Annotated in this window: 54 protein-coding genes (1 of these 54 running past the window's edge); 29 read left to right on the top strand and 25 right to left on the bottom strand. The window is 65.1% G+C overall.

What is annotated here, in order from left to right; genetic code table 11:
• The 6 genes from FG93_RS00275 to FG93_RS00250 all read left to right on the top strand — a co-directional run.
• A protein-coding gene (locus FG93_RS00275; protein ID WP_200878046.1) for an MFS transporter crosses the window boundary here: on the top strand, positions 1-599 show its 3' end. The gene continues 772 nt to the left of window position 1, outside the view; only the last 599 of its 1,371 coding nucleotides appear in the window; its start codon lies beyond the left edge, outside the window; its stop codon occupies positions 597-599.
• 339 nt (positions 600-938) lie between these two features.
• A complete protein-coding gene (locus FG93_RS00270) occupies positions 939-2,111 on the top strand; it encodes a muconate/chloromuconate family cycloisomerase (protein WP_200878045.1) in 1,173 nt (390 codons plus the stop codon).
• Between the two features lie 5 nt (positions 2,112-2,116).
• Positions 2,117-2,407: a muconolactone Delta-isomerase gene (gene catC, locus FG93_RS00265; protein ID WP_043230486.1), complete on the top strand. Its 291-nt coding sequence runs from the start codon at positions 2,117-2,119 to the stop codon at positions 2,405-2,407.
• A 57-nt stretch (positions 2,408-2,464) separates the two neighbouring features.
• On the top strand, positions 2,465-3,394 hold the full coding sequence (locus FG93_RS00260) for a dioxygenase (RefSeq protein ID WP_043230484.1): 930 nt from the start codon (positions 2,465-2,467) through the stop codon (positions 3,392-3,394).
• 172 nt (positions 3,395-3,566) lie between these two features.
• Positions 3,567-4,370 (top strand): benzoate diol dehydrogenase BenD, encoded by an 804-nt coding sequence (benD, locus tag FG93_RS00255; RefSeq protein WP_043230482.1) that lies wholly within the window; start codon positions 3,567-3,569, stop codon positions 4,368-4,370.
• A gap of 8 nt (positions 4,371-4,378) precedes the next feature.
• Positions 4,379-5,215, top strand: coding sequence for a 3-keto-5-aminohexanoate cleavage protein (locus FG93_RS00250; RefSeq protein WP_152579223.1), 837 nt, complete (start codon positions 4,379-4,381; stop codon positions 5,213-5,215).
• Positions 5,216-5,270: 55 nt separating this feature from the next.
• On the opposite strand, the gene FG93_RS00245 is transcribed toward FG93_RS00250, so the two are convergent.
• From FG93_RS00245 to FG93_RS33245, 15 genes are all read right to left on the bottom strand, one after another.
• The gene (locus FG93_RS00245; protein WP_052513098.1) at positions 5,271-6,068 is read right to left on the bottom strand and encodes an inositol monophosphatase family protein; all 798 of its coding nucleotides are present in this window, start codon (positions 6,066-6,068) and stop codon (positions 5,271-5,273) included.
• Positions 6,040-6,783 (bottom strand): ABC transporter permease, encoded by a 744-nt coding sequence (locus tag FG93_RS00240; protein ID WP_052513096.1) that lies wholly within the window; start codon positions 6,781-6,783, stop codon positions 6,040-6,042. The genes FG93_RS00245 and FG93_RS00240 overlap by 29 nt, the downstream gene beginning before the upstream one ends.
• Positions 6,780-7,478: an ABC transporter permease gene (locus FG93_RS00235; protein ID WP_043230475.1), complete on the bottom strand. Its 699-nt coding sequence runs from the start codon at positions 7,476-7,478 to the stop codon at positions 6,780-6,782. Before FG93_RS00235 ends, FG93_RS00240 begins: the two co-directional genes overlap by 4 nt.
• Positions 7,479-7,544: 66 nt before the next feature.
• On the bottom strand, positions 7,545-8,327 hold the full coding sequence (locus FG93_RS00230) for a transporter substrate-binding domain-containing protein (RefSeq protein WP_043230472.1): 783 nt from the start codon (positions 8,325-8,327) through the stop codon (positions 7,545-7,547).
• A 28-nt stretch (positions 8,328-8,355) separates the two neighbouring features.
• On the bottom strand, positions 8,356-9,126 hold the full coding sequence (locus FG93_RS00225) for an ABC transporter ATP-binding protein (RefSeq protein ID WP_043230470.1): 771 nt from the start codon (positions 9,124-9,126) through the stop codon (positions 8,356-8,358).
• Positions 9,127-9,265: 139 nt separating this feature from the next.
• Positions 9,266-10,810 (bottom strand): PLP-dependent aminotransferase family protein, encoded by a 1,545-nt coding sequence (locus FG93_RS00220; RefSeq protein WP_052513094.1) that lies wholly within the window; start codon positions 10,808-10,810, stop codon positions 9,266-9,268.
• Between the two features lie 224 nt (positions 10,811-11,034).
• Positions 11,035-11,571: an HlyD family efflux transporter periplasmic adaptor subunit gene (locus FG93_RS00215; RefSeq protein ID WP_043230468.1), complete on the bottom strand. Its 537-nt coding sequence runs from the start codon at positions 11,569-11,571 to the stop codon at positions 11,035-11,037.
• Positions 11,572-11,616: 45 nt separating this feature from the next.
• Complete coding sequence (locus FG93_RS32180; RefSeq protein ID WP_152579222.1) at positions 11,617-12,066, bottom strand: hypothetical protein; 450 nt, start codon at positions 12,064-12,066, stop codon at positions 11,617-11,619.
• Between the two features lie 8 nt (positions 12,067-12,074).
• Positions 12,075-12,482 carry a toxin-activating lysine-acyltransferase gene (locus FG93_RS00210; RefSeq protein ID WP_052513092.1) on the bottom strand — a complete coding sequence of 136 codons (408 nt, stop codon included), beginning with the start codon at positions 12,480-12,482 and terminating at the stop codon, positions 12,075-12,077.
• Positions 12,483-13,000: 518 nt separating this feature from the next.
• Positions 13,001-14,347: an HlyD family type I secretion periplasmic adaptor subunit gene (locus FG93_RS00205; protein ID WP_043230465.1), complete on the bottom strand. Its 1,347-nt coding sequence runs from the start codon at positions 14,345-14,347 to the stop codon at positions 13,001-13,003.
• A gap of 18 nt (positions 14,348-14,365) precedes the next feature.
• Positions 14,366-16,117 carry a type I secretion system permease/ATPase gene (locus tag FG93_RS00200; RefSeq protein ID WP_052513157.1) on the bottom strand — a complete coding sequence of 584 codons (1,752 nt, stop codon included), beginning with the start codon at positions 16,115-16,117 and terminating at the stop codon, positions 14,366-14,368.
• Between the two features lie 178 nt (positions 16,118-16,295).
• Positions 16,296-19,550: an SdrD B-like domain-containing protein gene (locus tag FG93_RS00195; protein ID WP_043230462.1), complete on the bottom strand. Its 3,255-nt coding sequence runs from the start codon at positions 19,548-19,550 to the stop codon at positions 16,296-16,298.
• Positions 19,551-20,301: 751 nt separating this feature from the next.
• Positions 20,302-24,042, bottom strand: coding sequence for a DUF2339 domain-containing protein (locus FG93_RS00190; RefSeq protein ID WP_043230458.1), 3,741 nt, complete (start codon positions 24,040-24,042; stop codon positions 20,302-20,304).
• Between the two features lie 99 nt (positions 24,043-24,141).
• Positions 24,142-24,411 carry a hypothetical protein gene (locus tag FG93_RS00185; protein WP_043230456.1) on the bottom strand — a complete coding sequence of 90 codons (270 nt, stop codon included), beginning with the start codon at positions 24,409-24,411 and terminating at the stop codon, positions 24,142-24,144.
• 358 nt (positions 24,412-24,769) lie between these two features.
• A complete protein-coding gene (locus FG93_RS33245) occupies positions 24,770-25,144 on the bottom strand; it encodes a hypothetical protein (protein WP_200878044.1) in 375 nt (124 codons plus the stop codon).
• 205 nt (positions 25,145-25,349) lie between these two features.
• Here FG93_RS33245 and FG93_RS33775 point away from each other — a divergent pair, with 205 nt between their 5' ends.
• From FG93_RS33775 to FG93_RS00165, 4 genes are all read left to right on the top strand, one after another.
• A complete protein-coding gene (locus tag FG93_RS33775) occupies positions 25,350-25,475 on the top strand; it encodes a hypothetical protein (RefSeq protein ID WP_280114111.1) in 126 nt (41 codons plus the stop codon).
• Between the two features lie 755 nt (positions 25,476-26,230).
• Entirely contained in the window at positions 26,231-26,419 is a 189-nt protein-coding gene (locus FG93_RS00175; protein ID WP_043230455.1) for a hypothetical protein, read from the top strand.
• A 135-nt stretch (positions 26,420-26,554) separates the two neighbouring features.
• Positions 26,555-26,893: a hypothetical protein gene (locus tag FG93_RS00170; protein WP_043230452.1), complete on the top strand. Its 339-nt coding sequence runs from the start codon at positions 26,555-26,557 to the stop codon at positions 26,891-26,893.
• Positions 26,894-27,030: 137 nt separating this feature from the next.
• On the top strand, positions 27,031-29,382 hold the full coding sequence (locus FG93_RS00165; protein WP_043230449.1) for a xanthine dehydrogenase family protein molybdopterin-binding subunit: 2,352 nt from the start codon (positions 27,031-27,033) through the stop codon (positions 29,380-29,382).
• Positions 29,383-29,468: 86 nt separating this feature from the next.
• Here the strand turns inward: FG93_RS00165 and FG93_RS00160 are convergent, their stop codons facing one another.
• From FG93_RS00160 to FG93_RS00135, 6 genes are all read right to left on the bottom strand, one after another.
• Positions 29,469-30,299 (bottom strand): inositol monophosphatase family protein, encoded by an 831-nt coding sequence (locus FG93_RS00160; RefSeq protein ID WP_052513087.1) that lies wholly within the window; start codon positions 30,297-30,299, stop codon positions 29,469-29,471.
• A 109-nt stretch (positions 30,300-30,408) separates the two neighbouring features.
• On the bottom strand, positions 30,409-31,212 hold the full coding sequence (locus FG93_RS00155; protein ID WP_043230447.1) for an inositol monophosphatase family protein: 804 nt from the start codon (positions 31,210-31,212) through the stop codon (positions 30,409-30,411).
• On the bottom strand, positions 31,202-31,930 hold the full coding sequence (locus FG93_RS00150) for an ABC transporter permease (protein WP_043230444.1): 729 nt from the start codon (positions 31,928-31,930) through the stop codon (positions 31,202-31,204). The genes FG93_RS00155 and FG93_RS00150 overlap by 11 nt, the downstream gene beginning before the upstream one ends.
• 2 nt (positions 31,931-31,932) lie before the next feature.
• Positions 31,933-32,631 carry an ABC transporter permease gene (locus FG93_RS00145; RefSeq protein ID WP_043230441.1) on the bottom strand — a complete coding sequence of 233 codons (699 nt, stop codon included), beginning with the start codon at positions 32,629-32,631 and terminating at the stop codon, positions 31,933-31,935.
• An 88-nt stretch (positions 32,632-32,719) separates the two neighbouring features.
• Complete coding sequence (locus tag FG93_RS00140; protein ID WP_043230438.1) at positions 32,720-33,517, bottom strand: transporter substrate-binding domain-containing protein; 798 nt, start codon at positions 33,515-33,517, stop codon at positions 32,720-32,722.
• Positions 33,518-33,528: 11 nt separating this feature from the next.
• A complete protein-coding gene (locus FG93_RS00135; RefSeq protein WP_052513155.1) occupies positions 33,529-34,305 on the bottom strand; it encodes an ABC transporter ATP-binding protein in 777 nt (258 codons plus the stop codon).
• 184 nt (positions 34,306-34,489) lie between these two features.
• Here FG93_RS00135 and FG93_RS00130 point away from each other — a divergent pair, with 184 nt between their 5' ends.
• Both FG93_RS00130 and FG93_RS00125 read left to right on the top strand, forming a co-directional pair.
• Positions 34,490-35,971, top strand: a complete 1,482-nt coding sequence (locus FG93_RS00130; protein WP_052513084.1) for a PLP-dependent aminotransferase family protein — start codon at positions 34,490-34,492, stop codon at positions 35,969-35,971.
• Between the two features lie 177 nt (positions 35,972-36,148).
• Positions 36,149-36,931, top strand: coding sequence for a 2-keto-4-pentenoate hydratase (locus tag FG93_RS00125; RefSeq protein ID WP_052513081.1), 783 nt, complete (start codon positions 36,149-36,151; stop codon positions 36,929-36,931).
• A gap of 189 nt (positions 36,932-37,120) precedes the next feature.
• Here FG93_RS00125 and hpaH read toward each other — a convergent pair whose 3' ends face one another.
• Together hpaH and FG93_RS00115 are read right to left on the bottom strand one after the other, a co-directional pair.
• Positions 37,121-37,924: a 2-oxo-hept-4-ene-1,7-dioate hydratase gene (gene hpaH / locus FG93_RS00120; protein WP_043230435.1), complete on the bottom strand. Its 804-nt coding sequence runs from the start codon at positions 37,922-37,924 to the stop codon at positions 37,121-37,123.
• Between the two features lie 3 nt (positions 37,925-37,927).
• The gene (locus tag FG93_RS00115; RefSeq protein ID WP_043230433.1) at positions 37,928-38,797 is read right to left on the bottom strand and encodes a fumarylacetoacetate hydrolase family protein; all 870 of its coding nucleotides are present in this window, start codon (positions 38,795-38,797) and stop codon (positions 37,928-37,930) included.
• Between the two features lie 492 nt (positions 38,798-39,289).
• Between FG93_RS00115 and FG93_RS00110 the strand changes: the two genes are divergently transcribed.
• The 16 genes from FG93_RS00110 (at position 39,290) to FG93_RS00030 (ending at position 54,248) form a co-directional block, all read left to right on the top strand.
• Complete coding sequence (locus FG93_RS00110) at positions 39,290-40,084, top strand: IclR family transcriptional regulator (RefSeq protein WP_043230429.1); 795 nt, start codon at positions 39,290-39,292, stop codon at positions 40,082-40,084.
• Positions 40,085-40,088: 4 nt separating this feature from the next.
• Positions 40,089-42,152 carry a hydantoinase/oxoprolinase family protein gene (locus FG93_RS00105; protein WP_043230427.1) on the top strand — a complete coding sequence of 688 codons (2,064 nt, stop codon included), beginning with the start codon at positions 40,089-40,091 and terminating at the stop codon, positions 42,150-42,152.
• Between the two features lie 6 nt (positions 42,153-42,158).
• A complete protein-coding gene (locus FG93_RS00100; protein WP_043230424.1) occupies positions 42,159-43,709 on the top strand; it encodes a hydantoinase B/oxoprolinase family protein in 1,551 nt (516 codons plus the stop codon).
• An 89-nt stretch (positions 43,710-43,798) separates the two neighbouring features.
• The gene (locus tag FG93_RS00095) at positions 43,799-44,938 is read left to right on the top strand and encodes an ABC transporter substrate-binding protein (RefSeq protein ID WP_043230421.1); all 1,140 of its coding nucleotides are present in this window, start codon (positions 43,799-43,801) and stop codon (positions 44,936-44,938) included.
• A complete protein-coding gene (locus FG93_RS00090; RefSeq protein WP_052513079.1) occupies positions 44,935-45,681 on the top strand; it encodes an ABC transporter ATP-binding protein in 747 nt (248 codons plus the stop codon). The genes FG93_RS00095 and FG93_RS00090 overlap by 4 nt, the downstream gene beginning before the upstream one ends.
• Positions 45,650-46,615, top strand: coding sequence for a branched-chain amino acid ABC transporter permease (locus tag FG93_RS00085; RefSeq protein WP_081881201.1), 966 nt, complete (start codon positions 45,650-45,652; stop codon positions 46,613-46,615). Before FG93_RS00090 ends, FG93_RS00085 begins: the two co-directional genes overlap by 32 nt.
• The gene (locus FG93_RS00080) at positions 46,612-47,460 is read left to right on the top strand and encodes an ABC transporter ATP-binding protein (RefSeq protein ID WP_081881200.1); all 849 of its coding nucleotides are present in this window, start codon (positions 46,612-46,614) and stop codon (positions 47,458-47,460) included. Before FG93_RS00085 ends, FG93_RS00080 begins: the two co-directional genes overlap by 4 nt.
• Positions 47,453-48,331: a branched-chain amino acid ABC transporter permease gene (locus FG93_RS00075; RefSeq protein ID WP_043230417.1), complete on the top strand. Its 879-nt coding sequence runs from the start codon at positions 47,453-47,455 to the stop codon at positions 48,329-48,331. The genes FG93_RS00080 and FG93_RS00075 overlap by 8 nt, the downstream gene beginning before the upstream one ends.
• A gap of 70 nt (positions 48,332-48,401) precedes the next feature.
• Positions 48,402-48,734, top strand: a complete 333-nt coding sequence (locus tag FG93_RS00070) for a cupin domain-containing protein (protein WP_043230415.1) — start codon at positions 48,402-48,404, stop codon at positions 48,732-48,734.
• A gap of 251 nt (positions 48,735-48,985) precedes the next feature.
• The gene (locus FG93_RS00060; RefSeq protein ID WP_043230408.1) at positions 48,986-49,528 is read left to right on the top strand and encodes a GNAT family N-acetyltransferase; all 543 of its coding nucleotides are present in this window, start codon (positions 48,986-48,988) and stop codon (positions 49,526-49,528) included.
• Positions 49,529-49,701: 173 nt separating this feature from the next.
• On the top strand, positions 49,702-50,793 hold the full coding sequence (locus FG93_RS00055; protein WP_043230406.1) for an alpha/beta fold hydrolase: 1,092 nt from the start codon (positions 49,702-49,704) through the stop codon (positions 50,791-50,793).
• A gap of 160 nt (positions 50,794-50,953) precedes the next feature.
• Positions 50,954-51,976, top strand: a complete 1,023-nt coding sequence (locus FG93_RS00050; RefSeq protein WP_244448448.1) for an alpha/beta hydrolase — start codon at positions 50,954-50,956, stop codon at positions 51,974-51,976.
• Positions 51,977-52,156: 180 nt separating this feature from the next.
• Entirely contained in the window at positions 52,157-52,522 is a 366-nt protein-coding gene (locus FG93_RS00045; RefSeq protein ID WP_081881218.1) for a carboxymuconolactone decarboxylase family protein, read from the top strand.
• An 8-nt stretch (positions 52,523-52,530) separates the two neighbouring features.
• Positions 52,531-53,001, top strand: a complete 471-nt coding sequence (locus tag FG93_RS00040) for a cupin domain-containing protein (protein WP_043230404.1) — start codon at positions 52,531-52,533, stop codon at positions 52,999-53,001.
• 36 nt (positions 53,002-53,037) lie between these two features.
• Positions 53,038-53,520 (top strand): cytochrome P460 family protein, encoded by a 483-nt coding sequence (locus FG93_RS00035; RefSeq protein WP_043230758.1) that lies wholly within the window; start codon positions 53,038-53,040, stop codon positions 53,518-53,520.
• A gap of 17 nt (positions 53,521-53,537) precedes the next feature.
• Positions 53,538-54,248: a DUF4405 domain-containing protein gene (locus FG93_RS00030; protein WP_043230402.1), complete on the top strand. Its 711-nt coding sequence runs from the start codon at positions 53,538-53,540 to the stop codon at positions 54,246-54,248.
• Here the strand turns inward: FG93_RS00030 and FG93_RS32750 are convergent.
• Positions 54,230-54,397, bottom strand: coding sequence for a hypothetical protein (locus FG93_RS32750; protein WP_161783743.1), 168 nt, complete (start codon positions 54,395-54,397; stop codon positions 54,230-54,232). The genes FG93_RS00030 and FG93_RS32750 overlap by 19 nt on opposite strands.
• Positions 54,398-54,486: 89 nt before the next feature.
• Between FG93_RS32750 and FG93_RS00025 the strand changes: the two genes are divergently transcribed.
• Entirely contained in the window at positions 54,487-55,536 is a 1,050-nt protein-coding gene (locus tag FG93_RS00025; protein WP_244448447.1) for an alpha/beta hydrolase, read from the top strand.
• A 121-nt stretch (positions 55,537-55,657) separates the two neighbouring features.
• Here FG93_RS00025 and FG93_RS00020 read toward each other — a convergent pair whose 3' ends face one another.
• Positions 55,658-56,839 (bottom strand): adenylate/guanylate cyclase domain-containing protein, encoded by a 1,182-nt coding sequence (locus FG93_RS00020; RefSeq protein WP_052513074.1) that lies wholly within the window; start codon positions 56,837-56,839, stop codon positions 55,658-55,660.
• Positions 56,840-56,966: the final 127 nt, after the last annotated feature.

The following is a 56,966-nucleotide window of genomic DNA, read 5'->3' as shown; positions in this document are numbered from 1 at the left end:
ATCGCGGCGTCACCATCGCGATCTCCGCCATCTACCTGTTCAACTGGATCGCCTGGTTCCTGCTGCTGCTCTGGCTGCCGACCGCGCTCACCACGCTCGGCCTGGAAAAAGCCCAGGCCGCCTATGGCACCGTCGTCGTCAACGCCGCCTTCATCATCATGGCCCTGCCGCTTTCGTCCTTCCTGCCGAAGGTCGACCCGCGAAAGCTCCTGATCGGCATGTTCGCCGTCGGGATCGCGGTTGCGCTCGGGCTGGGTTTCGCGGGCGATCGCTGGCCGCTGGTCTTCTCCCTCATCGCCCTTGCCGGCTTCGGCATCGGCGGCCAGCAGCTCGTGCTGAACTATCTGATCTCGAACCCCTCCCCGACCCAGCTGCGCGCAACCGCCACGGGCTGGGGCATCGGCGTCGGCCGCTCGGGGGCGATCATCGGCTCCGCGATCGGCGGCACGCTGCTGACCGGCGCGGGTCCCTCCGGCTACTTCATGACGCTCGCCATTCCGCTGGTGATCGCGGCCCTGGCGACGCTGACGGTTCGGCCGGCGGCCGGCGCCGCCCTCGCCTTCCCCCCGCCCGCATCCGCCGCCCCGGCGACCCGGTAAGGCCCATTCAGCTGCGCCCGGCATAGAGCATGCTGCGAAAAAGTGGTGACGGTTTTTTCGCATAAAGCATGCTCTAAACTATTATAATCGATCACGTTTTCTGCATTTGGACGAAATCGTCCAAACGCAGCGTGATCTAGGCGAAGCCGCGAGAACAACCAGGGGACGCGACCGCCGAGAGGCCGGCCGCGTCCCCTTTTGTGGCTGATGCGAGCCACTGGCGGAGGGCTGCCCGTCACCGGGTTCCATACCCTTCGGGTATCAAAATACACCCAATCGATCCTGTTCCCCGGGAAAGGCGCGTCCTAGCCTTTGCTTCAATGAATATGGGAGCGAAACGTGTCTGAAGGTCCGCGGATTCAACAGGTCGAGACGATTCTGGTCGATCTGCCGACCATCCGCCCGCACCAGCTGGCGATGACGACGATGCATCGCCAGACAGTGATGATCGTGCGGCTGCATATGTCGGACGGCCTGGTCGGGACCGGCGAAGGCACCACGATCGGCGGGCTGGCCTATGGTCCCGAGAGCCCGGAGGGCATGAAGCTCGCGATCGATACCTATCTCGCGCCGATCCTGCTCGCCGGCGACCCGAACCGCATCGCCCGGACGATGGCGACGATCGCCATGTCGGTCCAGGGCAATCATTTCGCCAAATGCGCGGTCGAGACGGCCCTGCTCGATGCACTCGGGCAGCGTGTCGGACTGCCGATCTCCGAACTGCTCGGCGGCCGCCAGCATGATCGGCTGCCGGTGGCCTGGACGCTGGCGAGCGGCGATACCGCGCGCGACATCGCGGAAGCCGAAGAGATGCTGGCGCTCCGCCGCCACAACATCTTCAAGCTCAAGATCGGCAAGGGCGACCCCGGCGCCAATGTCGCGCATGTGGCTGCGATCAAGCGCGCGCTCGGCGACCGCGCCTCGGTGCGGGTCGACATCAACCAGGCCTGGTCGGAAGCGACGGCGTCGGCGATGCTGCCGGCGCTCGCGGCTGCGGGTGTCGAGCTCATCGAACAACCCGTGGCATTCCGCAATCTCGGCGCGCTCGCCCGGCTGGCCCGCGAGACGCCGGTCGCGATCATGGCGGACGAGGCGCTGAACGGTCCGGAGACCGCCTTCGCCATCGCTGCCCTCGCGGGCGCCGATGTCTTCGCGCTGAAGATCGAGCAATCCGGTGGGCTCTTCGCCGCGGGCAAGGTGGCAGCGATCGCGGAAGCCGCCGGCATCGGGCTCTATGGCGGGACGATGCTGGAAGGCGGCATCGGCACCGCGGCCTCGGCCCATCTCTTCTCGACCATCGGCAAGCTGGAATGGGGCACGGAGCTGTTCGGCCCGCTGCTGCTGACCGAGGAGATCCTCGAGACGCCACTCGATTATGCCGATTTCGGCCTCACCGTGCCGACGGCACCGGGGCTCGGCGTGACAGTCTCCGAAGCACAACTGAGCCGCTTCCGGCGCGATCGCACCGAGCGCTCGGTCCATGTGCTGCCACGCGCCAAGACGGGATTCTGAAAATCATGCTGTTCCAGGTTGAAATGGATGTCCGGATCCCGCCCGACCTGCCGGTCGAGACGGCGACCGCGCTGAAGGCGAGCGAGCGCAAGCGTGCGCAGGAGTTGCAGCGGGCCGGTCTCTGGCGGCATCTCTGGCGCCATGCCGGACGCTATGCCAACACCAGCATCTTCGATGTCGAGAGCCCGCAGGCCCTGCACGACATTCTCTCGGAGCTGCCTCTCTTCCCCTACATGGACGTGAAGGTCACGGCGCTCTGCCGCCACCCCTCGTCCGTGCATGACGACGACCGCTGACAAACAACGGCTGCGGCCCTGGAATGGCCGCCAATCACCAGAACACGAGGAACCGCCATGCCCATCAACCTGATCTCCGACGAGGACAAGAAGGATCTCGCCGCCCGCGCGGCCGGGATGGACAATGACAAGGGCGACCAGCGCACCAAGGCCGTCACGGCCCAGCTGCTCTACCGGATCATGCAGGCGATCGACGAATGCGACGTCTCGATGGATGAATTCTGGGCAGCCGTCGCCTTCATCGGCAAGGCCGCGAAGAATGACGAGCTCGGCCTGCTCGTCCCCGGCATCGTGCTCGAGCATTTCCTCGACCTGCGGCTCGACGAGGCCGAACGGCTTGCCGGCCTCAAGGGCGGCACGATGCGCACCATCGAAGGGCCGCTCTATGTGCCCGGCGCGCCCATCTCCAAGGGCGAGGCCCGCATGGATGACGGCACCGACCCGGGTGAGATCTTCATCATCGAAGGCCAGGTCACCGACGAGGACGGCAAGCCGATCACTGGTGCGATCGTCGACCTCTGGCACGCCAATTCGAAGGGCGGATATTCCTTCATCGATGGCGAACAGGCGCCCTATAACCTGCGCCGTCGCATCGAGACGGATGAGCAGGGCCGCTATCGCGCGCGCACGATCGTGCCGAACGGCTATGGCTGCCCGCCGGAAAGCGCGACACGCCAGCTGATGACCGCGCTCGGCCGGCATGCGGAACGCCCGGCCCATGTCCACTACTTCATTTCGGCGCCGGGCCACCGCCAGCTGACGACGCAGTTCAACTTCACCGGCGACAAATATCTCTACACGGACTTCGCCTTCGGCACCCGCGACGAGCTCGTCGTCACGCTGGACCGCGTCGTCGACGCAGACGCGATCCGCAATGCCGGGCTGAACCGCCCGTTCGCCCGCACGACCTTCGACATCGTGCTGACGAAGGAGCGCGAGGGCGTGCCGCAGACGCAGGTCAGCCGCGCCCACGTCACCGCCGGCTGAGGCCCTCGCCTCGCGGGCTTGCGCCCGGCTATATCGCGCGGCCAGGACGTCCCGTCGCAGGCTGCGACGGGACGATACTAACGGTACCGCTGGCCTTCGCCGCCCGCCTGACCGGAGACGGCGCAGCCGTCAAGTCCCCGCCTCACGGCGGCATCTTTCCCGGAGATCAACCATGTCCCAGCCATCCACGCGCGGCCGCCGGTTCGAAGGCCGCAGCCTCGTCGTCACTGGTGCCGCCCAGGGCGTCGGCAAGCAGGTGGCGCTGGATGCGGCTGCCGAAGGGGCAAGGCTGACGATCGTCGACCGCTCGGCCATCATCCAGGAGGTCGCGCAGGAGATCGCCTCGGCTTACGGGCCAGGGCGCGTCATCGCGCTCGAGGAGGATCTCGAGACCTTCGCCGGGAATGAGCGGGTGATGGCGCGCGCCAAGGAGAGCTTCGGCGCCATCGACGTGCTGGTGACCAATGTCGGCGGCGCGATCTGGATGCGGCCCTTCCAGGAATTCGACGAACGCCAGATCGCCGCGGAGATCAGCCGTTCCCTGTTTCCGACGCTGTGGGGCTGCCGCACCGTGCTGCCTACCATGCTGGAACAGGGACGCGGCGCGATCGTCAACGTCTCCTCGATCGCGACCAAGGGCATCAACCGCATTCCCTATTCCGCGGCCAAGGGCGGCGTGAATGCTCTGACCGCCTCGCTCGCCTTCGAGCTCGCGGGCACGAATATCCGCGTCAACGCCGTGGCGTCGGGTGGCGTGGATGCGCCGCCCCGCCGGATTCCGCGGGGAACCGACGCGCAGACCGAGGCGGACAAGCAGTGGATGCAGCAGGTCGTCGAGCAGACGCTCAGTGCCTCGCATCTCGGCCGCTACGGACAGCTCGGCGAGATCGCCGCCGCCATCCTGTTCCTGGCGTCGGACGATGCGTCCTATGTCAACGGAACCGTGCTTCCGGCCGGCGGCGGCGACCAGGGATGACAGACGCCATGACCACTCGCCCCGTCGTGGTGGCGGTCGCCATCACCGGCTCCGTGCCGCGCAAGAAGGACAATCCGAACCTGCCCGTGCTGCCGGCCGAGCAGATCGCCTCGACCCGCGCCGCCTTCGCGGCGGGTGCCAGTCTCGTCCATATCCATGTCCGTCATGACGACGAGACCCCCTCATCCGATCCGGAGCGCTTCGCCCAGGTGCAGGCCGGCATTCGCCAGGCCTGCCCGGGCATGATCGTCCAGTTCTCGACCGGGGGCCGCGGGCGCGACCCGGCGGCACGGGGCTTGAGCCTCGTTCATCGCCCGGACATGGCCTCGCTTTCGACAGGCTCCGTGAATTTTCCGACGATCGTCTACGAGAACCCGACGAGCCTGGTGAACGATCTCGCGGCGCGGATGCAGGAGCATCGGATCGCACCGGAGATCGAGATCTTCGACCTCTCGCATATTCATGCGGCGCGCCGCCTGATCGAGGAAGGGCTGATCGGCCCACGCCCGCATATCCAGTTCGTGATGGGCGTCAGGAATGCGATGCCGGCCGACGAGGTGCTGCTCGACATCCTGCTCGCCGAGACCAGGCGGGTCATTCCCGGCGCGACCTGGACGGCAGCCGGCATCGGGCGCGACCAGATGCGGGTGATGGACTGGGCGCTCGCCCGCGGTGCGGATGCCGTGCGTACCGGGCTGGAGGACAATATCCGCATCCACAAGGACCGGCTGGCGAGCGGCAATGCCGAGCTGGTCGCGCTGGCGGTCGAACTGATCGGCCGCCATGGCCGCCGGCCGGCCACGCCCGCCGAAGCGCGCGCCGCCCTGAACCTCGCTGCCGTTTGAAGCGGTGGGACGGCTGGCGCGAAGCTGGCGCCGCAGCCGGGGGCAGTCGCCTTCCTCACTGAAGCCTGAGACGCTCGAGCACCCTCTCGTGAAGTTCGGGGCTGCCGCTCGCGACACAGCGGTGGCCGGAATGGATCGTCAGCGGCTTGCCCTCCCAGTCGCTGATCGCACCTCCGGCATTGCGCACGATCGGCGCAAGGGCGCAGTAGTCGAAGGCGTCGAGCCCACTGTCGATGCTGATGTCGAGCGCGCCATCGGCAACACGGCCATAGGCATGGCAGCCGCCGCCATAGACGCACCATCTGGTGTCGACCCTGAGCCTCTCGAAGGCCGCCCGCTCCCTTGCGTCGAAAGGCTCCGGGTTGCCGTTGCCGAGGGTCGCATCGCCAAGCGCTGTTCCCTTGCGCGAGGTGACGGCCTCGCCATTGCGGCGCGTCGGGGTTCCATCGACGCCGACCCAGCGTTCCCGGGTCACCGGGTTGTCGATGACGCCGAGGATCGGCACGCCCCGGTAGGCCAGCGCGATCAGGGTCCCGAAGGTCGGAATGCCGGTGATGAAGGCCTTGGTGCCGTCGATCGGGTCGAGCACCCAGACGAAATCGCGCTCCAGGCCGACCGAGGCATATTCCTCGCCAAGGATGCCGTGGTCGGGATGAGCTGCTTCCAGCGCGCGGCGCAGGCTCGCTTCCACGCGCCGGTCGATCTCCGTGACGGGGCTCCTGTCGGATTTGGTGTCGAAGCTGCGTCGCTGCGCGATGGCCTCCCGGATGATCGCGCCGCTCTGGTCGGCGAGGTGTTCGGCGAAGCGGGCGAGCGCAGGCAGGTCAGGCTTTGGCAGGTCGGGCTTGGACATGTCGGTCTCCGACGATCGCGGCCGAGGGGCGCAGATCGCGTTGGTGCCTGGCGAGCCGGTATTCGAGCGTTCGCAGGGCTGCGGTCAGGACGGTGGTGATGAGGAGATAGATCGCGGCCGCCGTCACGAAGAGTTCGTAGGGCGCGAAAGTACGGGCGACGATCGTGTTCGCGGTGCCGGTCAGCTCCATGATCGTGATCGTGCTCGCCAGCGAGGTCGCCTTCAGCATGCTGACGACCTCGTTGGTGTAGGCCGGCAGCGCCAGCCTGACGGCGCGGGGCAGGATGATGATGCGGTAGGCCAGCGGAAGCGACATGCCGCAGGCGCGTGCGGCCTCGATCTCGCCGGCGGGCACGGCGCTGATCGCGCCGCGCAGGATGTTGGCGGTGTAGGCGGCCGTGTGCAGCGAAAAGGTCAGGACCGCGCAGAACCAGGCCTCGCGGATAGAGGGCCAGAGCGCGCTGTCGCGGACGAATTCGAACTGCGCGATGCCGTAATAGACCAGGAAGATCTGGACCAGCAGCGGCGTGCCCCTGAAGAAGGAGATGTAGAAGGCCACGGCGGCGCGCACCGGCCCGGGGGCTTCCAGCCTGGCGATCGCAAGCGGGACCGCCAGGAGCAGCCCGAACAGCAGCGAGGCCGAGAGCAGCTGGATGCTCAGCCAGGTACCCCGCAGCAGCGCCGGGATGCTTTCGATCATCAGGGCTGTGTTCATCGGGCGAGCTCCCGCTCGCCGCGCGAGGCGCGGCGTTCCAGCCTCTCGACCAGCAGGCCGTTGGACGTGGTCAGGACGTAGAAGATCACTGCTGCGACGAGATAGAACCGGAAGGGTTCGCCGGTGACCGAGGTCGCTATCGCGCTGACGCGCATCACCTCCTCGAGGCCGACGACCGAAACCAGCGAGGTATCCTTGATCAGCGAGATCCAGTTATTGCCGAGCCCGGGCAAGGCGAAGCGCCACATCTGGGGCAATCGGATCGTCACGAACGCATCCCACCAGGAGAAGCCGAACGCCTCGGCCGCCTCGATCTGCCCCTTCGGGATCGCCAGGAAGGCGCCGCGCAGGACCTCCGCCGCATAGCCCCCGAAGACCAGGCTGAGCGCGAACACGCCCGCCGCGAAGGCCGGGATCTCGACGAAGCCGCCGGCGGAGTTCATCGCCTTCGGCAGGCCGCCCAGCGCCACCGAGCCGCCGAAATAGACGATCAGGATGATCAAGAGCTCGGGCGTTCCGCGCATCACCAGCGTGAAGAAGAAGCCGAGCTTGCGGACCAGCCACCAGCGCGAAAGCTGGGCGAGCGCCCCGAGGACGCCCCAGAGGAAGCCGAGCAGCAGCGAAGCGAGGGCGACCTCGATGGTGGTGACCACGCCGCGCGCAACCTGGCCACCCCAGCCCATCAGCAGATCCATCTTGGCAACCTCCGGCTGGTGGGTGGCGGACGGGTGCTCTGCGCGCCCCGCCCTGCCCCGTTCCGATCAGGGCAGAACGCTGAAGGACCAGTAGCGGTCATTGATCGCCTTGAAGGAGCCGTCCTTGAACGATGCCGTCAGCGCCGCATCGACCTCGTCGCGCAGCGCGCTGTCGGCCTTGCGGATGCCGACACCGACGCCCGGGCCGAAATAGGAGACGTCGTTGATCTCGGGGCCGATGAAGCTGAACTTCTCGCCGCGCGGCTTCTGCAGGAAGTCGCCATCGAGCTTGATCGGCCCGGCGAAGACGAGGTCGATCCGGTTCGACTGCAGGTCGAGCAGCATGTTGTCGACGGTGTCGTATTGCGCGACCTTGGCGCCCGCGAACTCCTTGGTCATGTATTGCTCATAGGTCGAGGAGCGCTGGATGCCGACGGTCTTGCCGGCAAGGCCGGCCGGGTTCGGCTTGCCGTCGGCCGCGACCGGCGAAACCTTGAGCGTCTTCGGCCCGATGAAGCGTGCGGTGGAGGAGCGGTAGGGCACGCTGAAGTCGATCGTCTTCTTGCGGTCCTCGGTGATCGACATGCTGGCGAGCAGCAGGTCGAACTTGCCCGCCAGCAGGGCCGGGATCATGCCGTCCCATTGCTGGCAGACGAAGATCAGATTGGCATTGAGGCGCTTGCCGATCTCGCGCGCGACATCGATGTCGAAGCCTTGCAGCTCGCCCTTGGCGTCACGGAAATTGAACGGCGGATAGGTGCATTCGCTGCCGATCCTGATGTCGCGCGCCGCGGCGCCGGAGGCGAATGCGCCCATGAGGCCGGCCGCGATGACGAGATGCTTGAGCATGGAACTCCCCTTTTCATTGATGGCCAGATCACAGGACGCGCTGCAGGAAGGCGCGGCAGCGCTCCGAGTTCGGGTTGCCGAGAACCTGCTCGGGCGGCCCGCGCTCCTCGACCACCCCCTGATGCAGGAACAGGACTTCGCCGGAGATCTCGCGGGCAAAGCCCATCTCATGGGTGACGATGATCATCGTGCGGCCCTCCGCGGCGAGCGCGCGCATCACGGCGAGCACCTCCCCGACCAGCTCCGGGTCGAGCGCCGAAGTCGGCTCGTCGAAGAGCAGGAGCGCCGGCTCCATGGCGAGGGCCCGGGCGATGCCGACGCGTTGCTGCTGCCCCCCGGAGATGTGCTGGGGGTAGGCGTTGCGCTTGTCGATCAGGCCGACCTTGTCGAGATAGGCCTCGGCGCGCTCCGTCGCCTCGCGCCGGCCCAAGCCCAGCACCTTGATCGGGGCGACGCTGACATTCTCCAGGACGGTCAGATGGGTCCAGAGATTGAAGCTCTGGAAGACCATGCCGATGCGGCTGCGCATCCGGTTGATCTGGCGCCGATCGAGGCGCGCCCCGCCCCTGCCCTGTTCCAGCCGGATCATCTCGCCGTCGAAGGCGATGGTCCCGGCGTCGGGCAGTTCGAGAAGATTGATGCAGCGCAGGAAGGTGCTCTTGCCCGAGCCGCTGGCGCCGATCATCGTGATGACGTCATGGGCGCGCGCCGTCAGGTCCAGCCCCTTCAGGACGGAGAGCCCCCCGAACTGCTTGCGAATGCCTTTGACGTCCAGGACGTTGTTCGGTTCGGCGCTCATGGGACCCCGCTGCTGGCCTGGATGATGCGAAGCGGCGCCAAGCGACCCAAGGTCCAATTCTCGGCTTTCGTCATGGTCCAATCCTCGACGCCGCCCAGGCGCTGGGCAGCGTGCTGACGGCAACGGCGCCCGTTGCGTGTCAGCGCGCCGCCCGGGCTTCGCCTGGCCGTGCGGACAGCTCCGCGATCACGTCCGCCACCGTCGCGGCGCGCGCCGGTATCCTCTCCGTGCGCGTGTTGCCGAAGCCGAGGATGAGGCCGTGCCGGACAGGGCCCTGGCAATACAGCGAGAGCGGCGGACAATCGAAACCCCGCCGGGACAGCGCGCTGGCGACGGCGATGTCGTCGAACGGCCGGTTTGGGTGAATCGTCATGTGCAGGCCGGCGGTGACATGGGGAATGGCGAAGCTCTCGCCCAGTCTCTGCTGCAGGCAATCGGCCAGAAGCAGCGAGCGTTCGCGATAGATCGCGCGCATCCGGCGCAGATGCGCGGCGAGATGGCCTTCCCGCATGAAGGCGGCGACGAGCGCCTGATCGGGCTGCGGCGCATAATGCGACAGCGCCCGCTGGGCCAGCGTGAAGGCCTCGACCAGATCGGGCGGCACGACGAGATAGGCCAGGCGCAGGCCAGGAGCGAGCGCACGGTTGAAGGAGCTGGTGTAGATCACGCGGCCGTGACGATCCTCGGCGAAGAGCGGCGGTTGCGCCTGTCCGGACCAGCGGATCTCGCTGTTGAAATCATCCTCCATCACCCAGGCGCCATGGGCATGAGCCCAGTCGAGCACCGCCCGCCGACGCGCCAGTGGCATCGAGCAGCCAAAGGGGAACTGCTCCACGGGCGTGACGACGATCAGTCTTGCTGCCGGGCCACCGCCGGTGTCCCGGGGGATGCGCGCGGCATCGAGCCCCTGCGCGTCGACAGGGACAGCGGTCGTCTTCAAGCCGCAGAGCGAGAAGGTGGCGAGCTGCGTGACATGCCCGGGATCCTCGACGATGACCTCGTCGCCGGGATCGAGCAGGGCATGGGCGACGAGCGCGGCAGTCTGCAGCGTGCTGCCGACGACGATGATCTGCCCGGGCTGGCAGGTGACGCCGCGCGTCTCGGCGAGATAGGTCGCGATCTGGGCGGTGAGGCTCGCGCCATGACTGGTTGAGCCATGACTGGTGGAGCCATGACTGGTGGAGCCATAACCGGTCTGCGACAGCGCCCGGGAGCGCCAGTGCCGTGCGGCGATCTGGCCGAAGACCTCGTAGGGGAATTCGTCCAGCGCCGGGACGCCCGGGCTGAGATCGAGCGTCTCGGAGCGCTCCGGCGGCAGGCCGAGATCGATCAGCCGCCCGGCGCGGGCCGACAGGGCCGGGACGGAGCGTTCGGTGCCGAGCGCGGGCTGGACAACCGGAACGCGATGATCTTCGGGCAGGACCCTGTCCACGAAGGTGCCCGAGCCGCGGATGCGCCTGACATAGCCTTCGGCCTCCAGCTTGTCATAGGATTGGATGACCGTGTTGCGGGCGAGCGAGAGCTCCCTGGCCAGCATGCGGCTGGGCGGAAGGCGCGTGCCGCGCGCCAGCCGCCCTTCCATGATGCTGTCGCGGAACTGGGCGAAGATCTGCTCGTAGAGCGGCTTTTCACTCTCGCGGGCGAGCTGGATCAGGTTCCAGGCCGGATAGTTGAATTGGGCCACGGTTCGACCTCGCAAGCGACGCGGCCAATCTGGACGAAAGCGGGCCACGAGGGAAAGCCCCCGATCGCACAGCTGGCATGAAGGCCGTCGCGCAGGCGAGGGTCGCGGCCGCCAGGCCGGCACATGGGATGATGCGCGGCAACATGAAGCGATCGAGGAGCGCAGCCTCGATCCTTGACGAGAAAGGAGGGCGCCGAACGGCGCAAGCCGCCATGGCTCTCCGCTCATCTCTCCCTGAACGCTTTTGCGATCTGATCCTTGAGCGGCTTGACGATGTATTCGAGCGGGGTGCGGTCCTCGGTCCTGACGAAGACATCGGCCTGCATGCCGGCGCTGATCCGGTGGGGCGCCAGCCGCGCGAGTTCGCCGGGCTCGACCATGACGCGGATGGTGTAGAAGGTCACGCCGGTCTGCTGGTCGCGGCTGGTATCGGCCGAGATGCGGGAGACCTGGCCCTGCAGCTCCGGCGTGGTGCGCTGGTTGAAGGCGTGGATCTTGATCTGCGCGGCCTGGCCGAGCGCGATCTGGTCGATGTCGGGCGGATTGACCCGCGCCTCGATCTGGAGTGCATCCTCGGCCGGGACGATCAGCATGGCCGGCTCGGCCGGCGTGATCACGCCGCCAACGGTGTGGACGGCGAGCTGATGCACAAAGCCCGCACTCGGCGCGCGGATCTCGATGCGCTTCAGCTGATCCTCGGCAGCGACGCGCCGCTCGACCAGCTCGGCGCTCTTGCCTTGGATGTCGCGCAGCTCCTTCATCGCCCCCCCACCCCAAAAAATAAGAAAGAGTTCGATCTAAATTGTTCAACCATTCATTCCGACTTGAGATACTGAAACAGTAATCTTTCTATTTTTATCGATATTGACGATTATTATCCATTGATTATAGAATTTCGATCCATTTGAAACATCTGGATATATTACATATCTCCTATATTTTTTTAATTCACATCTTAAATTACCTTCAATACGACATATAGCGCCAGATTCCTCCAAATAACTCTTAAATTCTCGCAACTCAACAAAACCATTACTCTCAAGGTGTTTTATTATCCCATCTTCAATAATCTTATTATTTTGGATCCAAGTTGACAAACCTATATATTTGTCAAATTTTCTATCGGAAATATTTGTATCGACGATTGTGAAACTCGGGCCACCGCACCCAACCAAAACAAAACAGAGATTGGCTAGCGCAATATTTCGCCAACTGCGCGGCATCGAGATGAATTTACGTGCAATTGAAAGTATCATTTATATTTTTACTTATAAAAATTTTGAACTTGCTTCATCTCTTCCCCAAAATCCTCGGCACCTCCAAAGGGCGCAATTACCCTCACGACCTTCACTACATTCCCCGACTTCCAATCATCCGGCCGCAGCGTCGGCGCACCAGCATCCAGCCGTGCCTCGATCTCTGGCGAAACTCGGGCGTAGAGCACCACCGCGGCCGGTCGGCCCTCATGGTAGAACAGCCGGAACTGCCGCAGCAGGATCGGCGGCATCACCAGCCATTCGAGATCGCTGATCAGATATTGCTTGTACTCGGGGCTCTGGCTCATCAACCAGACGATTTCTCCCAGCACCGAAGAGATGGTCTTGTCGGCATGCTCGGAGCGACCCGCATCCCCCGGTGCAGCACCCTGCGCCCCGCCCGCTTGCTTCGCCATCACCCGAGCCTCCTGCTCGCAAAACGCTTCGGCCTGGACGCTGAATCACAAGCTGCAGTTCACTCCTGCAAACGTCCATGGGTTGCAAGATCGACCAAAGATGAGCCGCCGGGTTTTCCACTGACGTTGCGTTCATGCTACAGCCCGCACGCGACAAAGGCGGGCCAGAGGGCTTTTGTCGAAACGGCCCATGGCCTTCTGTTCCCTGCCCGGGAGCGTCGCAGGCTGGCGATGCGCAGAAGCCTCGCACCCGCGGCACAAGCGTTTCACAGGAGGAAGCGCCTGCAATCCCTGCGTGATGCACGGGATTCCGCGCAGGCGTTACGGTCCGTTCCGCTACGTCAAACCGACAAGCGTGACTGCGGCCAAGATCACCGCCGCCGCCCCCGCCAGGTCCCTCACGCCCGGAGCCCGCGCTAGAGCATTTCCGTGTTTCTCCGAATCGCGGAAATGCTCTAGCTCCTTGTTTTATCGCATTTTCTTCACGCGAACCGGTGTCCACTTCGCTCGAAAATGCGCTAGCGCTGACGAAACGACTGATTGAACGAGGCCACGAGCGGCCCGACGAGATAATCGAAAGCCGTGCGCTCTGTCGTGGGGATCATGACCGTCGCGGGCATGCCAGGGTAAAGCTGAATATTTGGCAAGTCGGCAAGCTCGGCCTCGTCCACGCGTACCAGCGCAACATAATAGGGATTGCCTGTCTTGCTGTCGGTCAGGCGATCAGCGCCAATTTGAATCACCGTCCCGTGTATCATGGGGATGATGCGCTGCTTGTAAGCAGTCAGATGCACTTCAGCGCGCGCCTGGAGGCGAACGTCACTGATATCCTCAACGCTGAATTGCGCCTCGACGATCAAGGTTTCTTCTTCCGGGACGATATCCAGGATCTTGTCGCCGCGATTGACGACGCCGCCGACTGAAAAGACATTCAGGCCGACAATCCGTCCGGAATAGGGAGCCTGGATTTCCGTACGACGCAGCACAGCTTGAGCATTGAAGATCTTCGGAATGAGCTCGAGCCGTTTCGCGTGCGATTCCTTCAGTTCTCTTGTCACCTCGGCCAGCCGATCGTTGGTCAGCTGTGCTATCTGCTGCCGCTGTTCGGCAATCGCTTGCCGCGATCTCGCAATATTCGCCAGCGTCTCGGCTATCTGACCTTCAAGGCCATCAGCGGCGCGTTCCACCTGCAGGAAACGCGGCTGGGCGATCAATCCCTGCTTGGCGAGCGGAATCAGGCTTTGCAGCTCCTTCTGGACGGAGATGAGTTGAGCGCGGAGCGCCCTGGCTTGCGCCTCTCCTCCTGCGATCTGGTGACCGAGCTGCGCTATCCGCTCCCTGATCACACTGCGCTGGCCTTCCAGTGCAGCCAGGCGGCTCTCGAACTGCAGGACCTGACCGTTCCACACGCTGCTCACATCCTGTTCGGCCATTCGTCCCTTCAGATCCGCAGGGATATCCATGGCAGGCGCGTGATTGAGTTCGGCCTTCAATCTCTCTTCGGTGGCGCGGAGAACGAGATATTGTTGCGACAATACGTCATGCTCGGTTTGCGCCTGCGTCCTGTCCAAGACGATCAGGGTATCCGCCAACTTGACTCTGTCGCCCTCCTTGACGCGCAGCTCCCGAACGATACCGCCGTCGAGATGCTGAACGCTTTTGCGGTTGCCTTCGACCTTGACGACCCCATTCGCGATGACAGCCCCATTGAGTGGAGCCGTGACCGCCCATGTGCCGAAAGCGCCGAAGAACAGCCCGATCGTGAGGCCGCCGACGATTGCTTCGTACCGAATGGACTCTCGGGGTTCCGTGGCTTCTGACGATCCAGGGGATCCCGGGCCAGCGAGCTTGCGGTTGCCATGCATGCGCCGCCCTCCGATCGATTACTCTGCGGCGCCTTCGGCAACGCGCCGGGTTGCCGCCGCTTTATCGGCCGAGGCGGCAGCGACCTGTCTGGCGGCCGCTGCGCCCAGGCGCGCTATGACGTCGTCGCGGGGGCCGAAGAGCTCAGCCACTCCGTCCCTCAGAACGAGGATCTTATCGACGATCCCGAGCACGCTTGGACGGTGAGAGATGATGACAACGGTCGCTTTGCGCTCCTTGAGCGCCAATATGCACTCTGCAAGCGCAATATCGCCGTCAGCATCCAGGTTTGAATTCGGCTCGTCGAGCACGACGAGACAAGGACTTCCGAAAACAGCCCGCGCAAGGCCGATCCGTTGCCGGCAGCCGCCGGACAGAGCCTCGCCGTTATCGCCGATCTGCGTGTTGTAATCGTTCTGAAGGCGCAAGATCATCTGGTGGACGCCCGCCAGGCCGGCAGCCTGCAGGACATCGTTGTCGTTACCGGCCTGGAAGCGACTAATGTTCGCGGCGACGGTGTCGGCGAAGAGCTCGATATTCTGCGGCAGGTATCCAATGTACCGCCCGATTGACGATCGAGGCCAAGTGGAAACGTCCGCGCCGTCGAGGCGGACAACGCCGGCGCTTGGCGCCAGAACACCGACGAGATGGCGAGCCAAGGTCGATTTACCGGCCCCGGTCGGGCCAATCACGCCGAGAATCTCGCCTGGCTCGAGCTTGAACGAAACCCCATGCAGGATCGGCTTGGCTTGCCCGGCAACGCCGAACGACAGCGCCTCAACGCTCAGGCATCCGGTTGGACGCGGCAGTGACAAAGTCCGCTCGGTGATGGGGCAGGTCTTCAGGTGACGATGCAATCTCCCGAAGGCGGCACGCGCGGCAATGATGTTGCGCCAGGAGCCAACGAGCTGTTCCACCGGTTGCAGGGCGCGCCCGAGCAGGATGCTTGCCGCAAACATGGAGCCCACGGTCGCCTCCCGGTTGATGACCAGATACGCGCCCAATCCAAGTATGAGAGATTGCATGGAGAGGCGGAGCAATCGGATGATGCTCGCCGTCACCGCGGCTCGGTCGCTCGCAACCAGCTGCTGGTCGATCATCCGGGATCGGTCCCGGCCCCAACGCGCCAACAGGCCCTCGGTCATCCCCATCGCCTGGACAACTTCCGTGTTGCGCAGGCTCGCCTCGGCAAAGCCGTAGCTGCGATTGGCGGCCTCGCTGGACTCCGTGAGGGGCCGCCTGACCAGCAGTTCGTTGAGCAGCGCCATCGCAATGAGCAACAACGCAGAGATCAGGGAAAATAACCCGAGCAAGGGGTGGAAACCAAAGATCACGGCGATGTAGATCGGTCCCCACGGAAGATCCAGGATCGAGTGCACGCCCGGGCCAGTGATGAACTGGCGAAAGGTGTCGAAGTCGCGCAACAGCTGCCCGCGCGATCCTGGTATCGCCGGCATATGCTCGATGATCGAGGTCATGACGCGGACGGCCATCAGGCGATCGAGGCGAAGGCTGGCTCGCGTCAGCACGCGAGCTCGTACAATATCGAGGCCCGCCAAGGCGAAGAGCGCAAACATCAATGCCAGGGTCAGCATCAATAGGGTGATGTTGCTCGCGCTCGGAATGACGCGATCGTAGATCTGTAGAGTGTAAATTGGTGCAGCAAGATAGAGGATATTGATCGCTATTCCGAAACACGCAGCCGCAACGAAATATTTTCGGCAAGCGCGAGCTGCGACCCGAAATTCGTCTCTGACATGTGCGTCATTCACATTGGACAAGCGAATAGCACTCCCCAGCCGGGCATATTTCTTAAGCACAACCTTTCGCCAATGACCGGCTCGAATTTGCAGGCTTTCGTGCCGAGCGTCCGCCGCGCCCTCTCGATTTGATTTCCACTCCGAGCGCGCGACGGTCGCATCTCCGCACAGGGCTCCTGGCGAGGATCGGTTACGCCGACGTCGCGATCTGGACCCCCAGAATACTCCCGTGGTTGTTGTATTCGTCGAGCAGGCTGCTGAGAGCTGCTCCGGCGGGCACATCATGCGTCGGATCGAATTGCGGGACCGGCGACACGCCGGTCACCGCAGTGCCTGCATCGGGACCATCGATGCCGACGCCCCAGTAGGACGAACTCGACGGCGTCTTCCAGGTTGCCGACTGAAGCGTCAGGCTGCCGTCTCCCCTGCCGTCAGCGGTTTCATCCGGCGTGCGGTTCTGCAGCCAATCGATCGCCCAGGAGATGACGTCCTTGGCATCGGTCACGGAGGCATTCGAGGCCTCGATCGGGTTGCCGGCCTGATAATTGAGCCAGGTGGAAACCAGGTGCCGAGCGATGATGAAACGGGAGTCCTGATCGTCCTTCTGGCTGGCGTTGAGAACCTTCAGCGCCTCGCTGATCGAGAAGTAAAAGGTGTTCTCGCCTAGGTCAGTCTCGCCGTTCAGGTTGAAGTCACCGACCAGCATGCCGGTCTTGTAGGCCCCGCCAACCGGATCCTGGACCTTCCCTGCCGTGTCGGGGCCGGCTCCGTCAGTGTCTGGGTTCGCATAGGGCGGCAACAGGATGTCGCTGTTTGCAAACCCGTTTGTTCCCGCCTGTTTGGGCTCATTTCCGGCGACGCCGTCCCAGAATTTCTGCCATGTGGTCTGCGCCCAGAAACCTGGCGTCCTCACGCCGGGCCCCACCGCAACAGGCACATGGGCATCATCGGAATCCGGCCCGGTCTCGTTGGTGGTCACAGTCGCGACATTGTCGAGGCTGCGATCACCCGCCAGCTCCGCATTGAGCTCAGCCTGGGTCAAGATGTGCTTGTAGGTATAGGTCCAGCTTTCTCCGACGTCGAGGATGCCATTGGCGTTGACGCTTTCCACCAGAACCGCATCATCCGCGGTCGTCGGGGTTGAACCGTTCGTGTCCAAAGTGACGACCGGCTGACCCTCGAACATGTCCCTCAGCACGACACCAGTGAGGCTGACATTGCCCGCGTTTGTCAGGACGACGGTGTAGTCGATGACGTCACCAGCATGATCGGCGATGCCATCCTTCACCGCAGCGCTCTTCGTGATGTCAACATCCGGATCGTAGACCACCGGCACGGAGGCGTCGTCGGTGTCGGGGCCGGTCTCGTCGGAATCGGCGGTCGCGGTGTTCTCGAGCTGGCCGTCGCCGCCGCCATTGCCGTCGATCTCGGCCTGGGTCACCGTGTGGGCCGCGGTGTAGCCCCAGGTCTCGCCGACCTCGAGCAGCGCGTCATTGTCGCCGACGATGTCGGCGCCGCGCACGAGCGAGCCGGCATCGGCATAGGGGTCGGTGACCGCCACGCCGGTCAGCGTGACGTTGCCGGTGTTCTGCACGCTGATCGCGTAGTTGATCACGTCGCCGGCCGAGTCGGCCGAGCCGCCGCTGCCGCCGGTCACGCTCGACACGTCCTTCACGATGTTCAGCGCCGGGTCGTAGACCACCGGCACGGAGGCGTCGTCGGTGTCGGGGCCGGTCTCGTCGGAATCGGCGGTCGCGGTGTTCTCGAGCTGGCCGTCGCCGCCGCCATTGCCGTCGATCTCGGCCTGGGTCACCGTGTGGGCCGCGGTGTAGCCCCAGGTCTCGCCGACCTCGAGCAGCGCGTCATTGTCGCCGACGATGTCGGCGCCGCGCACGAGCGAGCCGGCATCGGCATAGGGATCGGTGACCGCCACGCCGGTCAGCGTGACATTGCCGGTGTTCTGCACGCTGATCGCGTAGTTGATCACGTCGCCGGCCGAGTCGGCCGAGCCGCCGCTGCCGCCGGTCACGCTCGACACGTCCTTCACGATGTTCAGCGCCGGGACCGGGAGGAAGTTTCCGATCGGATCGACAACAACCGTCTGGCCGAGCGAGCCAATCGTCGCCGTCTCGAACGCTCCTGTCGTCTGCGTCAAACCAGCCGGCACAACTTCGTCGATCTGATGTGTGCCAAGTGGAACGCCGAAGAACGTGTAGTTGCCACTGGCGTCGGTCACGGTCGAGCGTTCGCTGGCGTCAAGCACGCCGTCCTTGTCCGCATCGATGAAGATCGTCACACCTTGGATGCCGGGCTCGCCAGCATCGCGGACGCCGTCGCCATCGAGATCGTTGAACTTCGTGCCGGTCAGCGCCCCGGCTGTCTGCAGGTTCCATTCCTCGAACCCGCCCTGGGACCGGTAGTCGCCGCCCTTGAAGCCCATTTCGGTATAGAGATACATGTAGGTCGTAGCCGGATCCGCGGCTCCGAAGTTGGATACCGGCACTAGCACGGCGTAATCGTCAGTGCCGCTACCTGTCGAAACTTCGCTCAGCAAAAGGGTTTTGTCGCCGCCGGCGTCCATATCGTAGACGAGCGTCTGCCCATTCAAAGCGGCGAGGGTTTCGATGCCGCCGTTCGACGATGTGAAAATCTTGAATGCATCGAGCGAGATCTGACCGTTCGGATTGCTGTTGGACTCGTTCAGATCGACGCGGAACTCGTAATAGGCGACGCCGTTGACGATCGTGATGGGAACGGTACTCAGAAGAACGGTGTGGGTCTTCGCCTGATCGATATTGTTGTTCGACGCATCGAGTGGCGGCGTGTCATCACTGTTAAAACCCCGTTCATTGCCGTCGTTGTCGCTGATCGCGAGAATCGTATTGTAATTGCCTGTGCCCGCACCGATGTTCGCCGAATCGAAGAAGACGGCACCGTTGACGGTCGTCGATGAGCCGGCCGTGCGCAGATCGATTTCTGTTGCATCCGTGAACGAAGCGGTGGCGCTTTGCCCAAGCGACACGTCATCAGCCGTACCGGCCACGCCATCGGAGCCTGTATCGATGGCGCTCGCAGTCAAAAGGAAGGTTTGATCGAGGGAATCGTCCGGGTTCACATACCAACTGGTGACGATCGTACCGTTGGCGATGCCATCGAGATCTCCCGATCCGCCATCCGTGACGTACCACGGTTCATGGCCGTCGCCGCCAAGCGTCTCGACTGCATCGTCAGCAGTGCCGTAGAGACCATCAGGACCAGGATCGGAAACGTGATCAACCTCGACGGCGATAGTGGCGCCGACCGCGAACCCGCCGGCCGTGATGGTGGCCGTGGCGCCTGGGGCGTAGTCATTGTAATCCGTCGTCGCGTAGGGAGCGGCCACGAGGGTTTCGTCAAGCGAGGTCGGGCTCGTCGAGGCTCCATTCGTATTGATAGAGTCAGTCATGGCCGTACTCCAGATTTGGTGTAATACGCCGACAACGCCGCTGACGATTTATTCACATATGCATTCCAATTTACTGTATTATCTCGAATTTCTACATGTGATATCTATATAATTCATAATAACAGTTCGATTATTGCTGGATATGGGTAAATTTGCGCCAGGACACGGCAAGATTTGCGGCGCCAGTCAACTGGGCACTCGATCGGGCGTTGAATGGAGGTAAAGTTCTGCCTTGTCGAACTGCGCGTCCGGGGAAGACTTGACGCGACCGGCCACATACTCCATCGCCTCTCACGCAGTATCTGCGTACGAGGCGGCGAGAACCAACACAACAACCACTGGGGACGGCCCATCAGCGCCCCTCTCCACTGGTACTAGTGAGAAAAGCGCCTCTACTTTCCCCAGCCATTAACCGCGCATTTACGCTAACATCGACATTGCTCGTTGCACAGCCAGAATCCGGCTGGGTAACGGAAATACATTATTGCGAGATCTTGGCGCGGCCGAAGCCGCGATCGCGTTGATTGGTATTTCACTTATCGAATATTTTATCAAACAAATTTATCTAATTATAGAATTGGTCAGACACAAATTGATAAAGTCTAAAATTTAATAAAAACAGATCTTCACGCTGAACCCACGAATAGATCGACGCTTATTTGTAGAAATTACTAGAAAAGAAAGATAGACCTTCTGCTGACGCAAACAAATTCTGCGTCGACATGATAAGAAAGGCGCGAAGACCCAAAACTCACCCGCGGGCTTGGTGGATTACGGCGCCCTGCTGCGCATTTTCCCGCTGCAGCAGGCGCTGATAAGCGAGGCCGATGCCGACCAGGCTGGCGCCGAGGCCGATGAAGGAGAGCGCCCGCAACAGCCCTTCCAGCCCGGACATGTCGACCAGGAAGGCCTTGCAGATCGCAATGGTGACGACCGCGAGCGAGGCCAGGCGCAGGTCCTTCGATTGCAGCCGGAAGCCGAGCGCCAGCAGCGCGACGCCATTGAGCAGGATCGCAGCGGAATAGGCGTAGAGCTCGGTTGCAGCGATGCCATCGGCCAGGAGATCGGGGCCGACGAACCAGCGCCGCACCTCGATCAACAGATAGGCGAGCGCGCCGATGATCGCCGTGCCGCCGAAGATCCGCCGCGGCAGCGCGGCTGCAACGAATTCGCGCGTCCAGCGCGCCGCAGCGAAGGCCAGCAGCGCGGGCAGGAGATAGCCGACCAGGGCATTGTCGAGGATGAACAGGCCGGCCAGGGGGACCTCGCTCAGCAGCGGGTTGGCGACGACGCCCGAGAGACCAGCGAAGACGGCGCAGGAGGCGATCGCCGCGCTCTCCGGACGCAGGGGCACAGCGCGCCCCTGGAGCGTGACCGTGCCGGCGATCATCGCCGCAATCGCCATGATGAAACCGATCGCGGCGTAGCAGCCGGCCTCGGCCAGCGTGACCGGCTCGCCTGAGACCAGCAGCGGCCCATGGAAGCCATGGCGCAGCAGCAGGAAGGCGCCGAGCGCCGTGCCCGCCCATGCGGTCCTGGCGAAGGCCCGGCTGATCCCGGGCCGCGCGTCGCGCAGCCAGAAGGCCGCGCCGGCAAAGGCGAGGACAGCCGCGCCATAGCCCCAGAGGATCCGGTTGAAGATGACCGGGCCGGCGACCCCGCTCTGATCGAGCATCGGATTGCGGGCGATGCCGAGCGCGAGCGCAGCCCAGCCGATCGCCGCGAAGGCGAGCGCGCGCAGGGCCAGACGGGTGACGCGGTTCTCGGCCGCCTCGTGCCAGATGCGCGCTGCCGCGGTCAGGGCGAGCAGCGTGATCGTCACGATGACCGCCTCGACGAAGCCGACCGTCTCGACCGAGCGCGGCGCCAGCTCCGGGCCGGCAAAGGCCTGCCGGACGATCAGGATGGCGCCAAGCGAGACCAGCACCGCTGCGCAGGCGGTCAGGCATTCGCCGATGCGGGAGCGCCCCTGCCCGCGATCGAGCCAGAAGCCGAGCAGGCCGAGCGCGCCGCCGGCCAGGACATAGAACAGGAGCCGGTTGAAGATCGGTGGCCCGAGCACCTCCGTGCCATCGAAGAGCGGATTGAGCAGGCCGCAGAGCCCGGCGAAACTGAGCAGGAGCAGGAGGCCAGCCGTGAGATCGGCGCCCCACGCGAAGACGCGCCCACCCAGGCGGCGCGCCAGGACCTGCAGGCCCGCGCCGATCAGGCCGAGCGCCACGACATGGGCGACAGCCTCCTCGAACAGGCGATTTCGCGGCAGGCCGGAATAATGGCCGGCGATCAGCCTGATGTCGGGGACAAGCTCGGGGCCGGCAAAGAACTGCCGGATCTCGAGCAGGATGAAGGCCGCGCCGAAGACAGCCGCCAGGGCCTCGTGGACGCTGCGCGGCCGGTCCTGCTTGCCACGCAGCGCGAGTGCGCCAATGGCGAAGCACAGGGCCGGCCCGGCATAGGCCGGGATGACCCAGTTGAGGAGCGGCCAGGAGCCCATCTCGGAGACGATCGGCTGCCAGAAAAGACGCGCGAGCGCGGCTGTCGCCAGGGCAGCCGACATGCTGCGCAGAAGCGGAATCGGCCGCAGGCTGGCGATGATCGCGACGCCGGCCGCCGCAACGGCAAGCCCGACCACGAGCCAGGTCTCGCGCAAGGCAAAGGCGACGGCGAGGCCAAGTGCGATCGAGCCGCCGGCGGCATAGGCGGCCGAGCCGATCAATGCCAGCGGATTTGACCGGGAGCGCGTGCTGCGCCGCTCGACCGGCAGCAGCATTTCCGACGCGGCAAACAGGGCGCCAGCGAGCAGGAGCGAGAGCGCGGCAAAACCCGTCGAGCGCTCGAAACCGTTGCTGCGGAGCGCCGTCGCCAGCAGCAGGCAGACCGGCCCGAGCGCGGAGGCGAAGCCGAGGCAGCCGCGGATGATGAAGCCGCCGGCACCGGCGCCCTTGCGCAGGAGCAGCGCTGAGAGGGGCAAGCCGCCGATGATCACGGCGAGCAGCGCCGCCGTCCACCGGAGGCCCGGCCCGGCATTGCCGGTGAGGCTCAGCCTGACGATGTCGAGGACGATGTCCGGCGAGAGCCCGAAGGCGCCCTGCACGCTCGGCCAGAGCAGCACCATGCCGGCGGCGGCGGCAGCGGCGAGCGGCGCCAGCGGGGCAAGATCGCCGTGCCGGACGGCGGAGATGATGGCGACCAGCACGGTCGTCAGGATGGCGAGATGCAGCGCGGCAGGCCCGCCATGGGCGGTCCACAGCACCCCGGACAGGACCAGCGGGGTGGCGATCGCGGCAAGGCCGATGCCGTCGAAACCCGCAACGGGCCAGGCACTTCCGGCCGCGCGCCCTTTCAGCTTCGGCCATTCCTTCAGCAGCGCCAGCGCCAGCACCGCGCCGACCATGAGCAGGAAGGAGGACCAGGTCGGGCTCTGCCCGGACAACCCGATCAGGGCGGTCCAGACGCCATGGCCGACCACGGCACCGAGCGTCACCACCCGGCTCGGCTGCCTTGTGTGCAGGAGAAAGGCGACGGACGTGACGAAAGCGAGGAACAGGGAGAGCGCGGAAAAGCTCGGCGCGGTGCTGGCGACCAGCAGCGGCGTCGCATAGGAGCCGACCAGGCCGAACAGGCCGAGCACCGGGCCGTGCAGCAGGGAGGCGGCAAGTGCCGCGAGCCCGATCAGCCCCATCAGCGTGAAGGCGAGGCCCGGCCCGATGAAGCCGTGGATCGCATGGGCGGCATAGACGACGCCGAAGCCACTGAGCACGCTGACGCCGGCGAGAACAGCGGGGATATTGGCGCCACCGAGCCGGCCGAGCGCGCCCGGCCTCTCGCTGAGATCGGCGAGCCGATCGCTCCGCCTGAGATATTCGCTGGCCGCGGCGGCCATGAGCGAGAAGGCTGCGCCCAACAGCAGCCGCATGCCGGGGCCAAAGAAACCGGCCTCGATCGAATAGCGGACCAGGAAGAGCCCGCCAAAGGCGAGCGCGATGCCGCCGACCCAGACGGCCCAGCGCGAGCCGATGGCCTCCTCGAAATCGCGGCGGGGCACTGCCGGCACGGGTTCCGGCGTGGCAACGGTATCGAGCGACGGCTCGATCTCCCCGTGCCGCGCCAGCTCCGTCATCGCGGCGGCCTGTTCAGGCGCGAGCGGCTCTGCCGCCACGATGTTGGCGGGCAGCGGGGCCGCGAGGATGGGGTCCGCGGCGCGTTCCAGCGTGGACTCGGCCGTCACGGCTGGATCTTCCGCCGGGGCAAGCTCGCGATGCAGCCTTTCGGCGGTGACAGCCTCGTCATCTGCCTCTGCCTGGGCCTGGCCAGGTTCGCCCCGGGCTTCGCGGAGCGTGGCGAGGGCAAGCCGGAGCTGGTCGATCTCCTCCTGCTGCTTCGAGACCAGGGCCAGCGCGCGATTGGCGCGCGAGAGGGAGGAGAAGGCGGCCCAGGGAATGGCGATGAGGAAGCCGAGAACGGCAAGGCCGAGAATCACCAGAGCTTCCAAGGCAGGCCCTCAACCAGAAGTCGATCGCCCCTGACACTTAGGGCACCGGGCCGGGAATTGTCTAATCGCGTGGGTCAGTACTCAGGTCCGGCCCCGATTTTATCCGGCCCGCTTGCTCACCTTCCAGATTGGCCCCCATGTCAGCATTCCGAGTATGGCGCCGATGACAAGTCCCACCGCGTTGACAGCGAGCACGTCCCCTTCCCACAGCCAAGGCGGAATGACATGTCCGCTGGCGCTGAACAGAGGCCAACCCTTGATTGCGACGACATAAACCGCGCCCACGCCGAAACTGACCGCCAAGGCCAGCAGGATGGTCAGCGTGATGGTGAGGACCATCGCGACGGCGAATGTGAGGAGCGGTCGCATCGTGTCACCGAAATATGGAACTCTGCGTCACCGTAGCTCGCAGGCTCGCCAGCCTGCAAACCGGTCAGCGGTATCGGCCGTCACAACGCCACGATCACTGAACGAAGTCAGCTGGGTGGCGACGGCAGCGCTGCGCGCTGGTTCATCCCTCAGGGTGCGAGAACCGCCAGTGTCCGGTCTGGTGGATCGTCAGGCGGAGAGCGGGCAGGCAGAGAGCGAACTCAGCCAGTCAAACACGAAAAGCCCGCCCTCCCTTTCGGGACGGCGGGCCAATGTCAGCAGGCAAGGGAGACAGTGATATTCCCTCTGAAGAACGATCATCCCTGTCCGGAGAATGCGTATCCGGGCAGGTTTTGGATCACCAGCGTTCGTAGTACCCGGGACGCGGACCATAGCTGGGACGCGGTCCGTAACCGGGCCGCGGTCCGTAACCAGGGCGCGGGCCATAGCCGGGGCGCGGTCCATAGCCCGGGCCGTAACCCGGTCGCGGGCCGTAGCCGCGCCCATACCCCGGTCCGCCGCGACCATAGCGCTGCTGGCGGTTGGCTTCCTGCATCATCATCAGCCGGCGCTGCTTGGCGGCGGTCATGCTGTATGCGACAGGCTGCCGATCGAGGCCGGCTTCCAGGCCTGCGGGCACAGCCTCGGCACGGGCCGGCGCCGGAGACGCAAGAGCGGCGCCGGCGAGCGCGATCGCCCCGATCATGCTCGCCAGAAGGGTCTTTCGGTTCATCTCGGATCCAATCCTCAGGGCCGCGTCGCGGAAAAACACGACAAGTCAGCGTTGCGGGGGAATCATAGCAACCCGGTTCTAGCTGATTTGTTCCGGCGTGGGACGCATGCGGCATGTGTCGCCACGACCTTGTGCACCGCAGCATAAATCCCCATATTCCGCCTGCCCAAGGCACCCTCCCTCACAATTTGAAAGGAGAGATTCGATGCTGGACAGGCACGATTCCGACTGCGTCGTCGAGACAGAACGCGAGCCCCGGAACGACCACGAAGAGCAGCAGGACGAGACGGATTTCTCGCCTCGCGCCTATCAGGAAGGCTTCTGGAGCTAAGCCCGAACACAGACGCTAGTGAGATCGGCGGCGGGCGGCCATTGGCTTAGCCTGCCGCCTGCGAAGGCGGAGCAGCCCATGCTGCGCCTGCACCAAACAGCAGTGCCAGCCCCGCACCAAAGGCGGCAGCGCCATTCAGCCCGGTGACAAAGGCGACCAGGGGCAGCCCCCAGAAGCCGGCCGGCGAGCTCCTGTTCGAGCGTCAGGGCATAGGGCGCCGTCAGGCCGAAGGACTGTGCCGCTTCGGGCGGCGCATCGGCTGACCGGCCCGGCCATATCCAGCGACGGCGCGGCTGATCAATTGGGGGCCCCCGTGGGATTGCTTTGCTGCATCTGCTGCCCTTCAGGCGTCCTGTCCCGACCATACTCGCGGTTCTGCCGGGTCTCGGCCGCAGAGGGCGGCCTGCTCGGCTCGGGGCGATTGGCGCCCGGCGCATGCTGTGTCGCGCCGCTGCCGGTGCCCTCCTGGGGCGCCATCCCGGAGGATCCGGAGCCGGTCCCCGTCCCTTCCCTGTGTTCCGGCCCGGCCATCGAAGGGGGTGGTGCCGGCTGGCCTTGAGCGTAAGCAGCGCATGGCAAGGCGAACAATGCCGCCCCGAAGACACACGCTCCCATGGGATTTGCTCGCATCGGAATCCTCCAGCGCGATTTCGCCTCACACGGAGGACCACAATCAGCTAACGTCAGCGCTGCGAGCAGGGTTCCAGCGGCCCGGAACCTGACATCGGGGCATGCAGAGGCCGGAGGTTCAGCCAATGCCGGAAAACGCGTCCAAGCAGGAGCTCGATGAGCAGATTGCGATTGCCCGGCGGAATATCGCCGATCTGATGGAGCAAGCCACCGCGACCTCAGGCTCGGGCGCGGAAGAGGCCATCGCGAACCGGCTCAACGAACAGCAGGACCGGCTCAACAAACTGCTGAAGCAGCGCGAGGCGATGGGGTAAGGCGGCGTTCCAAGGATTTGCGCTGAACGGCGGTTCGTAGCCCCCACGCTGCAATTGCATTTTCTGCCGTTAATATACGGCTAAGGACTGCCCCTCCATAATGCGGTGCACAGATCAACGGGCGCCAGAACAACCATGCGACGAGCAGGTGGTGTCATAGCGCTCTTCGCTGGCGCCATTGGCGTCGTCACCGGCTTCGTGACGCTCGGGCTGAAGGGCTTTGGGGCGAGCATCGGGGCCCCCTTCGCCCACACGATCTTCATGGCTGAGGGCGGCGGGCTGCTCTGCGCCCATGTCACGCTCGTGCTGGGCGCCGTCTGCATGAGAGCGACCTCCTGGCTGTCCGGAGGGCTCCTGGTGATGACCGCGCTCTGCGGGGTTTTCGTCGGTGGTCCCCATGTGTCGGCCTGCATGGTCCTGGCGCTTCTCGGCGGGCTTCTCGTCATTGCGGAAGCCGAAGCGATGCGCCGGTGAAGGTTCAGCCACGGGCGCGAAGTACGCCGCCTGAGGATACCGCCCATGCGACATCTGCACGACGGGCGCCGTCTTTTTCGGTCAGTCTAGCCGCGCCGCCTGCCGGTCGGCTCGCACGTCACTCATGGTACCTCCTGATGAATATGCACACGCCCTCAGCGGAGCTTTCGACGAAGCCATTCGAGGTCGGCCAGCCGGTCCCGCGCAACGAGGATCCGGTCCTCGTGCGTGGCGAGGGGCGCTATACCGACGATGTCTCGCTGGAGGGGCAGCTCTACGCCGCCTTCGTCCGCAGCCCGCACGCGCACGGCGTCCTGCGCGGCATCGATGTCTCGCACGCCGAAGCCATGAAGGGCGTCGTCGCGATCTATCGGGGGGACGATCTCGCGGGCCAGGGCTACGGATTGCTGAAATGCGTCGTCGAGATGCCGAACCGTGACGGCAGCCCGATCAGGAAGCCGGCCCGCACCGCATTGGCGAGCGACAAGGTCCGGTTTGTCGGGGACCCCGTCGCGATGGTCGTGGCCCGCACGGCCGTTCAGGCGCGCGATGCCGCCGAGGCCGTATTGCTCGACATCGAGATCCTGCCCGCGGTCACGGCCGGCGAAGATGCGGTCAAGCCGGGCGCGCCGCAGCTTTATGACGACGTGCCCGGCAATGTGGTCCTCGACTATCATTTCGGCGATGCCGGCAAGGTCGCCGCGGCCTTTGCGAGCGCCGCGCATGTCACGAAGCTGCGCATCGTCAACAGCCGCATCGTCGTGAACCCGATCGAGCCGCGTGCGGCGATCGGAACCTTTGACCGGAAGACGAAGCGCTACACGCTGCATGCGCCAAGCCAGGGCGCGTTCGGGATGCGCAACAACCTTGCCGCGGCAATGGGTGTGCCGGCGGAACGGATGCGGCTGATCACCGGCCATGTCGGCGGCTCCTTCGGGATGAAATCCTCGGTCTTCCCCGAATATGTCGTGCTGCTGCATGCCGCCCGCCTCCTGAAGAAGCCGGTGAAATGGACCGATCAGCGCTCAGAGAGTTTTGTCTCGGACTATCATGGCCGCGACATGGTCTTCGAGGCCGAGCTGGCGCTCGATGCGCGCGGCCGGTTCCTGGCGACGCGCTTCAGCGGCATCGGCAATATGGGCGGCTATCTCTCGCCGGTCGGGCCGATGATGGCGACGACGAATATCGGCAAGAACAGCATCGGCATGTACCGCACTCCGCTGGTGGAGGTGCAGACCCGATGCGTCGTCACCAATACGGCGCCGATCGGCGCCTATCGCGGCGCCGGGCGGCCCGAAGGCAATTACTTCATGGAGCGGCTGATCGATGCTGCCGCGACGGAAATGGGGATCGACAAGACCGTCCTGCGGCGGCGCAACCTGGTCGCGCCGCAGCAGCTGCCCTGGGCGACGCCGGTCGGGACGCTCTATGACAGCGGCGATTTCCCGGCCCTGTTCGCAGAGGCGCTCAAGGCGGCCGACTGGGGCGGCTACAGGGCGCGGCAGCGCCAGAGCCGGAAGGCCGGCAAGCTCCGCGGCCGCGGCATCGGCTGCTATCTCGAGGTCACCGCGCCGCCGAGCAATGAAATGGCCGGTCTCCATTTCGAAGCCGACGGCAGCGTGACCATCGTCACCGGCACGCTCGACTACGGACAGGGCCACTGGACGCCCTTCGCCCAGGTGCTGACGAGCAAGCTCGGGGTGCCCTTCGACAAGATCCGCCTCGTGCAGGGCGACAGCGATCGGCTGATCGCGGGCGGCGGCACCGGCGGCTCCAAGTCGATCATGGCGAGCGGCTCGGCCATCATGGAAGCGGGTGATCGCGTCATCGAGAAGGGCAAGCTGCTGGCCGCCCATTTTCTGGAAGCCGGCGTCGCCGATCTCGAGTTTGGACGCGGCCGGTTCACGATCGCCGGGACCGACCGCTCGATCGGCATCATGGAACTCGCGGAACGGGTGCGGACGGCGCCTCACCTGCCCAAGGAGCTACCCAAAAGCCTGGATGTCGACCATGTCTTCAAGGCGGCGCCATCGGCCTATCCCAATGGCTGTCATGTCGCCGAGGTCGAGATCGATCCTGAGACCGGAGAGGTCGCGGTCGTCAGCTATGTCATGGTCAACGATTTCGGCACGATCGTAAACCCGTTGATCGTCGCGGGGCAGCTGCATGGCGGCGTCGCGCAAGGGATCGGCCAGGCACTCTACGAGATGACGGCCTATGATGAGGCCGGCCAGCTGATGACGGGGTCCTATATGGACTACGCGATGCCACGCGCAGCCGACCTGCCCTTCTTCTCATTCGCCAGCCAGGGCAGCCCGACCGCGACCAACCCTGTCGGCGCGAAGGGCTGCGGCGAGGCCGGCTGCGCGGGCTCGCTGCCCTCGGTGATGAACGCGATCGTCGATGCGCTCTCGCCCTATGGCGTGCGGCATGTCGACATGCCGGCGACCCCGCAGGCGATCTGGCGGATCATCGACCAGGGGAAATGAGACGACGCCAGCGGCGAATCGCCGTCGCTGGCGCCCCGCGGAGCGCGGGTTCCCAAAAACCGCACTCCACTTCTGGGGCCGATGCTTCAGCAAACAGCGTTTGCGGCAGGGACGCTGCGGAAGATGTCGATGAACAGGCTGTGAAACTGGCGTGGGGCGACGACCAGGCTCCGGCAGTGCAGCGGGTCGCCCTCGCCATCGATCTCGGTCGCGATGCAGCCGGCCTCGCGGGCGATGATCACGCCCGCAGCGAGATCCCAGAGATCGAGCTTGGCTCCCGAGGTCCAGAAGCCGTCAAAGCGCCCTTCCGCGACATAGGCGATCTCGAGGGCAGCCGAGCCCGGACTTCTGATCCCTGAAACCTGCGGCATGATCGCCGCCATTTCGCGGGCGGCTTTGTCCGTGTCGCCCTTGCCGTTATAGGGGAAGCAGGTTCCGACGACGGCATGGGCGAGCGAGCTGCGCTTCGAGCCCGTGAGGCGCTGGTCGCCGAGAAAGGCGCCCTCTCCCTTCGCGGCCCAGAACATGTCGTGGCTGAGCGGATGATAGGTGACGCCTGCCGTCACCTCGTCGCCCTCCATCAGCGCCAGCGACACCGAAAACTGCGGGATGCCGTGCAGGAAGTTGTTGGTGCCGTCGAGGGGATCGATGATGATCCTGCGACCGTCACCGGCGCCGGAGGAGGCGCCGCTCTCTTCGCCGAGCACCGCAAGATCGGGCAGCATGTCGCCGAGATGCGCGATGATGAGCCGTTCGGATTCGATATCCGCGGCGGAGACGAAATCCGACGGCCCCTTCTCCAGGATGGGCAGGGCGGCGAGGCGGGCAAAATTCCCGGCGAGCGATGCGCCGCCGATCTGGGCAGCCTCCTTCATGCACTCGACGATATGGCTCCTGGAACGGGTGCGGTCATGCATGGGAAAGCCTCGACTGGGGCATGGGAAAGCTTCGGATGGTCGGCGAGCCCGGCGCGATGCCTGGGCCTTGGCGGAACTCGGGGTCTGGAATGCGAAATCGCCTGCCCGCTCAGGCAGCCGGCATGGTCCGGTGCGAGGGCGCGATCCTGCGCAGCGCGGCAGCGTGCAGGGCGGGGTTTGCCGCGGCCAAACATTGCCCGCCTGAGCGGATCGTCAGCGGCGCACCGTCCCAATCCGTCATCACACCGCCGGCATGGGTGATGACGGCGACATGCGCGAGATAGTCATGTGGATTCGTGAAGCGGTCGATCGCGATGTCGATCGCGCCGGAGGCCAGCCGTCCGTAGGAATAGCAGCTGCCGCCATAGACGCACCAATGGACGGAGGAGCGCAGGGCCCTGAAGGTCGGCAGGCTGTCCTCGTCATAGAGCTCGATATTGCTCGTCGACATCACCGCTTCCGACAGGACGCGCCGGCTAGAGGTCGTGACGCGCGCGCCGTTCAGCGTCGTCGGAAAGCCCTCCGCCCCGATCCAGCGCTCCCGCGTCATCGGCTGGTCGATGACACCGAGGATCGGGACGCCACGATGGGTGAGCGCGATGAGCGTGCCGAAGACCGGAATGCCGGCGACGAAGGCCTTGGTCCCGTCGATCGGGTCGATGACCCAGACAAAATCCTCGTCGATTCCGTGCGACCCGAACTCCTCGCCCAGGATGCCATGGCTGGGATAGGCCGCTTCGATGCGGCGGCGGATCTCGGTCTCGGCGCGCCGGTCGATCTCGGTGACCGGGCTGTCGTCACCCTTGGAGATGAAGGCGTTGTTGTGCCTTGCCCCCTCGCGGATGATCTCGCCGCTCGCCTCGACCAGTTCCTGCGCGAAGGCGATGAAATTCCGGATGTCGCTAGTCGGCATGTCTGACCTGTCCAGGGATTGCCGCGCTGCTCTTGAGCGGGCGCTGGTGCTTGCTGAGGCTGTATTCGGCGAATTTGAAGCAACGGGTGATGACGAGCGTGATCGAAAGATAGATCAGCGCGGCCATGATGAAGATCTCATAGGGCGAGAACGTATCCGCCACGATGGTGTTGGCCACGCCGGTCAGTTCCATCAGCGTGATCGTGCTGGCGAGCGACGTGCCCTTCAGCATGCCGATGGCCTGGTTGCTGTAGGCCGGCAGCATCAGGCGCAGCGCAATCGGCAGCACGATCAGCCGCTGGACCTGGAAGGCCGACATGCCGCAGGCGCGCGCCGCCTCGATCTCGCCGGCGGGCACGCCCTGGATCGCGCCGCGCAGGATATTCGCGGTATAGGCGGCGGAATGCAGGGCACAGGCCAGCAGGGCACAGATGAAGGGCTTGCGCAGATACGGCCAGAGAAAGCTCTCGCGCACGAACTCGAACTGCGCGAGGCCGTAATAGACGATGAAGATCTGGACCAGCAGCGGCGTGCCGCGAAAGAAATAGACGAAGCAGTAGATCGGCGCCCGCACAGCCTTGCTGCCGTTCGCGTAGAGGATGCCGAGCGGCAGGGCGAGCACGAAGCCGATGATCTCGGTCAGCAGCAGGAGCTGCAGGGTGACGACCGCCCCTTCGAGCAGGCGCGGGATGCTCTCGATCATGAGCGAGATGTCCATGATCAGACCCTCCGCACGCCGCGGTTCGCGCGGGTTTCGAGCAATTCGATGATGAGGGAATTGATGATGGTCAGCGTGAGATAGATGACCGCCGCGAGCAGGTAGAAATGGAACGGGCTGCGCGTCACCGAGGTGGCGAGATAGCTGACGCGCATCAGCTCCTCGAGGCCGACGACCGAGATCAGCGAGGTGTTCTTGATCAGCGAGATCCAGATATTGCCGAGGCTCGGCAGGGCATAGCGCCACATCAGGGGCATGCGGATATGGATGAACAGCGTCAGCGGCGACATTCCGAAGGCCTTGGCGGCTTCGATCTGCCCCGGCGGGATGGCGAGAAAGGCCCCCCGGAAGATCTCGGCCGCATAGGCGCCAAAGACGAGGCTGAGCGCGAACACGCCGGCTGCCATCGCCGGGATCTCGACATAGACCTCCGGTCCCGCGATCCAGCGCAGCATCGCCGAGAGCGCGACGGTGCTGCCGAAATAGACCAGCAGGATGATGAGCAGTTCGGGCGTCCCGCGGACGCTGGTCGTGTAGAAATCACCCGCCGCGCGCAGGAAGCGCGACGAGGAAAGCTTGGCGAGCGCAACCGCAAGGCCGATCGCCAGGCCCGCCAGCAGCGACAGGAACGCAACCTGGAGCGTGACCATCGTGCCCCAGAAGAGCTGCGTTCCCCAGCCCTGGAAGAGGTCTGCCGTCATGGATCGGTCCTGTCGGGGCGAAGATCGCGCGGGGCCGTTTCAGCCGCGCGGGCGGTGCCGGGCGGCGGCTGGCGCCACCCGGAGGGGATCATGGGGTCCAGACGCTGGGGAGCACCGTGAACTTCCAGTACTTCTGGTTGATCGTCTTGAAGGTGCCGTCGGCGAACATGCCCTTCAGCGCATTGTTGACCTTGTCGAGCAGTTCGGGCTCGTTTTTGCGCAGTCCGACGCCGACACCGGGTCCGAAATACTTGATGTTCTCGAGTTCGGGGCCGATATACTTGAAATTCTTGCCCTGGGCGTCCTCGAAGAAGCCCTCCATCTTGATCGGCCCGGCCATGATCAGGTCGACGCGGCCGGAGACGAGGTCGAGCAGCAGGGTCTCGTAGTTCTCGTAGCGCGAGATCTGCACGCCGGGGAACAGTTCGGTGAAATAGCGGTCATAGGTGCTCGAACGGATCAGCCCGACAACCTTGCCGTCGAGGGCCTTGGGATTGGGCTGGCCGTCGGCGGTGACGGGCGCGAGCGTGGATGATTTCGGACCGACGAACCGGCCGGTCGACGAGCGATAGGGGATGCTGAAGTCGATGCTCTTCTGGCGCGCTTCGGTGATCGAGAGGCTCGCGAGGATGAGATCGAATTTGCGCGCCGTCAGGGCCGGGAGCGCACCATCGAGCGATTGGCAGACGAATTTGAGGTCAAATCCTTCGCGCTTGCCGATCTCACGCGCGATATCGACGTCGAAGCCGGCCAGTTCGCCGCTCGCGGTGCGGTAGTTGAAGGGTGGATTGGTGCAGTCGGTCCCGATCTTCACCTCGCGGGCGAAGGCGGTGCCGGCCAGCAGCAGCGCTGCGCCCGACAGGAGGGCCAGTGCGGTCTTTCTCATGGTTCTTCTCCTCAAAGAACGCGCTGCAGAAAGCGCCTGCACCGCTCCGACGTCGGATTGCCGAAGATCTGATCCGGGCTGTTGCGCTCCTCGATCTTGCCCTCGTGAAGGAAGAGCACCTCGTTCGAGACTTCGCGGGCGAACGCCATTTCATGGGTCACGACGATCATGGTCCGTCCCTCCTCGGCGAGAACGCGCATGACGCGCAGCACCTCGCCGACGAGTTCGGGGTCGAGCGCCGAGGTCGGCTCGTCGAAGAGCAGCAGCTTGGGCTCCATCGCCAGGGCGCGGGCGATCGCGCAGCGCTGCTGCTGGCCGCCGGAAATATGGGCGGGGTAGTGATAGCGCTTGTCGAACAGCCCGACCTTCGCCAGCAGGGCCTCGGCACGTTCGATCGCCTCGGCCTTCGCCACGCCCAGCACCTTGATCGGCGCGATGGTGACGTTCTCGAGCACGGTCAGGTGGCTCCACAGGTTGAAGCTCTGGAACACCATGCCCATCCGGCTGCGGATCCGGCTGATCTGCCTGGCATTGAGCACCGGCGGGCGGTTTCCGCTGCGCTGGAGCTTGATCTCCTCGCCCTCGAAGGAAATCGTGCCGGATTCCGGCGTTTCCAGCAGGTTGATGCAGCGCAGGAAGGTGCTCTTGCCCGAGCCGCTGGCGCCGATCATGCAGATCACGTCCCGTTCGCGGGCCGCGAGGCTGACACCCTTGAGAACGGGAAAGTCGCCATAGCTCTTGTGGATGACGTCCGCGGTGAGGACGGTCTTCGCCTCCGGTCGAGACACGGTATCCTCCCCTTTGCACTGCTGGACCGGCTTTGCCCGATCTCGATTGGCAGGGACGGTATCGGCGGCCAGATGCCGTCTCAAGTACCAATTCTTTCAAATGATGCAGACCAATTGTGCGGAGCCGCTTGACCCTGCCGCATGCCGGCGGCTCAATCCGATCTCGTGAAGGGTGCAGCAGGACATGAATTCGGCCTTCAACTATCCGTTCTGGAACGCGCTCGCGCTGGCGCGGGACGGGCCGGAACCGCTCTACGACCAGATCGCGGGACAACTCCGTGCGATGGTCGTGGCCGGGGCAATCCCCCGCGGCGCACGTCTGCCACCGCAGCGAAAGCTCTCGGACGAGCTCGATGTCTCCCGTTCGACGATCGTGCTCGCCTATGCGCGCCTGAAGAACGAGGGCTATGCGCATGGCCGCACCGGCGCGGGCACCTATATCGAGACCGACCTGCCGGAGGATCTGCATCGCCGCCTGGACGCCCCGGCACCGGCCAGCCCGCCGCGACAGCCCCGCATCCTGGCCCGGCGCGGCAGCGCGCTGATGGGCCTGCCGCTCCCGAGCGAGCGTGAACTCGGCTACGATCTCAGCCCCCTGCTTCCGGCGCTCGACGAATTGCCGTTCAGCGACATCCGGCGCAGCACCGCCGAATACTGGGGTTCGGAGCCCTGGCCCCAGTTCAGCTTCAGCGAGCGCCTCGGCCTGCCCGCCCTGCGCCAGCAGATCGCGAAATATCTCGGCGAATACGAGGGCGTGCCCTGCGCGGCCGAGCAGATCGCCGTCGTCGCCAGCACGACCCAGGCCTTCATCCTTCTCGCCCAGTTGCTGCTCGATCCAGGCGACGGCGTCATCGTGGAGGATCCCGGCTATCCGACCCGCGTCGCGGCGCTCGTGGCGAATGGCGCCCGCGTTCTGCCGCATCCAGTGGATCACGACGGGCTCTGCGTCGATGGCTTCAGCGCAGAAGCGGACACCGCCCGGATGGTGATCGCCTCGCCGACCAACCAGTTTCCCTATGGCTCGACGATGCCGATGGCGCGCCGGCTTGCGCTGCTGGCCTGGGCCCGCGCCAGGGATGCCTGGGTGATCGAATATGATTACAGCAGCCCGATCGGCATCAACCGCCAGCCGCTGGCCTCATTGCTGTCGCTCGACACCGATCAGCGCGTCATCTTCATCGGCAACATCAACCGGATCTTCTCCCCGTCGCTTGGCCTGACCTATCTGGTCCTGCCTCCCGATCTGGTCGAGCTGTTCTACCGGGCCAAGCTGGTCTTCTCCTGCTATTTGCCGCCGCCGCTGCAGCAGATGGTGGCCGATATCATGGGCCGGGGGGTGCTGGCCCGGCATGTGCGGCGGATGCGGCTTCTGTATCGCGAACGGGCGGCCATCCTCGTCGGGGCCCTGCACGAGGCGCTCAGCGATCGGCTGGTCATTCCCGAGGTGACGGCGGGGCTGCATCTGACCGCGCATGCGCGCGGCCCTCTGAGCGACCGCGCGATCACCGATGCGGCCCGGCAGCGCGGCATCGATGTGCCGGCCCTGTCCCGCTATCGGCTGCAGAGCCAGGAGGCGACGGGCTTCATCTTCGGCTTCGGCAATACCGCACCCGAGCGCATACCGCCGGCGGTGCGGCGCTTTGCCGAGGTCGTGGCTGCGACCTAAAGCTTCGGCCCGAAAAGTGGATCGCGTTTTTCGGGGCAAAGCCGATGCAAACACAAGAAGGTTAGATCGTCGGACCGGATACGATATCCGGTCCGACGATCTAGCAAGGCCGTGGCGAAGAACTGCAAATCTAAACGCCGGGCTCAAAGAGGCACCGGCCGGGGGGAGGACGAGGTGATGGATGTGAATGGTCTGGCGCAGAGGTTGATGCGCGAGCACGAGGAACAGGTGCGCTTCCGCCCTTTCGCGGCGGCCGGCGGCATCGCTTCGCTCGACGACGCCTACAGGGTGCAGGATCGCTATGTCTCGCTGCTGCAGACCCGGTTCGGCGAGAGCGTCGGCTACAAGATCGGCCTGACCTCGCAGCGCATGCAGAGGATGTGCGGCATCGACCAGCCGATTGCCGGGGTCGTCCTCGCTGACCGGCTGCACCGCTCCGGCGCCCGGGTCCAAATCTCCGGCTATGGGCGGATCGGTCTCGAATTCGAGATCGCCGTGCGCCTGGCGAGCGATCTTCCGATCAGTGGCCCCGCTTTCACGCCCGAGACGATTGCTGCCCATGTCGGCGGCGTCTGCGCCGCGATCGAGATCGTCGACGACCGCGCGGCCGATTATGCCGAACTCGACGTGCTCTCGCTCGTCGCCGACAATTCCTGGAACGGCGGCATCGTCCTCTCCGCGTTCCGCAGCCCATGGCCTGAGCTGGATGCGGTCACCGGGGTGGTCCACCGCAATGGCGTCGAGATCGACCGCGGCCACGGAAGGGACGTGCTCGGCCACCCTTTCTCGCCGCTGGCCTGGCTGGCGAACGCACTCGCAGCCAAGGGCCGGAGCCTGCGTGCCGGCGATGTGGTCATGACCGGCAGCCTCGTCACCACCCGTTTCCCGACCGAGACGGAAACCTACAGCTTCGAGCTCGAGGGCATCGGAGCCGTCGCGCTCACCGTCGAAGCCGGCTGAACCAAGGGGGGCTCGACTTCGCCCTTCGACGGGATGCCGGCCGGCCGCCCCGTCGCCTCACGGGCCGCTTGAAGCGACCGGCGCGCGCCTAGAGCACCGGACCGGATATCATATCCGGTCCGATGCTCTAACCTGCTGTGTTTGCATCGGCTTTGCCCAAAACCGCAATCCACTTTTCGGGCCGATGCTTTATTCGAAGAAGCAGCTGACGCTGCCCAGCGGGCCGTAATCGCCGGTGATGGTGTCGCCGTGTCGCGCTTCCACCGGGCGAATGAAGGAGCCCGCCAGGACGATCTGGCCGACCTCGATATGATCGCCATAGGCCGCGAGCCGGTTCGCAAGCCAGGCGACGCCACGGGCGGGATGGTTCAAGACGCCGGCTCCGAGCCCGGTCTCCTCGACCTGGCCGTTGCGCGAGACGATGGCGCCGACCCAGCGCAGATCGACCTGGTCCGGTCGCATGGCGCGGCCACCCAGGACGATGCCGGCATTGGCAGCATTGTCGGCGATCGTGTCGACGATGGTGCGGGCCTTCCCGCTCTGCGGATCGACGCGCAGGACGCGGGTATCGAGGATCTCGAGCGCCGGAGTGATGTAATCGGAGGCATTGAGCACCTCGAAGATCCCGATATTGGGGCCCTTCAGCGGCGCCTTCATCACGAAGGCGATCTCGGCCTCGATCCGCGGCTGGATGAAGCGGTCCTTCGGCACGCTGTCGCCATCGGCGAACATCATGTCGTCGAACAGCACGCCGGAATCCGGGATGTCGATATTCAGCGCATATTGCATCGCCTTCGAGGTGAGGCCGATCTTCCAGCCGATCACCTTTCGGCCGGCGGCGATCTTGCGCTTCACCCAGGCTCCCTGGACGGAATAGGCGTCGTCCATCGTCATCTGGGGATGCCTGAGCGACATCAGCCCGGTCTGGCTGCGCGTCCGTTCGGCCTCGTCGAGGCTGAGCGCCGCGGCGGCGATTTCATCGGATGTCAGCATCGGTCAGGCCTCGTCGGCGATGGTGTTGCGGAGCAGGCCGATGCCCCCGGCCTCGACCTCGACGACGTCACCGGGCTTCAGCCAGACCGGCGGCTCCAGGCGAGCCCCTGCCCCGGTCGGGGTGCCGGTAACGAGGATGTCGCCCGGCACAAGCGTGGTGAAGGTCGAGATGTAGCTGATGATCCGGCGGAAGGAGAAGACCATCCGGCTGGTGCGGTCCTCCTGGCGCAGCTCGCCATTGACGCGGGTCGTCAGCGCGATATCAGCGATCTGCGCCTCGTCGCTGAAGGGAACGAGCCACGGCCCGATGGAGCCCGAGCGGTCGAAATTCTTGCCCTGCGTGACGTTGAACTTGGCGTGCCGGACCCAGTCCCGGATCGTCCCCTCATTGCAAAGCGACAGGGCCGCGACATGGTCCAGCGCGTCGCGCTCGGCGATACGGCGTCCCGATTTGCCGATGACGATGACGATCTCGCCCTCATAATCCAGTTGCACGCTCTCCGGCGGGCGGATCAGCGGCTGGTCATGGCCGGTGAAGGATCGCGCAAAGCGCGGGAACAGCGATGGATTGGCCGGGGCGGCCTGGCCATCCCCGTACTCGGCGTTGCGATCGGGAAAATTGACGCCGACGCAGATGATCTTCTCCGGCGCCGCGACCGGAAGCTCGTAGCGGATCGCCTGGAACGGCAGATCCGCGGAAAGCCCGGCCGCCGCTTCGGCGAGCGGTTCGAAGGCCCCCTCGGCGACCACCTCCTTCAGGCTCGGCCACTGAGCCGAGAAGCGGCGGGACAGATCGACAATGCCGCCCTCCACGGCCAGGCCGTATCCGACGCGGTTTTCGGCGGAGAAGCTGACGAATCTGGGGGCGAGCATGAATCCGGTCCTTCTGTCGCCTCGCGCCTTCGGCGGAGAACCATGCCTTCGAGAGTTGATGGCCCGGGGTGGCGACGCGGGGGGCTGGCCTCAGCAACAATGCAAAGCCACACCGCCACTCAGTATATAATTACCATGTTAATTAGATAGCAATGCCCGATCAAGAGGCGGTCTGGCCTTTTCCCCCTCTCCGCCCTTCCCGTCACGGGGTCGCCGCGGTCAGGTCGGGAAAACGAGCGACCGGCGCCGGCAGTTCTGCGTCAGCGCGCGATCGCGACCTGATCCGTTGCCGAGCCCTGCTGCCCGCCCCAGCCTGCCCTCGCGGTGCGGCGAAGACTCCCCTCCCCGTTGGCGCCCACGCCGATCCCCCGTCAGCATTCTGACCCCACGGACGATCCGACCAACGCTTGACAGCCCGCTCGATCAACCCATAGCATATCAAATAACAAAATGATATTTCATTATATGAAATGAAACACAGAGGGACGCTCCTTGACGCTCGATACCGACAAAGCCTCCGCCAAAGCTGTGCCTGCCGGCACAAGCACGCTCGATCTCGCCCTGCGGGCAGTCGAATATCTGGTCCTGCAGAGCCGCCCCGTCGCGCTGGCGCAGATTGCCGAGGCGCTCTCCTCCTCCAAGGCGACCATCTACCGGCATCTGGTGACGCTGCAGCGCCACGGCTTCGTCCGCCAGGATCCGAATACCGGCCGCTACGATGCCGGAATCAAGCTGATGGTCCTGGGCGAGGCGCTGCGGCAGCGCTTCGATATCGTCTCGGCGGCACGCGAGGAGCTGATGACCCTGCGCGACCGCACCGGCCAGGCGGTCACGCTTTGCGACGTGATCGATGAGGAACTGATCGTCCTCGAGCTGATCCAGGGCCGCACGATGATCGAATTCGCGATGCGGCCGGGCACGCGGCTCGCCTTCCACGCCAGCGCGCATGGCAAGATCTGGCTCGCCTTCGGCTCGCCGGAACGCAGCCGCGCTGTTGCCGCCGGCGAGTTGAAGGCGTGGACGCCGAGCACGATCGTCTCCGGGGAGGCGCTGCTGGCGGAAATCGCACGCGTCCGCGAGCACGGCTGGGCCACCGCACCCGACCAGGTGATCACCGGCGTCAACACGCTGGCCGCCCCGGTCTTCGACCACCGCAAGGCACTGGTCGGCTCGATCGCCATCGTCGGCGCCACGCAATTCATCGCGCCAGAACCCAATCCCGAACAGATCCGCGAAGTCGTCGGCGCAGCCGCACGCATCTCGCGCGGATTGACCTGGAAAGACTGAGATCATGACCTATTCCCTGGCCGTCGATATCGGCGGCACCTTCACGGACATCGTCCTGCGCGACTCCCACGGCGGGCTCAGCGTCGACAAGACCCTGACCACCCATCACGACCTGCTGGAAGGCTTCTTCCGCGGTGTCGATTCCGTGCTGGACAAGGCCGGGATCGCCGCCGGCGCGATCGATGGCGTCGTCGTCCACGCCACCACGGTCGTCACCAACGCGCTGATCGAACGCAAGGGGCTGCCGACGGCGCTCGTCGTCACGGAGGGCTTCCGCGACGTGCTCTCGATCCGCAACGAGCACCGCTACGACATGTATGATCCGCAGATCGAGTTCCCCGAGCCACTGGTGACGCGCGAGCTGACCTTCGGCATCAAGGAACGGGTCCTTGCAGACGGCACCGTCGCGCTCGCTCCAACCGCTGACGACATCGCGGAACTCGCCGCCGACATCCGCGCCTCCGGCGCGCGCGCCATCGCGATCTGCTTCCTCAACAGCTTCGCCAATCCTGAGAACGAAGTCACAGTCGCAGCTGCGCTGTCGCGCGAACTCAACGACGTCTTCATCTGCACCTCGGCCGAGGTCGCGCCACAGATCCGCGAATACCAGCGCGCCTCGACGGCGACGGTGAACGCCTACGCCATGCCGATCTCGCAGCCCTATCTCAAGCGCCTGAGCGACCGGCTGCGCGTCGAGGGTTTCGCCAACACGCCGCTGATCATGCTGTCCTCGGGCGGCGTCGTCGGCGCCGAGACGGCAGGCAGGAACCCCGTGCGCATGATCGAGAGCGGTCCCGCAGCGGGGGCGCTCGCGGCCTGCCATTATGCGGAGCTGCTCGGGATCGACCGGCTGATGTCCTTCGACATGGGCGGCACCACGGCCAAGGCCTGCCTGATCGAGAACCGCACGCCGCTGATCACCGGGCTGTTCGAGGTCGACCGGCGCTACCGTTTCCGGGAAGGCAGTGGCCTGCCCGTCACCGTGCCCTCGATCGATCTGATCGAGATCGGTGCCGGTGGCGGCAGCATCGCCCATGTCGACGATCTCGGCCTGCTCAAGGTCGGGCCTGAAAGCGCTGGCTCCAATCCGGGGCCTGCCTGCTACGGCCGCGGCGGCAGGAACGCGACGGTCACCGATGCCGATCTCGTGCTCGGTCTGATCGATGCCGATAACTTCCTCGGCGGCGACATGTCGCTCGACAAGGCGGCTTGCGACGCTGCGACGGCGCGGCTCGGCGAGGCGCTTGGCCTCAACGCCGTCCAGGCGGCGCGCGGCATCTATCGCATCGTCACCGAGGCCATGGCCTCGGCGGCGCGCACCCACGCCACCGATCGCGGCGTCGATTATCGCGGCCTGCCGCTCTTCGCCTTCGGGGGCGCCGGTCCGCTGCATGCCTGCGGCGTCGCCGACCTGCTGCAGAGCACCAGCGTGATCGTGCCGCCGCAGTCGAGCGTGCTCTCGGCCTTCGGCACGCTCGTCACGCCGGTCCGGCTCGATCTGGTGCGCAGCGACCTGACGCGGGTCGACCATCTCGACTGGAGCCGCGTCGACCGCGTGCTCGGCGAGCTCGAGAGCGAGGGGCTGACGGCGCTCGGCGAATCCGGCTGCGCGCCCTCCGACGTCACGATCCTCGTCGGTGCGGACATGCGCTATGTCGGCCAGCAGCACGAGGTCACGATCATCTTCGAGACCGACCCGCGCCGGAGCCGTGACAGCGCAGCGCTGACGGCACAGTTCGAGGCGGCCTATCGCACCCTCTACGGCGTCAATCCCTCGCATGTGCCGATCGAGCTCGTGACCTGGCGCGTCGTGGCCCGCGGTCCCCTGCCGCAATTCGACGGCCAGGCCAGGCCCCAGGGCAGCGCCGGTGCGCCCAAGCGTCATCGTCCGGTCCATGCCTGGGAGGACGGTCAGTCCGTGCCGGTCTACGAGCGCGCCGCCCTCGCCACGGGCCAGACCATCACCGGCCCCGCCATCATCGAGGAGCGCGAGACCACGACCGCGCTGCCCCCCGGCTGGAGCGCGACGATCGACGCGCTCGGCTGCATCGTCGCCACGAAAGGCTGAAATCCGATGGACGGAGTCGAGCTCGAAATCCTCTGGTCGAACCTGATCGGCATCGTCAACGAGCGCGCCAAGGCGCTGCAGCGCATCGCCTTCAGCCCGATCGTGCGCGAAGCCGGCGACCTCGCCTGCGCCCTCTTCGACCAGCGCGGACGCATGGTGGCGCAGGCCAATACCGGCACGCCCGGCCATATCAACTCGCTCGCCATCGCGGGAGCACATCTCGTGCGCCTGTTCGAGGGGCGCTGCGAGCCCGGCGACGTGCTGATCACCAACGACCCCTGGCTCTCGGCCGGGCATTTCTTCGACATCACGATCCTGACGCCGATCTTCGATGGCACAAAATTGCTCGCCTATATCGGCTCGACCATCCACCACACCGATATCGGTGGCTACGGCATCGGCGCCGGCGCCCGCGACGTGCATGAGGAAGGTCTCTGGATCCCGCCGCTCAAGCTCTACGAGCGCGGCAAGCCGAGCGAAATGCTGCACGACATCATCCGCCGCAACGTGCGCACGCCCGACGCCGTCTTCGGCGACCTGTCGGCGCAGGTCTCCTCCGGCGAGGCTGCCGCCGAGCACCTGATCGCGCTGTGCGAGCGCTACGGCATCGAGGACATCGAGGCCTTGTCGGACGAGATCATCGATCGCTCCGAGGAGGCGACGCGCAATGCCATCCGCAAGCTGAAGCCCGGCACCTATCATGGCGAGGCCGTCTTCGACGTTCCCGGTGGCGAAATCATCACCCTGAGGACTGCCGTCACCGTCGATGCCGAGAGCGGCTCGATCATCGTCGATTTCAACGGTTCCTCGCCACAGACGACGACCGGCATCAACGTGGTGCTGAACTACACCCACGCCTATTCGACCTTCGCGATCCGCTCCTGCCTCAATCCGGACCTGCCGAACAACACCGGTTCGCTCGCGCCGATCGAGGTGCGCGCACCGGTGGGCTCGATCATCAACTGCGCCTATCCGGCGCCGGTGAATGCGCGCCATGTCGTCGGCATGTATGTCCCGATGCCGATCCTGAAAGCGCTGCATCAGGTCATGCCCGAGCGCGTCCTGGCGGAAGGGTCCGGTGCGGTCTGGACCATTCAGATCCAGGGCCGGCGCCCGAGCGGCGAGGCCTTCACCTCGTCGATGTTCAACTATTCCGGCGGCATGGGCGCGCGCGCCGGCAAGCCGGGGCCGAGCGCCACCTGCTATCCGACCGGGGTCGCGGCGGTGCCGATCGAGATCCTGGAAGCCGCGATGCCGATCGTCTTCGACCGCAAGGAACTGCGGCCGGGCTCCGGCGGCAAGGGCCGGATGCAGGGCGGGGACGGCCAGATCATCCAGTTCCACATGCGCACCGACCATGCCTGGCTGCTCAACGCAGTGCCGAGCCGGCTCGAACATGGGCCTGACGGGATCGATGGCGGCCTGTCGGGCGCGCCCGGGCGCTTCCTCGTCAACGGCGCATCCGTCAGCGAGGCAAAGAAGCTGACCATGCAGGCCGGGGACGTCGTGCTGCTGGAGACGCCCGGCGGCGGCGGCTACGGCAAGCCGGCGGCCTGATACCTGCCACCTGTCACAAGACCAATAAAAAGGCGGAGCCCCGCACCGGGGCGACCAGCCGAAGCCAAAGGAAACCGGGAGGACAGTTGATGAAGCAGACCCTATTTGCGGCCGGAATCGCCGCAAGCGTCGCAGTGGTCGGCGCGGCGCCCGCCCGCGCGCAGGAGCCCTACAAGATCGGCGTCTCGGCGGGATTGACCGGCTATGCCGCGACCGTCGATCGCGCCTGGCGCGACGGCGTCGAGCTGGCCGCTGCGGCAGTGAACGCCAGGGGCGGCGTCATGGGCCGCAAGATCCAGGTCGTCGTCGAGGACAACCGGTCCGAGCCGCAGGAGGCGGTGACCGTCTATCGGAAGATGCTGAGCTCGGACAAGGTCGACGTCTTCGTCAGCGGCTGCGTCTCGGCCGGCAATTTCGCCGCCGCCGGCCTGCTCCTGCGCGCCAAGGTGCCGATGATGCTGTGCTCGATCCTGCCGCAGCAGGCCGAGCATCTGCCCTGGGCCTTCACGACCCTGCCGCCCGCCGGCTTCGAAGTCGACAAGCGCCTGGAATACCTCAAGGACAAGACGCAGATCCGCAAGATCGCGGTGCTGCACGACCCAACCCCTTACGCCAATCTCCAGAAGGGCGTGGCCGAGCGCAACGCGGCCAAGTACGGCCTCGAGGTCGTCTCGGTCGACCAGTACAAGCAGGACGACGCCGATCTCAGCGTGCAGATCAGCAAGGCGCGTTCGGCGGGCGCCGGCGCAATCCTCAAGATCGGGCTCGGCGGCACGACGCTGACCGCGGCCAAGAACATCAAGCAGCTCGGCGCCGACATGCTGCTGCTGACGAGCCTCGAGGACCTGGCCGTGTTCGGCCCCGTCTCCGAGGTACTGGGCGACAAGTTCTTCTTCGTCGCCTCGCCGTCGCAGGTCTATGAGGCGCTGCCCGAGGGCGCGCTCAAGACCGGCATCAAGGCCTTCCTCGGGCCCTGGCGCGAAAAGTTCAAAGATCGCGACCCGAACTGGGCTTCGCGCGGCTGGGACGGCGTCATGCTGACGGTCGCCGCGATCGAAAAGGCGAAGTCCTCCGAGGGCGAGAAGGTCCGCGCCGCCTATGAGGAGCTGACCGGCTTCCAGGGCACGACCGGCATCTACAATTTCCGGCCGGACCTGCACCAGGGCATCACCGAGAACCCGTTTGTGCTGGCGACGATCGACGCCGGCAAGGTCAAGGTGGTGCAATGAGCCTCGCGGTCGCGGCCAAGACCGAAGCGAGCGCTGCTCCGCCGATCCTGGCCGCGACCGGCCTGTCGGCGCGCTATGGCCATGTCGAGGCGCTGCACGGGGTCGACCTGCGCATCGGCGAGGGCGAGCTCGTCGCCGTGCTCGGCCCCAACGGTGCCGGCAAGTCGACGCTGCTGCGCGCGATCATGGGGCTCTCCGCCAATGGCGGCGAGGTCCGGTTCCGGGGCCAGGTGTTGCCCCGGTATGATGCGGTCGCGGTCGCCTCGCGCGGCATCGTGCTGGTGCCGGAGGGGCGCGGGCTCTTCGCCCCGATGAGTGTCGCGGACAATCTCGAACTCGGCGCCTATCGCTTGCGGGACAAAGCCGAATTCAACCGCCGGCGCGAGCGTGTGCTCACCCTGTTCCCGCGCCTGAAGGAACGGCTCGGACAGGCCGCAGGCTCCATGTCCGGCGGCGAACAGCAGATGCTTGCCCTTGGCCGCGCCCTGATGGCCGGGCCGAAGCTCCTGCTGCTGGACGAGCCCTCGCTTGGCCTCGCGCCGCGCGTCACCGAGGAAATCCTGGAGACGCTCGGCCTCCTGAACCGCGAAGGCCTGGCGATCGTGCTGGTCGAGCAGAAGGCGCCGCTGGCGCTCGAACTCGCCAACCGCGTCTACCTGCTTTCGCTCGGGCGCATCGTCGCCGAACTCGATCCGCGTGACATCAATTCCCATGACGAACTCGCTCAGCATTACTTCGCCTGAACGGCGCCCCCTCAGGCTGGTGGGCCTGCTGCCCTGGCTCTTCGCCGGGCTGGTCGTCGGCTATGCCATGATCGTTGGCGGCTATGCCGCAACGGTCGTCGCCTTCGCGCTGATCTACGCGGTCTTCGTGACCGGGTTGAACCTGTTCATGGGCTTCGCCGCGCAGGTCTCCTTCGGGCAGAACGCCTTCGCCGCGATCGGCGGCTATCTCTCCGCCGTGCTGACCGCCACCCATGGCTGGAGCCCCCTGCCCGCCATGGTGCTCGGCATCGTCGCGGCCGTCCTCGCCGCAGCGATCGTCGGCTACCCCGCGCTCAGGCTGAAGGGCCACTACCTCGCCATGGGTACGCTGGCCATTGGCCTGATCACCTATGAGATCACCGTCGAATGGCAGTCGGTGACGCAGGGCTATATGGGCATTTCCGGCATCCCGCCCTTCGGGATCGGCCCCTATGAGATCACCTCCGACCGTGGCCAGCTCATCCTGCTCTCGCTGGTCGTCGCGGCTTGCGCCTTCGCGGCAGCGCGCATCCGCCGCTCACGCTTCGGCCGCGCGCTCTCCGCAGTCGCCGGCAGCGAGGAGGCGGCGACAGCGCTCGGCATCGACGTCGCGCGCTACAAGCTCGCGGCCTTCCTGCTTTCGGCCGGCTTTGCAGCGCTCGCGGGCTCACTCTTCGTCCATGTCGTCGGCTTCGTCAGCCCCGAGGTCTTCGGGCTGCACATGGTCATCGTCACCTTCACCATGCTCTATGTCGGCGGCATCGGCACGGTCGCCGGACCGTTGGTCGGAGCCCTGATCGTCAGCCTGCTGCCGGAGACCTTTCGCGCTTTCAAGGACTATCAGGACCTCGCCTATGGCGCGGCGTTGATCCTGCTGCTGATCTATGCGCCGCGCGGCCTCGCTGGCCTCTTTGCCCCGCGGGGTCGCTCATGAGCCGGCTTCGCCTGGACGGCGTGACGCGCCGCTTCGGCGGCCTCGTCGCGGTCGACGATGTCTCGTTCGAGGTCCCTGCCGAAGGCGTCACCGCCGTGATCGGCCCCAATGGTGCCGGCAAGACGACGCTGTTCAACCTGATCTCGGGCTTCCTGCCACTGAGCGCAGGGCGGATCGTCTTCGAGGGCAATGACATCACCGGGCGGCCGCCGGCGGAGATCGCCGCTGCGGGCTTGGTGCGGACCTTCCAGCTCGTCAAGCTGTTCGAGGATCTGAGCGTGCTCGACAACGTCAAGGTCGGATGCCACCTGCAGGGCAAGGCCGGCCTGTTCTCGGCACTGCTCCGGCCGGCCTCGGCCCGCCGCGAGGAGGCTGCCGTCGAAGCCCGGGCGCGCGACCTCCTCGCCTTCGCCGGCCTCGCTGGGATGGCCGACGAACCGGCATCGGGCCTGCCCTATGGCCGCCAGCGCATGCTTGAACTGGCGCGCGCCCTGGCTGCCGGGCCACGGCTCATCCTGCTCGATGAGCCCGCCGCCGGCCTGAATACCGAGGAATCGGCCGTGCTCTCGCGCACCATCCGGCGCATCGCCGACGAAGGCACCAGCGTGCTCCTGATCGAACACGACATGACGCTGGTGATGAACACCGCCGACCGCGTCGTCGTGGTCGATTTCGGCCGCAAGATCGCGCAGGGCACGCCGGCCGAAATCCGCGCCGACCCGGCCGTGATCGCGGCCTATCTCGGCACCGGCAAGTCATCCACCGGCAAGTCATCTACCGGCGCGTCTTCCACGAACAAGTCTTCCACGAACAAGCCCGGCACGCAGGAGGCGGCCCATGGCTGACTTGTCCTATATCCCGCAGGTGCTCGTCAGCGGTCTCGGCATCGGCTGCGTCTACGGCCTGATCGGCATCGGCTTCTGCGTGATCTACAACGCCAGCGGCATCGTGAATTTCGCGCAAGGCGCGTTCGTGATGCTCGGCGGCATGATCACCCAGGTGCTGTTCGCGCGTAACGGCGTGCCGCTGCCGGTCGCCGCCCTGATCGCAGTCGCATCCGTCGCCATGCTCGGCGTCGCGATCGAACGGGTCGTCGTCAGGCCGCTCTGGAACCGCAAGGCGACGATGTTCGTGATGATCCTGGCGACGCTCGCCGCCCAGATCGTGATCGAGCGGCTGACGCTGATCGCGGTCGGCGACCAGCCCAAGACCCTGCCCGTCTTCACCGACCGGCCGCCCCTGATGTTCGGCAGCGTCGCAGTCGGCTACCAGCTGATCTGGATCGTCGGTGGATCGCTTGCGATCGTCGCAGCGCTTGCCGCCTTCTTCGGCCTGACGCGGACCGGCAAGGCGATGCGCGCCTGCTCGATCAACCGCGAGGCGGCTGCACTGCAGGGCATCCCGGTCGCGCGCATGCTGGCACTGGCTTTTGCGCTGAGCGCGGCGCTCGGCGCCATTGCCGGCATCCTGATCACGCCGACGCAGTACACCGCCTTCAATGTCGGCGTGCCCTTCGCGATCAGCGGCTTCATCGCCGCGATCGTCGGCGGCTTCGGGCGGCCTTTCGGCGCTTTCCTCGGCGGGCTGCTGCTCGGTCTGCTGCAGGCGCTCGCCATCGTCGGCTTCGGCGCGGGCCTGAAGAATGTCGCGGCATTGTCGGTGCTGCTGCTGTTCCTGTTCATCCGGCCGTCCGGCATCCTCGGCGCGGCCAAGTAGACAAGCGACGTAGACAATCGCTGCAACCGACCGCCCGGACGGTCGCTCGTGTTCACTCGGGAGATCCACCATGGACATTCACAAGATCGACTGGAGCCGGATCCCGTGGACGCCGGTGCGTCCGGGCGTGGAGCGCAAGGCCTTCTCCGGCAGTGCCGCGACGGTGGCGCTGCACCGGCTGATGCCCGGCCACGAGCCCAGGCCGCACAGCCATCCCCATGAGCAGATCGCCTATATCGTCAGCGGGACGCTGCGCTTCTTCATCGGCGGCGAAGAGCATCTCGTCGGCCCCGGCGGGCTCGTCCTGATCCCGTCCAATGTCGAGCATTGGGGCGAGGTCGTCGGCGACGAGCCCGTGCTCAATCTTGACGTCTTCACACCGCGCCGTCCGGAATACGCCTGAAATCAAAGGATTAAATGCCCAAGGGCGCGCCTTCGATCGAGAACCGGCAGCCCACGAGGAAGCCGAGGAACTGGTCGATCACGCGTCTGGCCGCGTCCGGCTGGGTCGCGCCAGTGCCGGCAGTTGGCCTCTTGCCCGAATACAGACGTCGGCAGGACCGTGCGGCGGGCCCCGGCCCCGTTGCAGGCAATCGCGACTGGCTTATCGTCATGGCCTTGGCGGCACTCATGATGATCAGCTGGCGGTAGACTATGACTCGCATCCCTCCGCATCATTTGACAACGGATCGCCTGGCTCTGCGTCCAACGAGCGCCGCGGATGCTGAACGCGCATTTGAAATACAGTCGGACTGGAACGTGACGCGCATGCTGCGGATGGCGTCATTTCCGCCCGATCGAGCAGACATCGCGCAATGGTTCGCCGACCATGAGCGCGAATGGGCAGCGGGAGAAGCCTATCGCTTCGCTGTCGAACTCCAGGGCAGAACCATAGGAGTCATCGACGTCGATGAGATATCCCAGGGCGAGGGTGAACTTGGCTATTGGTTCGAGCCGGCCAGCTGGGGGCGAGGCTATGCCTCGGAAGCGGCACAAGCCGTCGTGAATTTTGCATTTCGAACGGTTGGCCTGTCGCAGCTTCTCTCTGGACATGCAGTCGACAACGCAGCTTCGGGGCAGGTGCTTCTCAAACTTGGCTTTCGCCCGCTGGACACCGTTCAGCGAGAATCCCGCTCGAGAGCCGGCACAATCCTGCAGCGCCGCTATTTTCTTCCCGCCTCCGTGGCGCCTGAGTAAGCGAAGGGCGGCCGGTCCCCATACCGCCGCGTTTCCACGCGGTGGTCGGCGATCGCAACGTCGCCGGCATTCATTAGCACCGCTTATCTGTCCTAGTGGATCATTGCGCCTAATCGAACACCGACCAGATCGTTAGGTTCCCCGGCGACGCTGATACAGCAACCGAGGGGCGCATGCCGACGATCGAGAAGCTATCCCTGATTCCATCAGTCCTGATCGCAACCGGCCTGGTGAGTCTGGCGCCTGCGCTGTCGCAATCGGCCGGGAAGCCTGAACCCTTGGTCATTCAGGACCAGGGCAGCTTCGCGGTGGGCGGCACGAGCGCCAATGCCCCGGGCATTTTCGATCCGATGAAACCCCTGCAGCCGGCTGGGCAGACCTTCCATGGCGATCACCTCTACGCCTTCTACCAGGTGCCGGTGACCCCGCGGAAATTCCCCATCGTGATGTGGCACGGGGCCGGGCAATTCTCGAAGACCTGGGAGACGACGCCCGACGGGCGCGAGGGCTTCCAGAACATCTTCCTGCGCCGCCGTTTCGCGACCTATCTCATCGACCAGCCGCGGCGCGGCAATGCCGGCCGCAGCACGGTCGAGGCGACCATCAAGCCGACGCCGGACGAGCAGTTCTGGTTCGGCCAGTTCCGCGTCGGCATCTGGCCGACCTATTTCGACGGCGTCCAGTTCGACCGCAAGCCCGAGACGCTAAACCAGTATTTCCGCGCCATGACGCCGAATACCGGCCCCTTCGATGCGAACCTGATCTCGGATAGCGTCTCGGGCCTGTTCGCCAGGATCGGCCCCGGTATCCTGATGACGCATTCGCAAAGCGGCGGGCCAGGCTGGCTGACCGCGATCAAGAGCGGGAACGTCAAGGCGATCGTCGCCTTCGAGCCGGGCAGCGGCTTCGTCTTCCCGCAAGGCGAGTTGCCGAAGCCTGTGCCGACCTCGTTCGACACACTTGAGGGCACGCCGGTGCCGATGTCGGACTTCATGGCCCTGACCAAGCTGCCGATCATCATCTTCTACGGAGACAATATCCCGGCGAAAGCGTCCGATGTTCCGACCCAGGACGCCTGGCGTGGCCGGCTGGAAATGGCCCGGATCTGGCGCGACACCGTCAACAAGCATGGCGGCCAGGTCACCTTGGTCCACCTGCCGGAGATCGGCATCCGGGGCAACACGCATTTCCCGTTCTCGGACCTGAACAATATCGAGATCGCAGACCAGGTCTCGAAGTTCCTGACCGAGAAGAAACTGGATTGACCCGCCTGCCCCGGCACCCGGCGCCGCCCCGGGCATCGCGCTCCCCACGGATCAAGGATTGGAGGTCGAAATGACCATCGCAGTCATCAACAAAAGCAGGCGTGAGCTCCTCGGAGCCTCCGCGCTTGTTCTCTCAGGCGCAGTGTTAGGAGTTTCAGCAATGACCAATGCCCCCGCTGTCGCAGCGGACTCCAAGCAGAATCCGTTCACCCTCGTCTATGAAGGCGCGATCACGAAGAACGAGCCGGGCAAGGTCAATATCCATCCGGTCACCTACAAGCTCAACGGCCTGGACATCGTCGCCAACGTCTACACGCCAGCGAACTACGATGCGAAGCAGAAGTATCCCGCCATTGTCGTGGCGCATCCGAATGGCGGTATCAAGGAACAGGTCGCGGGCCTCTATGCCCAGCGCCTGGCGGGACAGGGCTACATCACGATCACGATGGACGCGGCCTATCAGGGCGGCAGCGGCGGCCAGCCGCGCAGCGTGGACAAGCCCCAGTTCCGCATCGAAGACATCCATGGCGCAGCGGACTTCATCACCCGCTATGCGGGCGTCGATGCCGAACGTCTCGGCCTGCTCGGCATCTGCGGCGGCGGTGGCTACGCGCTGTCCGCGGCCAAGGCCGACAAGCGCTTCAAGACGATCGCGACGCTGAGCATGTTCAACTCGGGACGGGTCCGCCGCAACGGCTTCGCGGATTCGCAACTGAAGACGATCCAGGAGCGCCTGGAGCAGGTTTCAAAGGCCCGCGCCCAGGAGATGGCCGGCGGCGAAATCCTCTATGCCGGCGACGCCAATCTGACCGACGAGCAGATCGCCAAACTGCCCTTCGAGATGTACCGGCAGGGTTACGAGTATTACTGGAAGACACACGCTCATCCCAACTCGACCTTCAAGTACACGATGAGCAGCTTGCTGGACCTGATGCGCTGGGATGCGACCGACCAGATCGAACTGATTGATCAGCCGCTGCTGATGATCGCGGGCAGCAAGGCCGACAGCCTGTACATGACCGAGGATGCGTTCCCGAAGGCCACCGGCACGAAGGACAAGGAACTGTTCAAGATCGAGGGTGCGACACATATCGAAACCTACTGGGTTCCCAAATATGTCGACGTCGCGATGGGCAAGCTGACGCCGTTTTTCGCGCGAACTCTTACTTCTACCCGCTCATAACCTGCACGCCCCCCCTAATTCACCGACGGGGTTTCCAGAGAAAGCTTTCAATAACGTGACGTCCCCGGCCAGTTCCGGGGCGTCATGTTCTTCGCTCCTGAGGAGTCACGCACCTTGAAGAAGCTCACCAGAAATGTGTTGGCCGCAGCCGGCCTGGTTCTCTCCGGAGGAATTTCCACCATGGCTATCGCCCAAAGCCAGCCCCCCGCCGCGTCCCCAGCGGCTCCCGCCAAGCCGCCCTCTCGGGCTCAGCAGCTGATGGGCGACATCGCTCCCAAACTGGCCGAACTCACGGACGAGGTGCTGTTCGGGGACGTTTGGGCGCGACCCGGTCTCTCCCAGCGCGACCGTAGCCTCGTCACCGTCAGCGCGCTGATCGCCATGAATCGTCCTGACCAACTCCGCTCGCATATCGCTCGGGCGCGGCAGAACGGCGTGACCGAGACGGAGATCGTCGAGGCGATCACGCAGCTCGCCTTCTACGCGGGCTGGCCGAACGCCATCACGGCGGTCGGGGTCGCCCGTGAGGTCTTCAAGGCGAAATGAGAACCAGGATGATCGCTCCCCTCCTTACCTTGCTCGCCATGCTGCTGCCGGCAGCCTCGGTCCTGGCCCAGACCGGCCAGGAAGTCGTCGTCCAGCGCGCCGCCTCCCAGAAGCCGAGCGTCGGCGCCGCCCAGAACTTCACCGGAGCTGTCCGTGTCGACGGCCGCTTCCAGGGCAGCGCCCCGGCGCGGGTCAGTGGCGGCACGGTGACCTTCGAACCCGGAGCGCGCACCGCCTGGCACACCCATCCGCTTGGCCAGACGCTCATCGTCACGGTCGGCGCTGGACTGGTGCAGCACTGGGGCGGTGCGATCCAGGAAATTCGTCCCGGCGACGTCGTCTGGATTCCGCCCGGCGTGAAGCACTGGCATGGCGCAGCGCCGACCACCGGCATGACCCACGTCGCCATTTCGGAGGCGCTCGACGGCAAGACCGTGGATTGGCTGGAGCACGTCTCGGACGAGCAGTACCGGCGCTAGCCTGCGCGCCCCCTTTTTTGACCGAGCGAAATGATCATGAAATTTCCAACACTCCAGGTCGCCCTGACGACCCTGTCCATGGCCGCCGTCCTCACGGTGGGCTGGCAGGTCCATGCCGAGGCCACGCGCGCCACATTCCCGCAGCTCGACAAGCTCGTGCACTACACCACCGTGCGGCGCGGCAACGTCATGGAGCACATCATGACGACGCCCGAGGCGATCAAGGCGATCAAGGATCGCCAACCAGTGCCCGCCGGCACGCATTTCGTGCTCGTCGACCACCGGGATGGCAAGCTCTTCCGCTATTTCGTGATGGAGAAGGGCCAGAACTGGGGCGCGGATTACGACGAGCGCCGCCGCACCGGCGACTGGCAGTTCCAGTGGTTCTGGCCCGACAAGACGATCAACACGAGCGAGAACACCGCCCGCTGCCAGTCCTGCCACAGCAGCCAGTCGGGAGCGGAGTATCTCTTCACGGGATCCCGCATTCCGCGCTTCAACGGCACGCCGATCGAATAGTCCCAGGAGATCTCGCAGTGAGCCGTCTTTTCCTTGCTCGGCTGTGGCTCGACGGCCTCGCCGCGGGCCTCCTGCTCCTGGGGCTCGCCTATTGGTGGCTGGGCAATGCAGTCCATGAAATCGCAGGAACCGCCATGTTCCTGCTTCTGATCGCGCACAACGCCTTCAACCGGCGCTGGTGGGGCGCAATCCCGAGGACACAGCGTGAGCCGCGCAGCCTGTTCAATCTTGGCATGACCTTCGCGCTGCTGATCGCGGTGCTGGCGCTGCTCGGAACCAGCGTGCTGATCTCGAAGACGCTATCGCCCATGCTGCCGCCCTGGGGCGGCTTCACGGTGCGGCAGATCCACACGCTCGCTGCGTACTGGGTTCTGGTGATCGTCGCGATCCATCTTGGCCTGCGCTGGCCGATGCTGATGGGGGTGGCGCGAAACCTGTTCGGGATCCGGAAGCCGAACGCGCTGCGAACGCTGGCGCTCCGCATGATCGCCTCGGGAGTAGCGCTTTACGGCGTTTGGAGTTCCGCCGTCCTCGGACTTCAAGGGAAGCTCCTGATGCAGATGACGCTCGACTGGTGGAACTTCGAGGAATCGGTCGCCGGTTTCTTCGCGCACTGTGTTGCGGTCGCCGGGCTGTTCACGTTCCTCACGCATTACGTCATGACGTGGATTCAGTATCGACGGCGCAGGCCCACCCGGCGTGAAGCGCTTCAGGTCGAGATCGGGTGATAGAGGTCCGGCGTCTCCCAACAGTACCAAGCCCCGAAAGGAAAGCAGTTGGCCACGCGGCTCATCACAGGGTGCTCGACGGGCTTGGCCAGGAACTTGGCAAGCAGCTTGGCGAAGGCCGCGTCGTCATCGACGGCCAATCCGATCATGTCCGGGTTGTCGAGCTCCCCGGCTCAAGCTGCACACCGCCGCTCCACCAACGCCATCCAGACTATTCGGCGTCAGGGTGCAGTCTCAGATGGCTGAGTTCAACGTCACATCGGCCTGCATGACCCTGGCGCTGCTGCTGACGCCGTTGCTCGCCGCGGCACAGCAGCCGGAAAGCGTGCGCCCTGAAGCCACCGCCCAGCACCGCCGAGATCGAGATCGGAGCCTCGGCGATCAGGGAACGCACCTGAAAGTCGATAGCACGCTCGGCGATCTTCTCGACCATCCCGCTCTCGCCGGCTTCGCGCGGCAGATCCTGCCCTGGGGCGGTCGCGCCTACGATGCGGACATGCCGCTCAGCCAAATCGGCTCCCTGCTCCCCTACCACACTCATGTGCAGCCCGGCACTGTCGTAGCGGCACTCAACCACATCATCGCCGAAATCGAGGGCGGGAACCCTGTATTTTACGAGATCTACACGGCTGCGCAGAAGCGCGAGCAGCCGGCGAAGAACGAAACCGGCCTGTTTTTCTTCCGAGGGCGGGCGGGCGCGCCGTTTTCGGTCATCGCTCCAGGGGGTGGATTTGCCTATGTTGGCTCTGTCCATGAAGGCTTTCCCTACGCCGTCGACATCAGCAATCGGGGCTACAACGCCTTCGTCGTGAAATATCGGGCGGGCCAAGGTGGCAGGATTGCGACGGAAGACCTGGCTGCCGCCGTCTCCTTCATCTTCCGGAATGCGGAACCCCTCGGTGTCGGCACCGAACACTATTCCCTCTGGGGAAGCTCGGCCGGCGCCAGGATGGCGGCGTGGCTTGGCTCTCATGGCGCCGCGGCTTTCGGGGGCGATGCACTCCCAAAACCATCGACGGTGGTGATGGCATATACCGCCCATTCCGACATTTCGTCGGACGAGCCGCCCAGCTTTGTCGTGGTCGGCGAGCAGGACGGCATTGCGCCACCATCAGTCATGGAAACGCGGGTGAACGCGTTGCGCAGCGCCGGCACGGCAGTCGAATACCGCAAATTCCCGAAACTCGGCCACGGCTTCGGCGCCGGGGTCGGCACCAGCGCCGACGGCTGGATCGTCGACGCCGTTCGTTTCTGGGAGCGCTCCATGAAGACCGGCGCCAAACCGTGAGAGGCAAAAGCATGGCCCAGCCCCAGCTTGCCGCGCGGTCTTGAGGTACGAAAGCCTCGCTAACCCGCCGCGGCTACTTGGCGATGTCGTCGAGCGCTGTTTGGGCAAAGCGGACGGCGAACTACCCTTTCAAGGCGAAAACATCGATGGCAGCTGCGCGTCCTCGCACATGCACTGATCCCATTGCCACCGAGGGCTCGGCGGTGCCCCGGCAAGCTTCGAACGTCGTGCCACAGATGAGCCCATCGGTTTTGAGCTCTTTGTTCAGCTGTTCCAATCGCTGTGCGAGATTTACCGTGTCTCCGTACAGCGTGTATGTCTGGCGTTCCGCCGCGCCGACGGTCCCGGCGGCAACCGGCCCGGTGGCGACTCCGACGCGCAGGCGAAGCTGGTGGCCATGGAAATCCCGCTCGGAAACGAGCGACAGAAGGGCCCGCGCAGCATTCACCGCTCGGGCTGGGTATCCTTCAACCGGGAGCGGCGCATTGAATGCTGCGATCAACGCATCGCCGACATGGTTGACGACGACACCGCCGTGAGCCTCGACGACCGCGGTTGCCGCGCTGAAGAATGCGTTGAGCAACCCGATGACTTCCGCTGGCGCCAATGTTTCGGACAAGCGAGTGAAACCCTCGACATCTGCAAAGATTATGCTGGCATTGCGCTGCTGCGGGACAAGCTGACCCGCCTGGAGGAGTTGCTGTGCGACCTGCGCGGGCACATAACGCCCGAAAATCCGTTCAATACGAAAGCGTTCTGCTTCGGCCGCAGCGTGAGCTCGGACCATGCCGCGTGCGCGGTGGACTGCGAGTGCGGCAATGCCGGTCACCACTGCGATGAGCACCGCCTGGTTGACACGGAGGCCAGTGCTGAAGAAATTGGGATTGAGCAAGTTCGAAAGATAGTCATTCCTCGAAGCATTACTCGGCAAATCTCCGAATGTAATAAAATAGTCCATACCGGAGATTATCCATATCGTTGCCCCGAAAAGGCTGATCGTGGCCCACATCCCGGTCCATATTACAAGCCGCGGCGATAATGTGAGCACGGAAACAGCCACTATTACGTAGTAATACTGCGGTCTACTTGACAAAAATACCAGATTCTGCGGAACATCGATGCCGCTGCTAAGCGGCGCGAGCACAAGCATTGCGCCGATGGCGACGGCATCGAAGGCGAAGAGTGCGTAGCGGCCAGTACGTTCATAACGGCTATCGCGGAGTCCCAAAGGGGCAATGCCGATGGCAGCCGCCGCCATGATAAGTCCGGCTACGTATAAATTGTTGGGGTAGAACAAAGCCATGAAGTAATACCGAGTCCCGGAGATCGTGACTCGGGCCGGCTTCTCAAATCAGCCCCGGCCTGATTCAACATGGCGAACGAGGGAGGTTCGCCATGGCTATTCCGCTTCGGGCTGATTTCGATGGGCA

It is taken from the genome of Allobosea sp. LC85 (assembly GCF_000735605.1).
GTDB lineage: Bacteria > Pseudomonadota > Alphaproteobacteria > Rhizobiales > Beijerinckiaceae > Allobosea.
Note: the sequence above shows the minus strand (reverse complement) of the source record. Positions and strands in the feature narration are given on the sequence as shown.

What these genes read in the sequence shown, in the direction of transcription:
- catC (WP_043230486.1), top strand. Translation starts at nt 2,117, where the DNA reads ATGCTGTTCCAGGTTGAAATGGATGTCCGGATCCCGCCCGACCTGCCG.
- FG93_RS00260 (WP_043230484.1), top strand. Translation starts at nt 2,465, where the DNA reads ATGCCCATCAACCTGATCTCCGACGAGGACAAGAAGGATCTCGCCGCC.
- benD (WP_043230482.1), top strand. Translation starts at nt 3,567, where the DNA reads ATGTCCCAGCCATCCACGCGCGGCCGCCGGTTCGAAGGCCGCAGCCTC.
- FG93_RS00250 (WP_152579223.1), top strand. Translation starts at nt 4,379, where the DNA reads ATGACCACTCGCCCCGTCGTGGTGGCGGTCGCCATCACCGGCTCCGTG.
- FG93_RS00245 (WP_052513098.1), bottom strand. Translation starts at nt 6,068, where the DNA reads ATGTCCAAGCCCGACCTGCCAAAGCCTGACCTGCCTGCGCTCGCCCGC.
- FG93_RS00240 (WP_052513096.1), bottom strand. Translation starts at nt 6,783, where the DNA reads ATGAACACAGCCCTGATGATCGAAAGCATCCCGGCGCTGCTGCGGGGT.
- FG93_RS00235 (WP_043230475.1), bottom strand. Translation starts at nt 7,478, where the DNA reads ATGGATCTGCTGATGGGCTGGGGTGGCCAGGTTGCGCGCGGCGTGGTC.
- FG93_RS00230 (WP_043230472.1), bottom strand. Translation starts at nt 8,327, where the DNA reads ATGCTCAAGCATCTCGTCATCGCGGCCGGCCTCATGGGCGCATTCGCC.
- FG93_RS00225 (WP_043230470.1), bottom strand. Translation starts at nt 9,126, where the DNA reads ATGAGCGCCGAACCGAACAACGTCCTGGACGTCAAAGGCATTCGCAAG.
- FG93_RS00215 (WP_043230468.1), bottom strand. Translation starts at nt 11,571, where the DNA reads ATGAAGGAGCTGCGCGACATCCAAGGCAAGAGCGCCGAGCTGGTCGAG.
- FG93_RS32180 (WP_152579222.1), bottom strand. Translation starts at nt 12,066, where the DNA reads ATGATACTTTCAATTGCACGTAAATTCATCTCGATGCCGCGCAGTTGG.
- FG93_RS00210 (WP_052513092.1), bottom strand. Translation starts at nt 12,482, where the DNA reads ATGGCGAAGCAAGCGGGCGGGGCGCAGGGTGCTGCACCGGGGGATGCG.
- FG93_RS00205 (WP_043230465.1), bottom strand. Translation starts at nt 14,347, where the DNA reads ATGCATGGCAACCGCAAGCTCGCTGGCCCGGGATCCCCTGGATCGTCA.
- FG93_RS00195 (WP_043230462.1), bottom strand. Translation starts at nt 19,550, where the DNA reads ATGACTGACTCTATCAATACGAATGGAGCCTCGACGAGCCCGACCTCG.
- FG93_RS00185 (WP_043230456.1), bottom strand. Translation starts at nt 24,411, where the DNA reads ATGCGACCGCTCCTCACATTCGCCGTCGCGATGGTCCTCACCATCACG.
- FG93_RS33245 (WP_200878044.1), bottom strand. Translation starts at nt 25,144, where the DNA reads ATGAACCGAAAGACCCTTCTGGCGAGCATGATCGGGGCGATCGCGCTC.
- FG93_RS33775 (WP_280114111.1), top strand. Translation starts at nt 25,350, where the DNA reads ATGCTGGACAGGCACGATTCCGACTGCGTCGTCGAGACAGAACGCGAG.
- FG93_RS00175 (WP_043230455.1), top strand. Translation starts at nt 26,231, where the DNA reads ATGCCGGAAAACGCGTCCAAGCAGGAGCTCGATGAGCAGATTGCGATT.
- FG93_RS00170 (WP_043230452.1), top strand. Translation starts at nt 26,555, where the DNA reads ATGCGACGAGCAGGTGGTGTCATAGCGCTCTTCGCTGGCGCCATTGGC.
- FG93_RS00165 (WP_043230449.1), top strand. Translation starts at nt 27,031, where the DNA reads ATGAATATGCACACGCCCTCAGCGGAGCTTTCGACGAAGCCATTCGAG.
- FG93_RS00160 (WP_052513087.1), bottom strand. Translation starts at nt 30,299, where the DNA reads ATGCATGACCGCACCCGTTCCAGGAGCCATATCGTCGAGTGCATGAAG.
- FG93_RS00155 (WP_043230447.1), bottom strand. Translation starts at nt 31,212, where the DNA reads ATGCCGACTAGCGACATCCGGAATTTCATCGCCTTCGCGCAGGAACTG.
- FG93_RS00150 (WP_043230444.1), bottom strand. Translation starts at nt 31,930, where the DNA reads ATGGACATCTCGCTCATGATCGAGAGCATCCCGCGCCTGCTCGAAGGG.
- FG93_RS00145 (WP_043230441.1), bottom strand. Translation starts at nt 32,631, where the DNA reads ATGACGGCAGACCTCTTCCAGGGCTGGGGAACGCAGCTCTTCTGGGGC.
- FG93_RS00140 (WP_043230438.1), bottom strand. Translation starts at nt 33,517, where the DNA reads ATGAGAAAGACCGCACTGGCCCTCCTGTCGGGCGCAGCGCTGCTGCTG.
- FG93_RS00130 (WP_052513084.1), top strand. Translation starts at nt 34,490, where the DNA reads ATGAATTCGGCCTTCAACTATCCGTTCTGGAACGCGCTCGCGCTGGCG.
- FG93_RS00125 (WP_052513081.1), top strand. Translation starts at nt 36,149, where the DNA reads ATGGATGTGAATGGTCTGGCGCAGAGGTTGATGCGCGAGCACGAGGAA.
- hpaH (WP_043230435.1), bottom strand. Translation starts at nt 37,924, where the DNA reads ATGCTGACATCCGATGAAATCGCCGCCGCGGCGCTCAGCCTCGACGAG.
- FG93_RS00115 (WP_043230433.1), bottom strand. Translation starts at nt 38,797, where the DNA reads ATGCTCGCCCCCAGATTCGTCAGCTTCTCCGCCGAAAACCGCGTCGGA.
- FG93_RS00105 (WP_043230427.1), top strand. Translation starts at nt 40,089, where the DNA reads ATGACCTATTCCCTGGCCGTCGATATCGGCGGCACCTTCACGGACATC.
- FG93_RS00100 (WP_043230424.1), top strand. Translation starts at nt 42,159, where the DNA reads ATGGACGGAGTCGAGCTCGAAATCCTCTGGTCGAACCTGATCGGCATC.
- FG93_RS00095 (WP_043230421.1), top strand. Translation starts at nt 43,799, where the DNA reads ATGAAGCAGACCCTATTTGCGGCCGGAATCGCCGCAAGCGTCGCAGTG.
- FG93_RS00090 (WP_052513079.1), top strand. Translation starts at nt 44,935, where the DNA reads ATGAGCCTCGCGGTCGCGGCCAAGACCGAAGCGAGCGCTGCTCCGCCG.
- FG93_RS00085 (WP_081881201.1), top strand. Translation starts at nt 45,650, where the DNA reads ATGACGAACTCGCTCAGCATTACTTCGCCTGAACGGCGCCCCCTCAGG.
- FG93_RS00080 (WP_081881200.1), top strand. Translation starts at nt 46,612, where the DNA reads ATGAGCCGGCTTCGCCTGGACGGCGTGACGCGCCGCTTCGGCGGCCTC.
- FG93_RS00075 (WP_043230417.1), top strand. Translation starts at nt 47,453, where the DNA reads ATGGCTGACTTGTCCTATATCCCGCAGGTGCTCGTCAGCGGTCTCGGC.
- FG93_RS00070 (WP_043230415.1), top strand. Translation starts at nt 48,402, where the DNA reads ATGGACATTCACAAGATCGACTGGAGCCGGATCCCGTGGACGCCGGTG.
- FG93_RS00060 (WP_043230408.1), top strand. Translation starts at nt 48,986, where the DNA reads ATGACTCGCATCCCTCCGCATCATTTGACAACGGATCGCCTGGCTCTG.
- FG93_RS00055 (WP_043230406.1), top strand. Translation starts at nt 49,702, where the DNA reads ATGCCGACGATCGAGAAGCTATCCCTGATTCCATCAGTCCTGATCGCA.
- FG93_RS00050 (WP_244448448.1), top strand. Translation starts at nt 50,954, where the DNA reads ATGACCAATGCCCCCGCTGTCGCAGCGGACTCCAAGCAGAATCCGTTC.
- FG93_RS00045 (WP_081881218.1), top strand. Translation starts at nt 52,157, where the DNA reads ATGGCTATCGCCCAAAGCCAGCCCCCCGCCGCGTCCCCAGCGGCTCCC.
- FG93_RS00040 (WP_043230404.1), top strand. Translation starts at nt 52,531, where the DNA reads ATGATCGCTCCCCTCCTTACCTTGCTCGCCATGCTGCTGCCGGCAGCC.
- FG93_RS00035 (WP_043230758.1), top strand. Translation starts at nt 53,038, where the DNA reads ATGAAATTTCCAACACTCCAGGTCGCCCTGACGACCCTGTCCATGGCC.
- FG93_RS32750 (WP_161783743.1), bottom strand. Translation starts at nt 54,397, where the DNA reads ATGATCGGATTGGCCGTCGATGACGACGCGGCCTTCGCCAAGCTGCTT.
- FG93_RS00025 (WP_244448447.1), top strand. Translation starts at nt 54,487, where the DNA reads ATGGCTGAGTTCAACGTCACATCGGCCTGCATGACCCTGGCGCTGCTG.
- FG93_RS00020 (WP_052513074.1), bottom strand. Translation starts at nt 56,839, where the DNA reads ATGGCTTTGTTCTACCCCAACAATTTATACGTAGCCGGACTTATCATG.